Genomic DNA, 57,671 nt, shown 5'->3' with positions numbered 1-57,671 from the left:
GGCATAGGGAAGTTATTGATGGATGGTGCAAGCAGTTGGGCACGTCAACATGACGCAGTAGAGATCAGGCTGGAAGTATTCGACTTCAACCGCAATGCCATGGATTTTTATGCCGCTCAGGGTTATGGCGTGCAGTCACATATCATGAGCAAGTCGCTGGAATAGCAAATATTTGCAGGATAAAAAATAGCGCTGAAGTTACACTCAGCGCTATTTATTTAATGCGATCAGAAAATCTGATTAGCCCAATTGTGCCAGCAGTGTTTCTGCGTTAGACACTTCAAACTTGCCGCCTTCTTCGATATTCAATTGCTTGACGACACCGTCAACAGCCAGCAGAGAATAACGCTGGGAACGTGTGCCCATGCCGAATTTGCTGAAATCTGCATCCAGGCCCAGCGCCTTGCTAAAATCGGCATTGCCGTCAGCCATCATGCGAACGATGCCTGTGGATTTTTGATCACGGCCCCAAGCACCCATGACGAATGCGTCATTCACAGAGATACACCAGATTTCGTCAACTCCCTTGGCTTTCAAATCTGCTGCCAGTGCAACATAGCCAGGCACATGCTTGGCTGAACAAGTTGGCGTGTACGCGCCAGGCAGACCAAAAATCGCAATGGTTTTGCCTTTGGTCAGGTCTGCAACTTTGAACGTATTTGGGCCGAGTGAGCATCCTTCTGATTCCACTTCAATAAATTCTGCCAGGCTGCCTTCAGGCAGGGTATCGCCAATCTTGATTGTCATTTTATGTACTCCCTAGATAAGTATTCGGATATTCATTGCCTTGCTGTATGCCGCCTCCGCATAAAAAGCAGAAAGTTTGAGCCATATCAACACCGACAGTGAAGGACGCAAGTATGCCTGAGCTAGAATTTTCTTGCAGAAGTTAAAAGTGTGAACATCCAGGCGCTTTAACGTCGACATCGCGTATTGCAAAAAAAACTCACGAGCCCCCTCCCTCTCAAGGGGAAGGAGTCATCAAAGGACATTATCCAAATGCCCCCTTTGAAGAAGAAAGCCATATGACAAATAAAAAACGCCAGCCTCTTCCGAAGCTGGCGCTCTGCTGAAAACCAGATAAATCAGTCAGCCTGTTTGCGCAGGAAAGCTGGGATATCGTAAGTTTCCATGCCATTTTTTTCCAGTGCACGTACTGTTTCTGATGCAGATTCACGACGCCATACAGCAGGTTTGCTCAAGCCATCAAAGCCTGCTGAACCAGTTGCAGCACCAGTGCTGATGGTGGCAGATGTCATGACTGGGCTGGCCATCACTGTTTCATTGTGAGTACCTGTACGCAGCATTGGTGTTTGCACCAGCTGAATGTTTTTCTTGCCACGGCCAAGACCGGTTGCGACTACCGTTACACGGATATCGTCACCCATGTTGTCGTCGTAAGCGATACCCTGGGCAATCGATGCGTCCGGTGCAGCAAAGGCGCGTACTGTCGACATGACTTCCTTGATTTCTTTACCTTTCAGACCACGGCTGGCCGTGACATTCACCAACACGCCGCGGGCACCGGACAAATCAATACCGTCCAGCAGTGGTGATGCAACTGCCTGTTCAGCGGCGATGCGTGCGCGGTCAACGCCTGAAGCCGTTGCCGTACCCATCATGGCCTTGCCTTGTTCGCCCATGATCGTTTTCACGTCATTGAAGTCGACGTTGATATGGCCAGGTACATTGATGATCTCGGCAATACCGGCGACGGCATTGTTCAAGACATCATCTGCATGTTGCAGCCATTCGATCATGCTGTCGTCTTCATAAATCTCTTCGAGTTTTTCGTTGAGAATGATGATCAGTGAATCGACGTGCTGAGACAAGGCTTCCAGACCTTCGTCAGCGATGTCCATGCATTTCTGACCTTCGTAAGAAAATGGCTTGGAAACCACCGCAACTGTCAGTGCACCCAATTCCTTGGCGACTTGTGCAACTACGGGAGCAGCACCGGTACCTGTACCACCGCCCATACCTGCAGCGATAAATACCATGTGCGCGCCGCGCAATGCGTCCTCAATGCGGGCACGGGAATCTTCCGCCAGCTTGCGGCCGACTTCCGGTTTCATGCCTGCGCCCAGACCAGTCTCGCCGATCTGTATCACGTTGTTTGCTTTAGACTGCAACAGTGCTTGCGCATCTGTGTTTGCTGCTATGAACTCAACGCCGGACACGCCTTTGTTGATCATGTGCTGAACCGCATTGCCGCCTGCGCCACCTACGCCGACAACCTTGATTACGGTGCCTTGTGTGGCGTTATCAACCATATCGAACTCCATCATGACTCCTCCAGGTAGGCAGTTATCAGTCGCTAGGCATCACCGGGGTGTGACGACTAGCGACTAATAACTGTATATCGAACTATTATAAAATGACTACACTAATTTAGATACAAAATACAAGCTAAAAATTCCCTAAAAACCACTCTTTCATGCGTTGCCAGACCGCTTTGGCTGAACCTTCTTGCCTAGTGACCAGATGACCGCGCAAATACTGCTTCTTCGCTTCCAACAACAACCCCAAAACTGTGGCATAACGCAGGCTGCGCACGACATCTGCCAACTGCCCACTGTAAGCCGGCATACCTAATCTGGTCGGCTTCAAAAAGATGTCTTCTGCCATCTCGACCATACCTGGCATGGCAGCAGAACCACCTGTCAAAACGATGCCGGACGACAGCACATCTTCATAGCCGGATTCGCGCACCACCTGGTGCACCAGCGCAAACAATTCTTCCACCCGCGGCTCTATCACTGCCGCCAAAGCCTGACGCGACAAGGAGCGCGGGCCACGATCGCCCAGACCAGGTACTTCCAGCGTATCTGAAGGATCAGCCAGTACCTGCTTGGCGACACCAAAACGCACCTTGATTTCTTCTGCTTCTGATGTCGGCGTGCGCAAAGCCATCGCGATATCATTGGTGATCTGATCACCAGCAATCGGTATCACTGCGGTATGGCGTATCGCACCTTCACTGAATACCGCTACGTCAGTCGTGCCACCACCGATATCAATCAACACCACGCCCAGCTCTTTTTCATCCTTGGTCAGCACTGCTTCAGCTGATGCCATCGGTTGCAAGATCAGGTCAGATACTTCAAGACCGCAACGGCGTACGCATTTGACGATGTTCTGCACCGCAGAAACGGCACCGGTAACGATATGCACTTTGACTTCAAGACGTATGCCACTCATGCCTATCGGTTCGCGCACATCGTCCTGGCTATCGACGATAAATTCTTGTGGCAAGGTATGCAGCAATTGCTGGTCAGTCGGAATATTGACTGCCTTGGCAGTTTCTATCACGCGCGAAACGTCGGCCGCGGTGACTTCTTTATCCTTGATCGCCACCATGCCGCTGGAATTAAAGCTGCGTATATGGCTGCCAGCGATACCGGTATACACATTGCGTATCTTGCAGTCAGCCATCAACTCGGCTTCTTCCAAAGCGCGCTGTATGGATTCGACGGTCGCCTCGATATTGACGACGACACCTTTTTTCAGGCCCTTGGATTCATGCTGGCCCAAGCCTATGACTTCATGCCTGCCGTCAGGCATGACTTCTGCCACGACCGCCACAATTTTTGAGGTGCCGATATCGAGACCAACGATCAGATTTTTAGCGTCTTTTGTCATGTCTTTCCACTTGCTTTTGTTTGCTTTTTTGATCCGAGATTGCTATGGCTCGATTTGAGCGCAAGGCCATTCGGATAACGCATGTCCACACTTTCAATACTGTCCTGCAAACTGGCCAGCAGTTGCGGGTAAACTGTCATCAACTTATCCACCCTGTTCTTGAGCGTTGTTGCATCCTGCACCCTGCCCAATTGCACCTGCATGCCATTATTCAATTTCAGACTCCAGGCATAACGACTGGAATAATTTACTGAGTCTGGTGCCAGATTAATTTTGGCAAACCAGTTCTTAAATTCCACATATTGCGCCAGCACTTCTTTTTCACTACCCTCTGGTCCACTCAGGGCGACCAGATCTGCATCATCTTCAGCCTCAGCCAGGTTGGCAGTAAACACATCGCCTTTGGCAGAAATCAATTGACCATTTTCACCCCAGGTGCCCAGTGCCACATGCTCTTCCAAAGTGACGATAAGCTTGTTGGGCCATTCTCTTTGTACACTTGCCTTGCGTACCCAAGGCACGGTTTCAAATGCAGACCGCACCGCATCCAGATTCGCCGTAAAAAAATTACCCCTGATCTTGGGCAAAGCCGTGTTCCTGATCGTGAGTGGATTGACGTGCCGCAAACCCGCACTATCGCTTGTACTACTGGCCTCCACCCGGATCACCCGCAAAGTAAAAAACGGTCTTTGTATTACCCACCACACACCAGACAACACCAGGATGAACAGCACCAGCCCAAACAGGGCATTCGCGGTATTGTTCATCAGCTTGCTGTCATGCCACATTTTCTGCTCTTACTCTTTTACTTTTTTTGTTCAGATTTAATTTTCAAACTTGCCGTCTTCAAAATTTCTACACATAAGTCTTCATAACTGATGCCAACTGCCTTGGCCGCCATGGGCACCAGCGAATGCCCTGTCATGCCTGGAGAAGTATTAATCTCCAGCAAAAACGGTTTGTTATCTGACTTGCGCAACAAGACATCGACCCTGGCCCAGCCTTCGCAATCCAGTGCGCGATAAGCATCGACAGCCATCTTGCGGATGGCATCCGTCAGATCCTGCTCCAGCACAGCCGGGCAAATGTATTGTGTGTCGTCAGTAAAATACTTGTTCTGATAATCGTAGTTACCATCGGGTGCCACGATTTCAGTAATCGGCAAGGCATACGCCTGCTCACCCTTGCCCAGAATCGCTACTGTCAGTTCACGGCCTTCGACAAATTCTTCTGCCAGTACGACTTCATCAAACTGGGCAGCCAGGGCATAAGCTTCCTGCATGTCGGAGTAACCCACGACTTTGGTAATACCAATGGTAGAACCCTCATGTGGCGGCTTGATGATCAGAGGCAAACCCAGCTCATCCGGTACTCGGCGCAATTCAGTCTGACCGGTCAGTACGGCATAAGCAGGTGTGCTCAGGCCATAGGTTTGCCAGATGCGTTTGGTAAAAATCTTGTCCATGGCAATCGCCGATGCCATCACACCACTACCGGTATAAGGGATATTCAATTGTTCCAGCACGCCTTGCAGACTGCCGTCTTCACCGTAGCGGCCATGCAGGGCGATGAAAACGCGGTCAAATTTTTCTGCTGCCAGTTCTGCAATGCCGCGTTCTGCCGTGTCGAAAGGATGGGCATCGATGCCCTTGCTCAACAAGGCTTGCAGTACACCAGTACCAGACATGATGGAGATTTCACGTTCAGCCGAACGCCCGCCAAACAGCACGCCTACTTTGCCCAGAGATTTCAAATTCAATTCGCTCATGATGATCTGATCACTTGTTTTCTACATTTACACTGACTGCGCCAGTTTTGCCGGCACAGCATTGATGGAACCTGCGCCCATGACGATGACCACATCGCCGTCTTTCAATACCCGCAAAATACTGTCGGGCATTTCCTGTATATCTTCGACGAATACCGGCTCTACCTTGCCCATGACGCGCAATGCGCGGGACAGGGAACGGCCATCGGCCGCCAGGATAGGTGCCTCACCTGCGGCATAAACTTCTGCCAGCACGACGGCATCTGCATCAGAAATCACCCTGACGAAATCTTCAAACAGATCGCGTGTACGGGTGTAGCGATGTGGCTGGAAAGCCAGCACCAGCCTGCGGCCTGGGTAAGCGCCACGCGCTGCCGCCAGAGTCGCCGCCATTTCCACAGGATGATGACCGTAGTCATCCACCAGCGCAAAAGTGCCGCCATTCGCCAGGGCGATTTCGCCGTAGCGGGTAAAGCGACGGCCTACGCCATTGAATTCGGAGAGGGCTTTTTGGGTTGCCTCATCGCTGACACCCACTTCACGCGCAATCGCAATCGCGGCGCAGGCATTTTGTACATTGTGCATGCCAGGCTGGTTCAGGCTGACCTGCATATTCTCATAGCCATCTTGCACTACCGTGAAATGCATCTTGCCATTGGCGGCTGTGGCATCAACTGCGCGTACATCGGCATCTGCATGAAAGCCATAAGTGACGATGGGTTTGGACACGAAAGGCATGATTTCACGCACATTCGCATCATCCAGGCACAAGACTGCCACACCATAGAAGGGCAAACGCTGGGTAAATTCGATGAAAGCCTGTTTCAGGCGGGCGAAGTCATGGCCATAGGTTTCCATATGGTCAGCATCGATATTGGTGATGACTTCAATCACTGGCAAGAGGTTGAGGAAAGAAGCATCTGATTCATCGGCTTCGGCCACGATGAAATCGCCACTGCCCAGCTTGGCATTGGCACCGGCGCTATTGAGCAAACCGCCGATGACGAAAGTCGGGTCCAGGCCGCCCTGCGCTAACACACTGGCAACCAGGCTGGTCGTTGTCGTCTTGCCATGCGTGCCGGCAATCGCGATACCGCTTTTCAAGCGCATGAGTTCTGCCAGCATCATTGCACGTGGCACGATGGGAATATGTTTGGCACGGGCAGCGATGACTTCAGGGTTGTCACCCTTGACTGCGGTCGATGTCACGACGGCATCGGCACCAGCGATATTTTCAGCAGCATGACCCTGCACGACATTGGCGCCAAGTTGCGCCAGGCGTTTCGAGGCGGCATTGCTGCCGAGATCAGAACCGGAAATAGTGTAGCCCAGGTTCAGTAAGACTTCGGCGATACCGCTCATGCCCGAGCCGCCTATGCCTACAAAATGGATATGTTTTACTTTGTGTTTCATGCTAATGCTTCCAGAATATGGGCAATGTTGGCACTGGCTTCACGCTGCCCCAGGGCGTAGGCTGTTTCGGCCATCGCCAGGCATTGCGTTCTGTCCAGTGCTTTTAATTTCTCTGCCAGCAAGGCTGGGCTTAATTCAGTTTGAGGCAAATGGATGGCGGCTGTTTGCCCTGCCATCCAGATGGCGTTTTCTTTTTGGTGTGAAGTGCTCGACGCCATGAAAGGCACGAGTATGCTAGCCACACCGGCCGCAGTCAGTTCAGACACAGTAATCGCACCGGCACGGCAAATCACCAGATCAGCCTCGGCATAGCGGCGCGGCATGTCATCAATAAAATCCAGCACTTCGGCCTGTACACCTGCCTGCGCATAACTCTGACGCAAGGCTTCTATATGTTGTTTGCCAGACTGATGTGTAATCAGTGGACGCTGGGTTTCTGGCAACAGGGCCACTGCCTGCGGTACTGCGTCATTCAATACTTTGGCACCCAGGCTGCCACCCACCACCAGTATGCGCAAAGGACCAGTATGTGCGGCATAACGTGTTGCTGGTGCAGGCAATTCGCAAATTTCTTTGCGTATCGGGTTGCCGATGACAGTTGTTTTGTTATCTGCAGTCACCGTTGCCGATGGCAGGCCAAACAATAATTTGCTGGCGAAAGGACGCAAAGCCTTATTCGACAACAGCAAGGCAGCATCAGCATTCATCAGAACCACAGGCTTGCCACGCAAGGCAGCCATGATGCCGCCTGGCACAGTCACATACCCCCCCATGCCCAATACCACGTCAGGCTTGCGACGACCGATGATGCTGAAGCAGCTAAAGAAACTTTTGACCAGCTTGAAAGCACCGCTGACCGTATGCGACAAACCCTTGCCACGCAAGCCAGAGAAATCAATATTGTCCATGACGATATTGTGTTTAGGGACTATCTGCCCTTCCATGCCAATTTGCGTGCCCAGCCAACTGACTTGCCAGCCGCGTTCACGCATGATGTCGGCTATCGCCAGGCCAGGGAAGATATGGCCACCGGTACCAGCTGCCATGATCAACAATTTTTTTGGCATTTTTTGTATGGCCTGACTCATGCACGGCCTCCACGCATCAATACGCGGTTTTCATAATCAACACGCAACAAAATCGCCAGACCCACACAATTAATCATGACACCAGAACCACCGTAACTCATCAAAGGCAGGGTCAAACCCTTGGTAGGCAACAAGCCCAGGTTCACCCCCATATTAATAAACGCCTGCACACCTATCCAGATACCGATGCCCTTGGCCAGCAAACCGGCAAAGGTCTGATCCAGCGCTATGGCTTGTCTGCCAATTTCGAAAGCACGTTTCAGCAACCAGTAAAATAAAAGCACCACCGCCATGACACCAACGAAGCCCAGCTCTTCTCCGATGACAGCCAGCAAAAAATCTGTATGTGCTTCTGGCAGATAATGCAGTTTTTGTACACTGGCACCAAGGCCTACGCCAAATAACTCGCCACGGCCAAAAGCAATCAATGAATGCGTCAACTGGTAAGCCTTGCCCAGCGCATGGTCTTCTTCAAACGGACTAAGGTAGGCAAAAATACGCTCACGCCGCCATGGCGATAACAAAATCACTGAAGTAAAGATACCGATCAGAGTGGCAGCAATGCCACCAAACCAGACGCCGTTGATACCACCCAAAAACAGGATGCCCATGGCGATACAGACGATAACGCCAAAAGCACCCAGGTCAGGCTCGAGCAATAACAGCAAACCGACGATGCCAACCGCCGCCAGCATAGGCACAAAACCCTTGGTCAGTTTGTGCATGTACTCTTGCTTGCGCACGGTATAGTCAGCGGCATATAAAACCATGAACAACTTCATCAATTCAGATGGCTGCAAATTCAATACTTTGAAAGACAGCCAGCGCTTGGCACCATTCACACCTTTACCGAGGCCAGGTATCAATACAGCCACCAGCAACACCAAAGTGGCAACAAATAAATACGGCGCATATTTTTGCCAGACCGCGACAGGGATGCGGAACACCAAAGCGCCGGCGATCAGGGCCACCACCACGAAAATCGCCTGACGCATGAGGAAATGTGAATTCTTGTAATTGGCGTATTTGGGTGAATCAGGTAAAGAGATAGAAGCCGAATACACCATCACCATACCAAACAACATCAGGATAATTGTCACCCACACCAAAGGCTGGTCATAGTCCATCATCTTGGACCGGCTGACCAGGTTGGTACTCGCTGGCGCTGGGCCAAACGGAGACCATCTTTGCAGTGGGAGCAAGAGCTGACGCATCAACAAACCTCCCCACGTGCCAGTGCGATTTCGCGCACGGCATCCACAAACACCTCAGCACGATGCGCATAATTGCGGAACATGTCCAGACTGGCGCAAGCTGGTGAGAGCAAAACGATATCGCCATCTGCGGCCAGTTCAGCGGCGGCTTGCACGGCCATTTCCAGCGTTGTCACATCATGTACAGAAACACCAGTAACCGCCAATGCCTGCTGCAAGTCTTCTTTGGCTTTGCCTATCAGGATGACAGCCTTGGTATAACGTTCTACCGGATCAGCCAAAGGAGAGAAATCCTGGCCCTTGCCTTCACCACCGGCAATCAAAATAATCCGCTTGTGCAATGCATCGGATTGTTGGCCCAGGCCCTTCAAGGCGGCGACTGTCGCACCTACATTGGTACCTTTGCTGTCATCGATATAATCAACACCAGCGATATTGGCAACCTGCTCTACCCTGTGCGGCTCACCTTTGTAATCACGCAGACCATGTAACAAGGGAGCAAATGACAGACCTATGCCACGGCACAAAGCCAGGGCAGCCAGGGCATTCGCAGCATTGTGCTGGCCACGGATTTGCAGGGCATCGGTAGGCATCAGACGACTAACGATGACCGGCATTTCTTCTACTTCTTTTTTCTTGCGACGGCTATTCGTCACTACTGGTGCATCTTCTGCCGGATTTGCTACTGCCAGCCAACCCATGCCATGTTCATTCAGCAAACCCAGATCAGCCAGATGTTTTGGTGCATCAACACCAAAGCTGACGACATTACCAAGCGGCTTAGCCATGGACATGACGAGCGCATCATCGCGGTTCAGGACCTGCAAAGTCTGTTCGCCAAAAATTTTTGCCTTGTCAGTGCAATAAGCTTGCAGGCTGCCATGCCAGTCCAGATGATCCTGGCTGATATTCAACACTGTCGCCACATCGGCTTGCAGGCTATGCGTAGTGTGCAACTGGAAGCTGGACAACTCCAGCACCCAGACTTGCGGCAAACTGTCTTGCTCCAGGCACTCACGCAAAACATCGAGTACAGCCGGGCTGATATTACCGGCGACTTTAACTGTCAGGCCAGCGCGCTCCACTAATAAACCAACCAGGCTGGTGACGGTGGTCTTGCCATTGGTGCCGGTGATGGCGATGACTTTGGGCTGATATTCGCGCTCGGCTTTCAAAGCCTGCAGTGCCTGGGCAAATAATTCTATCTCGCCCCAGACCGGGATATTTTTTTCAGCAGCAACAGGTAACAGTTCTTGCAGCTCACGCAGAGGTGACAAGCCAGGGCTGACTGCCATCAACTCAACATCATCAAGCAAAGCCGGGCTGAAAGCACCACCAATAAATTCCACCTGATCCGACAAGGCTTGCAATTGCAGTAATCTGTCAGGTGCTTCACGAGTGTCAGCAACACGCAGTCGCGCACCGGCGCGCAGCAACCATTGCGCCATCGCCAGCCCGGTTTCACCCAGGCCCAGAACCAGTACATGTTTACCCGAAAAATCCATATCTGCTATTTCTATCCAACAAAACAAACATCAAACTACTTATTCACTTTTTAACGCAACTTCAGGGAAGACAAGCCTATCAAGACCAGCAACATGGTGATGATCCAGAAACGTACGACAACCTGGGTTTCTTTCCAGCCCTTTTTTTCAAAGTGGTGATGCAAAGGTGCCATCAGCAACAAGCGGCGGCCTTCGCCATATTTCCTCTTGGTGTATTTGAAGTAACTGACTTGCAGCATGACGGACAAAGTCTCGGCCACGAAAATACCACCCATGATGAACAACACGATCTCTTGCCTGACGATGACTGCCACGGTACCCAGTGCTCCACCCAAGGCCAGCGCTCCTACGTCACCCATGAATACTTGCGCAGGGTGAGCATTGAACCAGAGGAAAGCCAGACCAGCCCCTGCCATCGCACCACAGAAAATCAGCAACTCACCGGCACCTGGTATATGCGGTATCAACAGATATTTGGCATAACCCACATTACCGGTCAGGTAAGCAAACAGACCAAGCGCTGAACCGACCATGATGGTAGGCATGATGGCCAGGCCATCCAGTCCATCAGTAAAATTCACGGCATTGCTGGTACCGACGATAACGCAGTAGGTTAACGCAATAAAACCCCAGACACCCAGGGGATAGCTGACGGTTTTAAAGAAAGGCACGATCAGATCTGCTTTCGGTGGCAAGTCCATATTGAAACCGGACTGTACCCAGGCGATAAACAATTCCAGCACTTTTGAGTTACTTGGTGCGGAGACTGAAAACGCCAGGTAAAAAGCAGCGATCAAACCTATCAGCGATTGCCAGAAATATTTTTCCCTGGAGCGCATGCCTTCAGGATCTTTATAAACTACCTTGCGATAATCATCGACCCAGCCAACTGCACCATAGCCCAGCGTGACTATCATCACGACCCAGATAAAACGGTTGCTCAAATCTCCCCACAATAAAGTGGAAATACCAATGGAAATCAAGACCAGTACACCACCCATGGTCGGCGTGCCGGATTTAACCAGATGTGTTTCCATGCCATAGCTGCGTACAGCCTGGCCTACCTTGAGCCTGGTCAGCATGCGTATGACCGCTGGTCCAGCAAAAATACCGATGGAGATGGCCGTCATTGTGGCAAATACTGCGCGGAAGGTAATAAACCCGAATACGCGCAGCCAGCCTATATCCTGCTTTAACATTTCAGCCAACCAGAGCAACATACTAGTGATTCCCTATTATTTTTTGTTGTAATGTGTTTTTGTCTGCTTCGTCTGCTGCCAGCAGATGAGCAACGACTCTTTCCATTTTCATGAAACGTGAGCCTTTCACCAGCACTATGGTGTCAGCCGCAGTTTGCGCATCGAGGTTCTGGCACAGGTTTTCTACACTGGCAAAATGCTGTGCGCCGACACCATAGCCTTGCGCTGCATGAGCAACCAGTTCACCCAGCAAGAACAATTTTTTGATACCCCGCTGCTGCGCATACTCACCAATTTCATGATGAAATTGCGCACCGTTTTCACCAACCTCGCCCATGTCACCGAGTACCAGGGCTGTGTCACCACCGATTTGTGCCAGCACATCTATTGCGGCACGTACAGAATCAGGATTGGCGTTATAGCTGTCATCAATGACGGTTGCACCAGATTTGGCTTGCTTGCGTTGCAAACGGCCATTCACAGGTGCGAAATTTTCCAGACCGGCAACGATGGCTTCTTTGCTGACGCCGGTTGCGTGGCAGCAAGCTGCAGCAGCGAGTGCATTCAAGACATTGTGCTGACCAGCTGCGCTCAGGCGCACTGACAAGATCTGACCTGCCAGGTTGATTTGCAGGTCGCTGCCAAACACACTGGGCAGGTAAGTCGCATGCACATCAGCATCGGGCGTCAGACCAAAAGTCAGGGTTTTACGCTGACCACGTTCAGACGCAAAGGATTGCCATAAAGCTGTGTAAGTATCGTTGGCAGGGAATACAGCTACGCCATCATCTGGCAGGCACTGTATCGCCACGCCATTTTCGCGCGCCACTGCTTCCACACTTTGCATGAATTCTTGATGTTCACGCTGGGCATTGTTGACCAGGGCCACGGTGGGCATGGCAGCAGATGCCAGCAAGGCGATTTCGCCAGGATGGTTCATGCCCATTTCTATAACAGCGGCCTTGTGCCCCGCATGCAATTGCATGATGGTCAGGGGAACACCGATTTCATTATTCAAATTACCTGCAGTCGCCAGGCGGCCATCAATACCAAAGGCTGCGGCCAAAATCGAAGAAATCATTTCCTTGACGGTGGTCTTGCCATTACTGCCTGTCACACCAATGACAGGCAAGTCAAATTTTTGACGCCAGAAGCGGCCTACTTTTACCAGCGCCAGTTTGCTGTCTGCTACCTGCAAAGCCGGCAGTTTGAAGTCTGTTGGCAGATGTTCGGCAATCACTGCAGCGGCACCAGCAGCCGCTACTTGCGGCAAGAAATCATGCGCATCAAAATTTTCACCACGCAAGGCGACGAACAGATCACCAGAGCCGGCTTTGCGGCTATCGGTAGTCAGGCCAGTGATGCGGATAATGACACCAGCATCGCCAGTCAACTTGGCCGCAGGCAAGGCAGTCTGCAATTCCTGAAGAGAGAACTCCATCAGCTTCCCCTCTTCATATTACCGCTGGTTGCCACGGTAGCGAGTGAGAGCGCGGCATGCTCTTCATCAGAGAATGGCCATTTTTTCCCATTGATATCCTGATAGGTTTCATGCCCTTTGCCAGCCAGCAAAACCACATCATGATGATCTGCATGCTTGATCGCATACAGGATCGCATTGGCGCGATCTTCGATGACTTGCGGCGTGCCTGTCATGCCTTTGAGGATATCTTCTATGATCTGCGATGGATTTTCACTGCGCGGATTATCACTGGTGACAACGACATGTTGCGCTAGCTCAGCAATCTTGCCCATCTGCGGACGTTTGCCTGGGTCACGGTCACCACCACAACCAAACACGCACCATAAGGCCCCGGTTCTTTCTTGCGCAACCTGCTGCAAGGCTTCCAGGGTTTTTTCCAGCGCATCTGGTGTGTGCGCATAATCAATAACGACCATGACATGACCGGCAGTGCCCAGCAATTGCATGCGGCCAGGAACAGGCGTCAGTTTTTCTATGATGCCTACCGCCTTGCTCAGGGCAATGCCCTTGCTCAGCAATACGGCGAGTACCGCCAGGATATTGCTGACATTGAACTTGCCTATGAGCTGAGTCTTGACTTGCGCCGCGCCAAAAGGGGATTCCAGATGGAAGCTGGTGCCTGCATGGCTGGTTTTCAGATTGCTGGCGATCAGTGCATCAACACCTGGCACCAGGTCTTTTTCCAGACTGTAGCCCAGCAGTTTTGTAGCTGGCTGACTGGCTTGCAAATGCCTCAACAATTCCAGACCATAGGCATCATCCAGATTGATGACAGCAGTACCCAGCCCCTGCCAGTCAAAAAGTCTGGTTTTTGCAGCCGCATAGCCTTGCATATCACCATGATAATCAAGATGATCACGTGTCAGATTGGTCAGGACCGCCACATCAAAATGCAGGCCGTTCAAACGACCCTGATGCAAACCTATGGAAGAAGCTTCTATCGCCAGTGCCTGTGCGCCATCGCGCTGCAGGTCTGCCAGTTTTTGCTGCAAGCCTATCGCGTCTGGTGTGGTGTAACCAGTTTCGGCCAGTTGTCCGAGGATGCCATTGCGATACTGGCCTATGCCAAGCGTACCGATAACGGCAGCAGGTGTGCCACTCAGTGACAGTGCCCTGGCTATCCATTGCGAGCAGGAAGTCTTGCCATTGGTGCCGGTCACGGCCACATTAAACCAGCCCTGATCAGGCTCGCCGTACCAGGCATGAGCGACATGGCCAACCACATCCTGCAAATCCTGCACTGCAAGATGAGGAGTGTTTAGTGTTTCATCCCACACAAAATTATCAGCTTCATATACCACGGCGACTGCGCCATTGGCAATTGCGTGGGCGATATGCGCACGGCCATCAGTGATATGGGTGCGCAAGGCGAAGAAGACATCCCCAGTTTGTATGGAGCGGGAATCTGAGCGCAATTGCGCATTCGGCGCATGCTGCTTCAGCCAGTCCAGTATTGCTATCATAGTTATATTTTTCTGTGTCATTACATGCTTTCCTGTACGCTGGTATCAGGAATAATGCTGGTGACGGATGAGTCAGGCGGCACGTTCAGCGAACGCAAGACGTTCGCCGTAATGGCCGCAAATACCGGGGCAGCAACGGTGCCACCGTAATAACCGCCAGAGCTGGGTTCGTCTATCATGACCGCGACGATGACGCGCGGATTGGATACTGGTGCAAAGCCAACGAAATCACCCACATATTTATTGACATAGCGGCCACCCTCAAGCTTGTGGGCAGTACCAGTTTTACCTGCAACACGGTAACCAGCGATGCGCGCCTGGGTAGCAGTGCCACCCGGTTCGGTCACGGCTTCCATCATCAGGCGCATTTGTTTTGACGTTTTTTCAGAAATCACGCGTGAGCCTTGTGGCAACTCAGCCGACTTTTGGAAAGTCAGCGGGATCATGTCACCGTTCCTGGCAAAAATCATATAGGCGCGTGCCATCTGTATGAGCGATACCGAGATACCGTGACCATAGCTCATGGTGGCCTGCTCAATAGGACGCCAGTTTTTGTAATTACGCAAACGCCCGGCCACCGCGCCAGGGAAACCGAATTTTGGTTGCTGGCCAAAACCCAGGGTAGTAAACATCTCCCACATTTCTTGTGGTGGCATTTGCAATGCCATTTTTACCGTACCAATATTCGATGATTTTTGTATGACTTGCGCTACTGTCAAAGAGCCCTGTTTGTGCGCATCATGTATCAATGCCGGGCCTATGGCCATGACACCAGGCGCAGTCTGGAATACGGTATCAGGTGTTACCCTGCCAGTATCCAAAGCGAGTGCCACGGTCACCGGTTTCATGGTGGAGCCAGGCTCAAAAGTGTCGGTCATGACACGGTTACGCAATTGCGCACCAGTCAGCGCAGAACGATCATTGGGATTGTAAGTGGGCAGATTCACCAACGCCAGCACTTCACCGGTTTGCACGTCCAGCACCACTGCGCCACCTGCTTTGGCCTTATGTTTTTCTACTGCTTCTTTCAGGTGAGTGAAAGCAATGTATTGAATCTTGCTATCTATCGACAACGTCAAATCCTTGCCGTCATGCGGTTCGCGTACGGCTTGTATATCTTCAACAATATGGCCCAGCCTGTCCTTGATGACACGGCGACTCCCGGTCTTACCCGCCAGGTTTTTTTCCGATGCCAGCTCTATGCCTTCTTGTCCTACATCTTCTACATTGGTGAAGCCGACCACATGGGCCATGACTTCGCCTTCTGGGTAAAAGCGTTTATATTCTTTGCGGGTTTCTATACCGGCTATGCCCAGCGCCACGACCTTGTCAGAAACAGCAGGCTCGACCTGGCGTTTCAGATAGACAAACTGACGGTCAGAATCGAGCTTCTTGCGCAATTCTGCTTCCGTCATGTCGAGCAATTTAGCCAGTTGCTGTATTTTTTCTTTTGGGGCTTCCAGCACATCATCTGGAATGGCCCAGATGGCTTTTACAGGTACGGATGAAGCCAATACCTGACCATTGCGGTCAGTGATCTTGCCACGGGTTGCTGGTAATTCCAGCGTGCGGGCGTAGCGATTGGCACCCTGCTGCTTCAGGAAATCTTTGGTAAACCCCTGCAGATACAGGGCTTTGGCGATCAGGGCGACAAAAGCTGCAAACAATAAAAACAGGATAAAGCGAGAACGCCAGGCAGGCAGCTTCACATCCAGTACAGGGCTGGAAGAAAAGGCAACGCCGCGTGCAGCGGCGGTACGGGATGTACTGGCTGATCTGCTCATTTTGTCTCCACCGCTTTGAGGTACTGAGTACGATCAGGTGTAACTACCACCATATTCAATTCACGTGCCGCCGTCGTTTCTATACGGGAGTGCTTGCCAAAAGTGGATTGATCGAGTTTCAGTTGCGTCCATTGCAATTCATACTGTTTGCTTAAACTTTGCTCACGCTCCAGCTCTATAAACAGGCGACGTGCCTGGTATTGAGAATTAATCAGCGACAAGGCACAGGCTATCAGGGCAGCTGCCAGAACAATATTGAAGCGGGTGCTCATGCATCCCCCTCAGGCAAACGCTCTGCTACCCGCAAAATTGCTGAACGCGAACGCGGATTGGCACTGACCTCAGCTTCGGACGGCTTGATGCGGTTCAGCAAGCGCATTTGCGGTTTCGGCAAATCGATATGACGTATCGGCAAGCGACGGTCAGGCTGTTCCACCTTGACCTTGGAAGCAAAGAACTGCTTCACGATGCGGTCTTCCAGTGAATGGAAACTGATGACCGACATGCGTCCATACGGTGCCAATGCGTCGTAAGCTGCCGCCAAACCTATTTCGAGATCTTCAAGCTCCTGATTGATGAAAATCCGTATAGCCTGAAAGGTGCGAGTTGCCGGGTCTTTACCCTTCTCGCGAGTTTTGACGGCGTGTGCGACGATTTCTGCGAGCTGTCGTGTTCCACGAATGGCGTCTGTTTTCCTGCGAGCAACAATCGCCTTTGCAATCTGAAAAGCAAACCGTTCTTCCCCATAATTTTTTATAACCTCCGTAATTTGTTCTTCTTCGGCAGTCGCCAGCCATTCGGCAGCCGATATGCCACGCGTGGTATCCATGCGCATGTCGAGCGGACCATCTGATCTGAAACTGAAACCCCGGCTGGCATCATCCACTTGCGGGGATGAAATGCCCAAATCCATCAGGATGCCATCGACCTTGCCAACACCACAGTCAGGCAAAGCCTCACCAATAGCTGCAAAACTGTCATGCACGATATGGAAACGCGGGTCTTGTATTTCTGCTGCGCTGGCGATAGCCTGGGTGTCTTTATCAAAAGCAATCAGGCGGCCATTGCTACCCAGTTGCGACAAGATCAGGCGGCTATGTCCGCCACGGCCGAAGGTACCGTCTACATAAATCCCGCTGGCACGCTGATCTGCGATGCCGAGGGCGTCTACAGCCTCATGCAACAGCACAGTCTGGTGCGTAAAATCTGCCGCTTGCTGAATACTCATTGCTCGCGATCAGAAAGAAAAATTGTTTAATACATCAGGAGCACCGCCAGCAATGGCTTTTGCTTCGTTTTCTGCCAGCTTGACAGCGTCCCAAATCTCAAAATGGCTGCCCATACCCAAGAGCATGACGTCACGCTGCATGCCTACTGCACTGCGCAACTCAGGCGCGACCAGGATACGACCAGCGCCATCCATCTCCACATCAAAGGCATTGCCGAGAAAAATACGTTTCCAGTCGCGTGCCTGTATGGGCCAGGCAGCGATTTGTTCACGGTGAGATTCCCAGGTAGGGCGCGGGAAGAGCAAAAGGCAACCGTCAGGGTGGCGTGTCAGGGTAATCCGGCCTTCGCACTGCACATTGAGCGCGTCACGATGCCGGGCAGGGATGGACATCCTGCCTTTTGCATCGAGATTGAGTGAGGACGCCCCCTGAAACACGCTATCTACCTTTTTCCTGAAAATCTGTATGTCCGGCCACGCATGGAATGTAAGCGAAATCGGGAATTTTATGCCACAAAATTACACTTTTTCACACTATTGCCCACTTTAGTGGATGACTTGAGCCCGGTCAAGCGTATTTATGGGGTAATTTGGAAAAATTTCTAATGAAGTCAAGGACTTAGCGCCAACACTTGAGGTGAAGCTCAGTCAAGCCCAGACAATTTATCCTGATAAATTAGGCACTTACACCGCACAGTGAAAGTAGCGCCTTACATATAACCATGTGTTTATCCCGGACTGTTGCGTTTTGGGATGGGGGACTTAAGGAAAATGCCTGCAAGAAAGAGGAGATCGCCGCTTTTTAGCCGCTGAAGTGACAATTTATAAACGTTGCTGTACTGAAGGTGATGAACAAGGGTGCAGATTATCGCTGAAAATTGGCCTGCATGGGCAGGTTTTCAAGCCAAAAGCAGGTGAATTAGTGAGGTAATTCAGCGTTGCATGCCCGGTCGGCGGCATGACGATATATAGCTATTAAGTTTCCTTTCTTTGACGCTGCAATAATTGCAAAAACTCTTTGTCCGGGACAGCCTTGCTGAAATAGAAACCCTGGAATTCATCGCATTTGCATTCACGCAAGGTTTCCAGCTGTATGGCGGAATCCACTCCCTCGGCAATGACTTTAATGCCCAGGGTATGTGCCATCGCGACAATGGCGAGCACGATGGCGGTGTCATTTGGGTCTTCAGGTATGTCTTTAATGAAGGAACGATCGACCTTGACGCTGTCAACAGGAAAGCGCTTCAGGTAGGCCAGTGAAGAATAACCAGTCCCAAAATCGTCTATGGAGAGCGTAAAGCCAGCCTCCTTGAGGCCATCCATGAGCAAGATTGCCTGCTCACGGTTATGCATGACCATGCTTTCGGTAATCTCAAACTCGATGGAATTGGCGGGCACGCGCCAGAAATCGACGACGCTTTTGACCTCTTCCAGCATGTGAGCATCATTGAACTGGGCACCCGACAGATTGATTGCCACCCGGCCAAAATCCTTGTCAACATTTCGGAAACTCAGGATGTCACGGCAGGCAATGTCGAGTACCAGCATACCCAGACGGGCGATCAGGCCCGCCTCTTCTGCCAGGGCAATGAATTCAACCGGAGACAGCACTCCGCGCTCTGGGTGGTTCCAGCGCACCAGCGCCTCGGCACCGACGATGCGCTCGGTTTTGACATCCAGCTTGGGCTGATAATGGACAACAAACTCGCGCCGTTCCAGTGCCTTGCGCAAGCGCGCTTCAAAGGCCAGCCTCTCGACGGTATGGGTATTCATTTCCGAGGCATAGAACTGGTAATTATCCTTGCCCTTGTTTTTTGCCTTGTACATGGCAATGTCAGCATTTTTCAACAGGGTCTGGGCATCCCTGCCATCGGCAGGGAAGGTAGCAATGCCTATGCTGGCACTGAGCTGGCATTCCTGCCCATCTATCTCGAAAGGCTGGGCAGCAGCATACAAGAGCTTGTCAGCAACATCGCCAAGGTCGCGCGCCTCATTGAACTGGTCTATCAGGAGGATGAATTCGTCACCGCCTATCCTGGCGATGATGTCGGATTCGCGCAGGCATTGCCGGAAACTGAGTGCAATGGTGCGCAAGACATTGTCACCCTCGTCATGGCCAAAAGTGTCATTGATGTTTTTGAAGCGGTCAAGATCAAGGAATAGCACGGCCAGTTGACTGCGGTTACGTTCGGCAATCGCCAGCGAACGTGCCAGATGCTGGTTATACAGGAAGCGGTTAGGCAAACCCGTCAGCTCATCATAATGGGCGAGCTGCATGATTTTCTTTTCGGAGCGTCGGCCTTCTATGGCAATACCGGCAATATCCACCGTAATCCTGACCAGGCCCAGATCTTTTTCGCTGAGTGGCTCGCGGCTATAAGAAAACAGGCTGAAACTGCCCAGCAACTGACCATTCTTGCCAAAGATGGGCCAGGCTGAGCAAGAAGAGAATTCAACCAGGGTTTCTACCCCGTTCACGAATTGCATGGCAGGTGCCTGCAAAAACTCACGCAACCAGATAGGCTCCATGGTCAATGCGGTCTCAGACCAGATGCCGCTGCCATGGGTTACTGTCATGCCAGGTATCTGCGCCAGCAAAACCTCAGGGAAGCGACTGCCGGTAGCATGGGCAAAGCTTCGCCTGTCATCGGCCAGCAGTTGTATCCCGCAACGCCAATGAGGGCAAAGCTTTTCCACAAACTGGCTGATGGCTTCCAGTATGGAAGTCAACTCCTCTTCACCACCGATGAGTTTCAGCAGACGATTTTGCCCGGCGATCAGTAATTCACTATATTTGCGAGCATTGATATCACGCTCCACACAAAACAAGAGCATTTCGCCATCGACCTCGACCCGGCTCAGGGAAATTTCTGTGTGCTGTATCTGGTCATTCCTGACTGTGACCCATTCAAAGCGTTGTGGCTGCCCTTTAAAAGCCTGGTCTATCAGGGTAGCGACCAGTACGTCCTTGTCCTGGGAGGCATAACCAGCCACTGACTGGATACTGGGTGAGAAACTGCCCACCTTGCGCCCTATCACTTCTTCCTGGGTATTGACGCCAAAGAAGGCCACAGCAGCCGGATTGCAATCGACATAGATATAGTCACGGCTAATGAGCAGGATGGCATCTTGTGCCCCCTGATAAATAAGCCGGTAACGGCTCTCGCTGGCTTCCAGACGGTTTTTGGAATCACGCAAATGACGAATCTGCCATAACAACAGCAAGGCCAATAAAAAAATGAAGCCCGCAGTCGCCGCTGTCACCATGATCTTTTGCGTTACCCTGGCATTCCAGTCTGTCAATATGACATTACTCTCGCGTGCATAGACCAGTATCAAGGGGAAATCACTGATTTTGCGATAACTGATCAACCAGGCTTTACCCTCTTCATCTTCATCCCGCAAGGCCCCTTCCGGTGTCTTTTTGCGGATGATGTTGTCCAGTACAGACCTGGAGTAATCGCGTTCTTTCAAGCCAGCAGCAGCCAATTTCCTACCAGATTCATCATACAAGACGATGCTGGCACCACTGCCAAGAGCAATACGTTCATAGAAATCATAGAGATAACGGAGCTGAATATCAGCCTGCATCAAACCTGCGCGTTTGCCAGTTTTATCAAAAAAATTTTTAAGCACAGGTAAAATCCACTGCCCGGTCTGGCTCAGTTGATAAGCCTCGCCCAGTACTACTTTGGTATCTTCAGGATGCTCAAGCAAAAATTTTATATGGCGCTGGTTTGCGACTCTTTCAGGCGCAGGTACAACCACCCCCATCTGACTGGATGCAAGCCAATTTCCTTGAGAATCAAATACAGAAAGCGCGTGTATGGATTCAGACTCCTGCCTTTGCATGGCGAGGATTTGCTGCAACTGCCGGGCTTCTGCAGCAGTTACTTTAGTTTCAGAGAGGACTTCTTCACTTGCCACGGTCGTAACACGCACCGCACCGCGCATGACTTCGCTGACATGTTCTTCGAGCATGCGCACGGCCAGGAAATTATGCTCCTGAGCAGCATTGATGGTCAGCGTCTTGTCCTGGGCTATAGACCACCAGCTCTGCGCTATGATCGCGACTGCAATCAGGCAGATGCAAATAGCGAATGCCAGTATAGGCACATCGCGCTCTTTTTTCAGACCGCCAGTCTCCATGCGTTTTGCAATTTTTTTGTAGATACAGGGTCAGTAGAACTCATTGCACCAGTGTACCACTGGTATTTTCAGAACAAGGACTTGCTTGCAAGGAATGATGCTTGGTGGCGACATTCTGGAGCAGACTGCCGCATATTGTGAGGATGTTTGGGACGAAGCCAAAGAAATGTGCAAATTAAATAATAGGACCTACACAAAATTGTCCCAGCAAGGCCATGCTTTAGGAAACCGCCCTTGCAAGGGCGGTTCGTTACGCCGGCAGACGATATATTGTCTGAAACCCCGCCTTCACCGTAGCGACGAAGACAGTACTTTAGTACAAGGAAGGTAAAGGCGGGAGCTAAATAGTGAACTGAGTGCAACTGGGGCGATTTTGTGCAAATCTAAATAAGTTGAAGCAGGCCGGTAGGCCGGATTCTGTTACGGCATAATGCATTGCTGCCGTCTGCTATGACAATCATTCCTCTAGGCGACGGATTGCTCCGCCGCTCAAGCTTTCTACCCGCACGCTCCGCGAGCCACATCAACGCGTGCCTATTTGAAATTGCTCCGGGTGGAGGTTACCGCGTTTCACCGTAACTTAATACGCTCGTCTCTGTGGCCCTATTCCTCGCCTTATACCAAAGCTTGCGCCCTGGCTTTCAACGTACGGCCGTTAGCCGTCACCCTGCTCTATGGAGTCCGGACCTTCCTCCCGTCACCTTGATTGCTCAAGGCAACCAGCGATTGTCTGGCCTGCTTCGGGCGCTATTTTACCTCATTCAGGGTTAGTTAATCTAACCTATTCAATGATAATTCCGTGCACAAGCCTCAAATACGATGCAAATTAAGCAGGCTTTCTGGTAGCGTACTGCTTTTACTTTTTTTCATTGTCTATCATGCTGAAATCACGTTCTGGCGGCCAGTTGATTGTGGATGCCCTGCAAGTCCACGGTGTCGATACCATCTTCGGTGTACCTGGCGAGAGTTATTTGCCGGTGCTGGATGCCCTGCATGACAGCCCCATACGTTTCATCATCAACCGCCAGGAAGGCGGCGCAGCCTTCATGGCAGATGCCTACGGCAAAATGACCGGCAAACCCGGTATCTGCTTTGTCACCCGCGGGCCAGGTGCGACCAATGCGTCTATCGGCGTACATACGGCTTACCAGGATTCAACACCGATGATCCTGTTCATAGGCCAGGTTGGCAATGATTTTGTAGAACGAGAAGCTTTTCAAGAGATAGATTACCGCCGCATGTTTGGCCAGATGGCGAAATGGGTAGCCCAGATAGACCGCGCCGACCGCGTGCCAGAGTACATCGCCCGCGCCTTCCAGGTAGCGACCAGTGGCCGCCCCGGCCCTGTCGTACTGGCATTGCCAGAAGACATGCTGGCCCAGGTGGCAGAAGTTGCCGACACCCGTCATTACACGCCGGTGCAGGCATCTGCCTCGCCGCAGCAACTGGCGCAACTGCGCAATATGCTGACTGTATCGCAACGCCCTGTGCTGTTGCTGGGTGGCAGCGGCTGGGACAAGGCGGCATGTCAGCACATCAGCGAATTCGCCACCAGCAATCACCTGCCTGTGGCTTGTGCCTTCCGCTTCCAGGACTTGATGGACAATGCCCATCCCAACTACATAGGCGATGTAGGCATAGGCATCAATCCCAAGCTGGCGCAAAGACTGAAAGATGCAGACCTGATCATTGCCATAGGCCCGCGCCTCGGTGAAATGACCACCAGCGGTTACAGCGTGCTGGAAGCGCCAGTGCCAAAACAAAAGCTGGTACACATCCACAGCGATGCGCTGGAACTGGGCCGTGTCTACCAGGCTGATCTGATGATCAATAGCGGCATGAAGGAAATTGCAGAAGCACTGGCCGAAATGGAAGGCCTGGATGCCGCCACCAAATGGAAGACAACAGTCAGCGAAGCACGCGCTGATTTATTGGCCTGGCAAACCGAGCCTGCGATTTTTTCCAAGGAAAACGCCCCGTTAAATCTGTGGCAAGTGGTGCAGGACATCAAACGTCTGGCCCCAAAAGACACCATCATCACCAATGGCGCAGGCAATTATGCGACTTGGGCGCATCGTTACTTCCCTTACGGCGGCATGCGCACGCAACTGGCCCCCACCTCTGGTGCCATGGGCTATAGCGTACCCTCTGGCGTTGCCGCCAAGATCATAGACCCGCAACGCACCGTCATCACCTTTGCCGGCGATGGTGAATACCTGATGAATGGCCAGGAACTGGCAACTGCCGTGCAATACAAGGCAGGCGTGGTCATCATCGTCTTCAATAACGGCATGTATGGCACCATACGCATGCACCAGGAAAAAGAATTCCCGGCACGTGTCTCCGGCACAGAATTGCACAACCCGGATTTTGCCGCGCTGGCCCGCGCCTTTGGCGGCAGTGGTGAAGTCGTCAATACCACAGCAGAATTTGCCCCCGCCCTCGAACGTGCACTGGAGCATAGCCGCAAACACAATCTTCCAGCTCTCATAGAACTGCGTTATGACGGCAACCTGATCACGCCAGGGGCAACGCTGGAAACCATGCGCAAGATTGCGCAAGATGCAGGTAAATAAGGCCTGACCTTTCTTGGACCGGCTTCGGGACTTTCCCGGAGCTGGTTTGCGCTGCAACAAGTAAGACAGCATTCCCACAATCCACAAATTAAGGCACACTCCCATCATTACCTCCACGGGAAGATGCCCACATGAGCAAACCTTCACTGCCTAAAAGTATCTGGGTACTCGGTTTTGTCAGCATGCTCATGGATATTTCTTCAGAAATGATACATAGCCTGCTACCCATGTTCATGGTCGGCACGCTGGGCATCAGCGTGTTTGCCGTTGGCCTGATAGATGGCATCGCCGAATCAACCACCCTCATCGTCAAAGTGTTTTCAGGTGCGCTGAGTGACCGCCTCGGAAAACGCAAGGCCCTGGCTGTGTTTGGCTATGGCATGAGTGCCTTCACCAAACCCCTGTTTGCCATCGCCCAGGGCATGGGCATGCTGCTGACAGCCCGCATGATGGACAGAATAGGCAAAGGCATACGTGGCGCACCACGCGATGCCTTGATCACGGACATTACCCCGGCCGAAATACGCGGCGCAGCTTTCGGTTTGCGACAATCGCTGGATACCATAGGCGCCGTGGTGGGCCCCTTGCTGGCAACCGCCTTGATGCTACTGTGGATGAATGATTACCGGCGGATATTCTGGCTGGCGGCCATCCCTGGTCTTGCCGCGATGGTCTTGCTTTTCGTCGGCGTAGACGAGCCAGATAACAAGTTAGCAGACAAGCCTGGCAACCCCATCAGCATGCACAATCTGCGCCGCATGGGCGTAGCTTATTGGTGGGTGGTGGCACTGGGCAGCATATTTACCCTGGCCCGCTTCAGCGAAGCGTTTTTGATACTGCGCGCCCAGCAAATGCAAATACCCATCGCTTATGTCCCCCTCATCATGGTCGCCATGAACCTGGTATATGCAGCGACAGCCTACCCGTTTGGCAAACTGTCTGACCGGATATCGCACTCCCAATTGCTGGCCTGGGGCTTGCTTGTGCTGGTGGCCTCAGATGTGGTTCTCGGCTATAGCCAGCAATGGTATGGACTGGCTGCGGGGATTGCCCTATGGGGAGTACACATGGGCATGACCCAGGGTTTATTGTCCAGCATGGTCGCTGCCAGTGCTCCGGCTGATTTGCGAGGTACCGCTTTTGGTTTTTTCAATCTGGCCAGTGGTGTCAGCCTGTTGCTGGCCAGTGTTGTCGCGGGGTTGCTGTGGCAGGAATTTGGATCCGCTTTTACCTTTTACGCAGGTGCCATTTTTGCCTGCATCAGCCTGCTGGGACTCATGCTGTATACAGCTACTCAAAAACAAAAAATACAGTCTTAGGCAGTGCCTGGTGTAGCAACTGCTTGCGACCTGCGCGCCAACCATAATTTGGTCAACCCCCACATCAGGGCCAAGGCAAACAACCACGCCAGGTAACAAACCAGCAGCGATGCTTCATACTCTGGTGTCGCTTCAGGCTTGCGGAAATCAACGATCTGGCCGTAACGCAGCTGCATGTAAATCCAGCCCAGCGCATGGATCAGTGCAATATGCACCAGATAAAAGAACATCGGCGTCTTGCCAAACAGCATCAATAGCGGTAAGGGTTTTTTCACATACCTGTCCATCAAAGCCAGGGTACCCAAGCCTATGCTGAGCGTGATGCACAGGTAAAGCAAGGAAGGTGGATATTTATGCACCTTCACAAAAGACATGAAATCCACAAACCAGCCCTTGCCTTGTGCTGACCAGAAGTCAGGGTCACCATAATAATTGCCACTGCGCAACGCCAAGAAGCTCGCAAACAAAACTATCGCTGCTGAAAACAAGAAACGCTGGCGTTTGACAGGTTCCCACAACATCACCGGCCCCAGTGCATAGCCTGCAGCCATCAAGCCTATCCATGGCATAAGCGGGTAGGCAAACACTATACCCAGTTTGTCAGTCAGGGGATAAAAGCCACCCTGGTGCCAGGCCATGAACAAGACATGGCTGCCTTTGGCATGCATGCCATCGAGCAGGTTATGTGGCAGTATCAGAGCAGTCGCAACCAGGGCAATCGCCCAGCGTGGCAGCCAGATCAGCAGGCTCAGCGCCATCATCGCCACACCTATCGCCCAGATCACCTGCAGAATAAAGACATTGAAACCGAATTGCCAACTGAAGCTGACCCAGGTACATTCCAGCAAAACCAGCAAGGCACCCCGGCTCAGCAGATAGCGTGTCATATCTTTTTTATCACGCTGTTGCGCCCGCAAGAAAGCCGACATACCCGCCAGGGTCACAAAGATGGGTGCGCATAAATGCGTAATCCAGCGCGTCCAGAACCAGCCTGGCGAACCTTGCTGCAAATCCAATGGATCGAATGGAGTAACCGCAAAAAAGTCGCGGGTATGATCCAGTGCCATCAGCACGATGACCAGACCACGCAAGAGGTCTATGGCTTGTAACCGGTTTTGCCGCATCATGGTGTATCCCCCGTCTGCGACCAGGCGCAGTTTTATATTTTTAATGCAGCAATTCTATCCAGCACTCACGGCACGTAGCAAAGTATTTCAAGCCATGCAAATAAAAAAGCGCCCATTTGTTGCCAAATGAGCGCCCGGCTTAAGACCAGTTGCTTACTTACTCTTCATCCTTCAATCGCCCGCTTTTGAGTTGCTGCAAACGCTGCTTCTCTTGCCTGCGTTCAGTACGCTTGGGATTGAGTGCGCCATGGACACCGGCATTCCGTTGCTTTGCCACTACTGCCAGTGGATTTCGCGGTTTGGGTAATTTGATATTGATTTTCATTCTTTATCCTTTCACACAAACGACTTGACGCAAGGTATGCACAATCTCAACCAGATCACGCTGATGCGCCATGACTGCATCGATATCCTTATAGGCAGCCGGAATTTCATCCACTACTCCCTTATCCTTGCGACATTCTATACCTTGAGTCTGTGCTGCCAGGTCATCAGCATCAAACGTCTCCCTAGCCTCACCCCGGCTCATCCTGCGCCCCGCCCCATGCGAGCAGGAACAGAATGATTCAGGATTACCCTTACCCCTGACGATATAACTACGCGCCCCCATGCTGCCAGGGATAATTCCCATCTCACCCATGCGGGCAGAAATCGCCCCCTTGCGGGTAATGAACAGGTTTTCATTATTATGCGTTTCTTGCGACACATAATTGTGATGGCAATTAATGGCTTCGCCGTCCAGCCTGAAGCTGGTCACTTCTTTTTCCAGCACAGCGAGTGCCCTGCGCATCATTTCACTGCGGTTGGCCAGGGCATAATCCTGCGCCCACTGCACCGCTTCGACATAGTCATCAAACAATTCCGAGCCTTCGGTAAAGTAAGACAAGTCCTTGTCCGGCAAATGTATCTGGTGCCGCCACATTTCTTTGCGTGCCGCCCAGATAAAATGCTTGCCGATGACACTGCCCACGCCGCGTGAACCGGAATGCAGCATGATCCAGACGCGCTGCTCTTCATCGATACACACTTCAATGAAATGATTGCCACCACCCAGGGTACCCAACTGGCATATCCAGGTCTGGTAAAACTTGGGCAGCATGCGCATGATGCTTTTGTGCTTGGCAACGATCTTGTCCAGTCTGTCATTCAAGGGCTTGCCCACCCTGACCAGGGCAGACCCGCGCATCCTGTTCCATGCATGCTGGCGAAAACCGACAGGTATCTCGGCTTCCAGGGCACTGCGCAGTTTTGCCAGATTGTCAGGCAACTGGCTGGCCGTCAAAGTCGTGCGCACGGCATTCATGCCACAACCTATATCCACACCCACAGCACCAGGGATGATGGCTGCACGGGTGGGTATCACACTGCCTACCGTAGCGCCCACACCCGCATGCACGTCAGGCATGGCGGCAACGTGGGGATGGACGATGTGTAAACTGGCGATATTGAGCAACTGCTGTATCGCAGTGTGATCAACATCGTCGGTAAATATATGCACAGGCACTCTGGCCTTGTGCAAACTCTTAGCTATAGGCATACAATTTTCCTTCTTGTCATGCCGGTGTTTTTTCAGCGAGTTGCTCACGTCACTACAGCAAATTGTGCTGCTGGCACGAGGCTTGTCTGGCTACTTTTCTTCTTCAATAGAGTTGTGCATTTTTTTTGCGAACACCGTCCCTGCCTGCATGGCACACGGCTATGCAAGTTCTGGCATTCCAACAAACTCAGCGTTTTGAAAAGTAAAAAACCCCGACGAGTTTCCTCACCGGGGTTTTCAAAAAAACGACCGGCTCGGGTTGGCGATTTGCCTTAACCCCGAGCGTCGTGCACGGGGCTAAAAGTATTGATTGTTCTTGTTAGCCGTATTCCGTGGCATGGCCGTTCCTTTCTTGAATAGGGTGTTAATGAATAAATCGGAAAAAATCGAATTGCGGCGGATTTCTAAATTGCTGCATATCGAAGAGACTCGATTCTGCACGAGATTAAATTACTGTGTCAACAAAAAAATATTTTAATCAAAAAAATCCACAAAGTCATTGCGTAAAAAAATGCGAATGGCTAAGTGGATTCTTTAAAACGGGTTGGAACATAGCCAGCGTGTGGTAGTCAGGTTTGCAGTATGCAATTTCAACAGTACGATGTGATGGGCTAAGTTGTTATTTGTTGGCGCTGCCCATCGCGCTCGGTCAGCGATCCCAGTATATTTTCCACCCCCTGTCATCGGGCCGGGGTTCCACGCTCGCTCTATGTTCCGAAAACTTTACAAGCTCATTTACAACCTTAGTTACAACACCACCTGCCAGTTACTTTCCTGAATTTTCGCATTCAATTCACGCAGATTTTTGGCCAGGTCTTCTGACTGCTTCTGCAATTTTTTCACATCAAATACGGACACCCATTTTATTTCACGTGCGCTATAGCGATCTGGTTCTTTATGCGTCGATCCTATGGCCGCCTGCAACAAGGCATGGCGTTGTATCAAGCTATCGCGTTCGGCAATGGCAGCTGTCAGGCTACGGCCATCTGGCAGTTTGTTCGCCATGTTCGCGGCATTAATCGCCAACACCAACTTTTCCAGCTCCGTGGTCACGGCATAGGCTTCCAGCAATAAGGCTTCAGGATCTTCCTGTGGCGTATTGCCTTCCTGTACCAAACCATTGCGCACGATGCGTTCACGCATGGATGCCAGTTTTTTCTGTAAATCGCCTCGTAATAGCAAGGCTTCTGCAAGTTTCATCTCGCTCTCCTTTTTAATTGTGCTTCATCGTGTATATGAAGCGTTTATCCTGTGGCCTGAATTCTGTACTGACTGGCAAAAACCTGGCTATCACATCCGCATTGGTTTTGGCATGTTGCGATACAACACTGCAAGTAAAGCTGCCACCACCCGCCAGTGCAAATGGCAACATGACCTGGTCTGCCAAGTGCTCGCCCAAGGCCGCACCAGATGCGACATACTCACGCAATTCCTGCACTGTGCGCCTGGCGACGTTTTCTGCCTTGACGGCTTTTTCACCAAAACCACAGAACACTTCGGTGACCTGCTCATGCTCCAGCGTAATCAGCAGCACATTGCCGGGCCCCTGGTCATTGCTGAGGCCGCGCACCAACAATTGATCTGCAGCCCAGCCCATACCCGTGCCTACGCATTCAAGCTCACGTTTGGCGACGTCGACAGGTACGCCTGCAACAAAGCTTTCTGCATAGCCTTTGAGTCTTTCACCACGCTCCAGCAGGTCGATTTTTTTCAACTGCTTGCATGGCTGTACCTGGGCGATGATTTCTCCACCACCGGCAGGCACAAAACCATAGCGCTTTAATTCAAAACTGACTTCTGCGCCCATTTGCTGCAATACCCGGCCATAAGCCTTTTGCAAAAACTGTGCAGGTGGCGCCATGTCATTGTGGGTGCCGCCAGTGATCTTGATGGTCGATGGTTTGTCGGCATATAGCAAAGCTGGTATCAGTGTTTGCAACACCAGGGTACAACTACCGGCGCTGCCTATGGCGAACTGGTAAGTACCGCCATAGATGCCCGATGGAATGAATTCCAGCGTGGTCGAACCCAGTTCTGCACCAGTCATCTGTGCACCGCTGACTGCCGCAGCCGATTGCACCGCAACCAAGTGCTGGCGCAACAAGCCCGGCTTGGCACGGCCAGCACGGATATTGATGATGCGAAACGGCTGGCCGGTAATCATGGAAAGGCTCAAGGAAGTACGCAATATCTGCCCACCACCCTCACCCAAAGAGCCATCCAGCTCTATCATTTTCTTATTCATTATTTTTATTTTCAATTCAAATCAAGTTCAAAGCCTCTGATTACAGAGGTCTTGAACTCGCAAAATCAACCCTTAACGCACACTACCTGCTTCAATACGTGCACCACATCTACCAGGGCGCTTTGGGCCAACATCACAGCGTCGATGTCTTTATATGCCATAGGGATTTCATCAATCACGTTGGCATCTTTACGGCATTCCACACCTTCTGTTGCGGCGATCTGATCAGCAACAGTGTACAGCTTCTTGGCTGCGGTACGGCTCATGGTACGGCCTGCACCGTGGCTGCAGCTATGGAAGCTTTCTTCATTCCCTTTACCACGCACGATGAAGCTTTTTGCGCCCATGGAACCTGGGATAATACCCAACTCACCAGCACGCGCAGATACTGCACCTTTACGGGTTACCAATACATCCTTACCGAAGTGATGCTCTTTCTGTACATAGTTATGATGGCAGTTCACCGCTTCTACATGGGTTTCAAACGGTTTGCTGATCACGGTACGCACGGCAGCAATCAAATTCTGCATCATTACTTCACGGTTCATACGCGCAAATTTCTGCGCCCAACCTACTGCTTGAATGTAGTCCTTGTAATGCTCAGTACCTTCTGGCAAATAAGCCAGATCCTGATCAGGCAAGTTAATGAAATGGGTGCGCATATCCTGCTTGGCCAGTTCAATAAAATGGCTACCGATCGCATTACCTACACCACGTGAACCGGAATGCAACATGAACCATACGGCATTGGCTTCATCCAGGCATACTTCAACGAAGTGGTTACCACTACCCAAAGTCCCCAGGTGACGATAGTTATTGGTGTTTCTCAAACGTGGTGTTTTCAAGCAGATTTCATCGAAACCGTCTTTCAATTCTGCCCAGGCATTATCCACAGCGCTTGGTGGCGATTCCCAAGACCCCTTATCACGGCCTTTGAAACTACGGGTCTTAGGTGACATACCATGCGGTATGGCTTTTTCTATCGCTGTACGCAAAGGGCCCAGGTTATCTGGCAAATCATGGGCGAACAGGGTAGTCTTGGCAGCCATCATCCCACAACCGATATCCACACCAACAGCCGCAGGGATCACCGCACCCAGAGTCGGTATCACGCTACCGATAGTTGAACCTTTACCCAGATGCACGTCTGGCATCACGGCAATATGTTTGTAGATGAAAGGCATACGCGAAGTATTCGCCAATTGTTGTTTGGCTTCTTCTTCAACGGGAACACCTTTGGTCCACATTTTGATAGGACGACCATCTTTGTACTGCACTACATCATAATCTTCGTGTTTCATATTTTCTCTTTTTTCTTTTTCAAATTAGGGTGGCGACAATATTGGGTGAAATGTATGTGGTTACCCACAGGTGCTCTACCAACTGAGCTACACGAAACCGAGATTTCGTGACGGGCTTCGAACCCGCGACCGCCTCATTAAAAGTGATGTAATTTCACCAGCATTCGCCTAAACTCTTACTTACTGCCTCACCACACAAACTCTTTCATTTTTTAAATACTGCGGCGACAAGGAGATGTGAAATCGACGGCCGGGAAACTCTTGTCAGAGTCAGTACCCAGGCTACACCAGACCAAGAATACATCTTCATGTATCTGTTCACCACCTTAGGACCGTTGCATGTTCATTGGCATTCGCCTGGAAAATTTATTGTTTGTGCTTTGTTGCCAGGCCACTTAAATGGATGTCTCTGGCTTGTTTCTTTCTGTGTTGCTCTGTCTTGCGACAAGGACGGCATCGTATAGCGACGCTATTGATGTTTCCCTGCATAATCTCGTACCACCACTTTTGCTGCTTCGCTGTCCAAATCTGTGCTGACTCACAATCCCTGCAGTTAAAGGCATAGTCCACATAAAACAAAGGCAACAGGCCACAAGTATTGTTGTGTCTTAATGTCTCGCGATTCGCTGGAATCGCACCAACTGGAACTGGCAAAGCATAAACATCGAAACTTTCTTTCACGGGTATGCGGGCACGCCGCTTTTCCATGATTTCTGATCTTCTTTGTTTTCCACTTTTCATCACGTCTCTACTTTTATAATAAAACCCCGACAAGTGTTACCAGGACTTTCTGATCTGTCCTTGCGGTGCAGACCAGACTGGAGTCGAACCAATTTAACCGATGTAATCCTGATGGCATTCGGGTACAACCTGATTGAATAAGGCAAGACAAGAGTTTGAAGTGAAGTCTCATTTTCGCAAAATGTAATCACGCCAGCATTCTTAACTCATTCAAAATCTTTACTAATCTATTTCCCTGACTACCCCATGACAAGAATTGCTGTGAACATTGCAAATGTAGTCACATGAACATTCATAGAGTATTCAAGAAAACTGCAACAATGATATTTATTGAATACGGCATGACAAAAATAGAAGGTGATATTACGTTTCAAATGTAATCACGTCAGCATTCAAGCCATATTCAAAACCTGTATTGCGACATCTGATTGCGGTATTGAGAAATACTGTACGACAAGGATTGCTTGCGATTTTTTTGGGATGTAATCGCCCGCGCATTCGTACTGCATTTCAAACTCAAGACCACACTCACATGGTTTTTGAAGCACGACATGACAAAGATTAAAGGTGATTTTACAGTTTTCATATGTAATCACATTTACATTCATGCTGCGTTCAAAAACTTTTGCTACCTGGACTGGCGAGACACATACTGCATTTGCCCCGCCAGCGGTTCTCTAAATATCAATTGCCTTTACTTCACCTACCCAATGCTCTGCACTTAGCTGACCAGCAGCAAAGGCAGCGATGATCTTAAATACGGCGTCAGAAAACCCACCTACATTCAAAATGTCGTCTCTTTCTGCTGCCTGTGTCGTGCCATAAGGCGCAATGTCTATACACACCAGTTTGGCTTGTGGATTGCGTTGCTTGAACACATTCCATTCCGCCATGGTTGCAGTGGTACGGCTACGACCTGCATCCATCCACGATTCATTGTCAGAGACAAAAATCACCAGGTCAGCCTGCGCCTTCTCTTTGTTCAATTTCACCAGTGGTGCACTGCAATTGGTTCCGCCACCACCTATCGCTGCCAGCTTTTGCGCATTGGTCATCACGCTGTCACGTTGGTTCAAATCACATTTCACGACCTGGTTTTCAAACGGCAAGACCAGGGTCGATGGATTCTTGCGCAACATGGCAGCTGCTACCAGGGCAGCGATGTCTATGCAACGTACTGCTGTCGTTGCAGAGCCACGGTAACCTGTGACTGCTGACGACATGGAACCGGACACGTCAGCACAGACCACGACCTTACCAAATATTTCTGGCACATTACTCAAGGCGATTTCCATCGCATCCTGCAAGGCATTCTTGATAGGCAATGGCACTTCTTCATTCGCAGCCTTGTAAGCTGCCATCAACTGGTAAGGAAATACCTTGGCCTTGGCAATCGCTTCTGCATTACTCAATTTAGCTGCGATCAACTCCACCATGCCTGGCAAGGCATACACGCCGTGACGGCCAAAGGTGTTCAAGTTCATACGCAACATCTGCCAGCCAGCCTGACGGGCGATTTGCGCCCAGTCTTCTGTCGTCAAATCCATCGCTGTCAACATCTGGAAAGGCACGTCCGGCAAAGCCAGGCTGCGGTCTTTCTTGTATGCTTCAAACGCTGACACTATAGGTGGCAAAGCTTCTGCCTTGTATGGCTTGCCTATCAACCAGGCGAAGAAGGCTTCACGCCATGCCTCGGCTGGTTTTGGATGCACCATCTTCACAACATCCGCCAGTGATGGTGTAGTACCCACCGCTGCTGACAGCAGTTCTTTTTCGCTGGCAGTATTCAGCCATGCCTGTACCAATTTTTTAGGACGAGAGCCCAAAGACTTACGACCTATCGCACCTGAACGGACAATCTGCACAAAGTTACGCAGCATCTTGCCATTGTTCATCACACGCTTGAAAGTACGCGGCAACTCCACTGCATTGCGCATGGTCAGCGCTGCCACCAGCAAGGCTGGCATGTCTTTCATATAGCCACGTTCACGGCAGTAAATCGCCGTTTGCGCCACGAACAGAGGGGACACCTCTTTAGTCAAATCCAGCACTGTTGCCAGTTGTGCTTCTGCACTGGCGTAGTAAGTCGCGTTCAGGCAACCGGTAGCTGCATATTGCGCCAGCTTGTGTTCGGCAGTGAATTTGTAGGCTGCTACGCCAGAAAAATTTGTTGTATCTGTGACTGGCAAAAATTTGTTTGTCAGTGAGTTTTTCAAACTTTGGAACAATTGTGTATTAACCATTTCATTTCCTTTTTTGGACTTGCACAAAACCGCCCCAGCTGCGTTGCAGCTCCTAGCCGTACTATTCGTACTGTCGTCGTCGCTGACGCCTTGCTGGGACAATTTTGTGCAAGTCCTGTTTTTTCATTGGTGGACACGACGGGATTCGAACCCGCACAATGCAACAACCAGAGCATTACTTCTGGCCACTGCCATGATTGGAAACGCGCGCCAGTTGACACCCTTACGGGGAGCGGCAACCTGCATCTGCAACCTTGCTCATGACAATACTTAGACTGCATCTGGTTTTATCCAGCCCACCCAGGACTCAATCGTTTTCGGTGGTGGCACTCCCTTCATGCCTGCATGCCCTACGCTCCATCTATTGCAATGGGCGTGCCAGGTCTGTGCCATAGTTCAAAACTTATTCTTAAGTTATTGATTTAAATAGATAAATAAAGAAATAAGTGAAAGCCCACAAGGACAATCCACAGAGCAAATTTCCTATATAATTATCCAAATAGATAAATATTTATCCAAAATGCACAAAAAGAAAAAAGTTGTCATCGGTTTTATAGGCACGCAACTCGATAGTGGCCGTGGCAGTGGTCGCTGGGAAAAATGGCGCCCCACTGTTGCGCTGACCCAGCATGAAGATATCGTCATTGATCGCATTGATTTGCTCTACAGCGGCCAGCATGAGCCATTGCTCGCACAACTGGAAAAGGATATCGCCGATACCTCACCAGAAACGAAGCTACGTTCACATCAGCTGGAAATAAAAGATCCCTGGGATTTTGAAGATGTGTACGGCTGCCTGTTTGACTTTGCCAAGTCTTATCCCTTCGATACCGACAAAGAAGAATACTGGGTGCATATCACCACCGGCACCCACGTGGCACAGATTTGCCTGTTCCTGATGACAGAGGCCAATTACCTGCCAGGCAAGCTCTTGCAAACATCGCCGCCACGCCGTCAGACCAAAGCAAATTCAGGTGAGATGACTATCATCGATCTGGATCTGTCACGCTATGATCAGATCGCCCAACGCTTTAGTCGTGAGCAGGAAGAAGGTGTGGCTTTTTTGAAGTCTGGCATTGCCACCCGCAATGCGCGCTTTAATACCATGATCGATGAGATAGAGCGTGTCGCCATCAAGTCCAAGGCAGCGATTCTGTTGATGGGCCCGACTGGTGCGGGCAAGTCTTTCCTGGCGCGACGTATCTTTGAACTGAAAAAAGCCAGGCACAGACTGGAAGGCAAGTTTGTCGAAGTCAACTGCGCCACCCTGCGCGGTGATGGCGCGGGTTCCACCCTGTTTGGCCATATCAAAGGTTCGTTCACTGGTGCCATGTCTGACCGCCCTGGTTTGCTGAGGACAGCACACAAGGGATTGCTGTTTCTCGATGAAATTGGTGAACTGGGCCTGGACGAACAAGCCATGCTACTCAAGGCGGTGGAAGAAAAACGCTTTTTCCCGGTTGGCGGCGATCATGAAGTGCAAAGCGATTTCCAGCTGGTTGCGGGCACCAACCGTGACCTGGGCAAGGAAGTAGCAGCAGGCCGTTTCCGTGAAGACTTGTATGCCCGTATCAATCTGTGGTCGTATGAATTGCCTGGCCTGAGTGGTCGGGTCGAAGACATTGCCCCGAATATCGATTATCTGCTATCGCAATACAGTGCCGAGAACGGGCAGATGGTGCGTTTCAATAAAGAAGCGAAAGACAGCTATATGGAGTTTGCCATCTCCGCCCAGGCGGTGTGGGCAGGTAATTTCCGTGATTTATCAGCATCTGTCACACGTATGGCGACACTGGCCGATGCCGGACGCATCAATGATCAGAATGCAAGTGAAGAAATCAAGCGCCTGCAACGCCTGTGGTCACATGCGCATGAAGACAGCAGAGAAACAACTGAGCTGGATTTGCATGACTATCTGGATGCAGAACAGCTCGCCCAACTGGATCTATTCGATGCGGTGCAATTGCAGGCAGTGCTGGCAGTTTGTCTGCGTTCTAAAAACATGTCGGAAGCAGGCCGGAAATTATTTGCAGCTTCACGCAACAATAAAGCCAATCCCAATGATGCAGACCGGCTTAAGAAATATCTCAATAAGTTTGGCTTGAGCTGGGATACCTTAAGCAACAAATAGCCTGCAATAACTGTCCGTCAGTTATGCCGCTCTATGATGACATAGCCGTTTTCTGCAGTACAAAACTGGTTGAATCCTCTGCGACTCAGCATTTTTATCATTGTTGAACTGGTCTTGCAGGCAGCAAACAGACGGCGGTTTTTAAAATGCATGCAAAAGAAATCAGTCATTGCTGCACCTATGCCCAGGCCACGGTATTCATCTGCCACCACCATGGCATGCAATTCACGCTCTGAGCCTTGCTGATTATCGACACCATACAGCATGAAAAACCCGGCCATGCGGCCATTGATAATGGAAACCCAAAATTCCACAGGCACCTTTTGCTGGCCGCCAGCCCAGGTATGCCTGACTGTCTGGCCCTCGACTATGCCCTGTCTGAAAGCGGTAGCCAACGTACGCTGCAAAACCGCATTTGAGATGTCTTCCGACAAATCACCGTTTTGCGCGCCATTCACGGCCAGCTTCACTATGCTATCGGCATCATCTGGCAAAGCCCTGCGTATGCTGGCTCTGTTGCGCCTTTGCTGGCGCATCTGCCTGATATTGGCACGCAAATATTCGGCATATCTGAGCAAGCGTTGATGCATGCTTTTGACCATCATCACCAATACTGCAATTGCGCCATACAACAACATGCTTTGTGCAATATCAAATGCCAGCAGCACCAGACTACCCGCCTGGAAAAATTGACTGAATACCTGCGCCCTGGCCAGGCTGGAGAGCATGACAAAGAAAAATGTCATGCGCCGGGAAAGCAAGGCCGCGCTAAAGGCAACAGGGAAGATATAAAACGGCGCATAAAAACTATGCGGCCCCGTGAACTCATCGAGGCAATACAGCAAGGCTTCAAGCAGAAACAAGCCTGGCAATACCCAGCGCGTTTCCAGCTTGAGCAATTTATTTCTGGCGGCAGTCAGAATTACAGTGGAAAACATCTAGAGCAATATTCATTTTTTAATTTGCCGCATGGTCTGTCAATCAGGTCAAATAGGCAAGTATTTTATTGTCAAAGTAGTCTCCATTTGTTACAGGCCATCTCCATCTGACAATACAGGTATTTACTTACCAGCAAGATACCCCGAGAAAAATCATATAGAATCCAGCCCTTTCGCATTCTGCTCAATAAATGGATTTGACTCACATCAGGCTTGCCTCTACCCGGTATCTGCTTTCATATTCATGCTAAAAAAACTCGCCAAACTCAGTCCCCTGCTCGTTTTTGCTGTCATCAATCTCTCTTTTGTTGATCTTTCTTTTTTTGATGTCTCTTTTCTCAATTTTCCAACGCAAAGCACGGGGGAATTTGCCGGATGTCGCCAGTTCTTTGCCAAAGGACAGATCCCGGCCATACGTACATCCACTGACATGCGCCCGCGCGCCCTTTGTTTCTCGGCGTTTGCTGTACTGCACTCGGGTAAAAGCCACACGCCCATCTATGTCGCTGAACGGCTGAATCGCCAGATTATTTACAAGGCGAGAGAGAATGAGCGCAGTGATCAGTTCTATGCTGATGCCAGGTTGCCCCGTACGGAGAGGGCTGAGCTGGATGACTACAAAGGTTCAGGCTATGACCGTGGCCATATGGCCCCGGCTGCCGATATGGCAGACAGTACGGCGATGGCGCAAAGCTTTTCACTGGCGAATATGGTGCCGCAGGCACCGGCCAATAACCGCAAAACCTGGGCCGCCATAGAAAAAGCCACGCGCCAGTATGTGTTGCGGGCATCGGGCGATGTTTATGTTATTACCGGCCCGGTTTACGATTCCCGCCCGGCGACGATTGGAAACAATAAGATTTGGGTGCCCAAATACCTGTTCAAGCTGGTATATGACCCCGCCAGTGGGCGTGCCTGGGCGCACTGGGTAGAAAACACAGACCAGGCACATGCCAGCAAACCCATAAGCTATAAGGAATTGGTCAATAAAACGGGGATACAGTTCCTGCCCATGATAGAAAATGATGACACCTAGCAAGACATGAGATTTCATGTGTGGAAAACTGCAGAAAAGCGCTTAATTTTGTCCAACTTGCAAAAAACTGTAATAAACTTTGTCAGTTAGTCAAAAGCTAAGTAGCCTGTTTTCTTCAGTTTTCCTGTTTTTGGTCGCAGATACCGACCTTACCCTTTATTAAAGGAAAAACCCATGAATCTCGTTGAACGCGCGAAAAATATTACACTGACGCCAAAAAGCGAATGGCCCGTTATTGCCGCAGAAACCACCAGCACGGCTGATCTGTTTAAAAATTATGTAGCACCACTCGCTGCCATCCCTGCAGTAGCCAGTTTTATTGGCATGAGCATTATTGGTTTTGGTGTGCCTATGCTGGGTAATATACGGCTCCCTATCGTTACCGGTATTACAGCGATGGTATTGAGCTTTGTTTTTGCCTTTATCGGGGTTTACCTGATCTCATTGATTATCGATGCTTTGGCTCCACAATTTGGCGCAGAAAAAAATCCGGCACAGGCATTGAAGCTCGCCGTCTATTCTTTTACACCATCATGGCTGGCAGGCATTTTATCCTTGCTGCCATCATTAAGCGTGCTCAGCCTCCTTGCCGGCTTGTATGGCATTTATATACTGTACCTGGGCTTGCCGGTACTGATGAAAGCTCCCGAAGAAAAGGCTACGGCCTATACGGCAGTCTCTGTCATCTGCTCCATAGTGCTGATGGTGGTGTTTAGCATGGTAATCGGTGCTATTGGCGGCAGCGCGATGTACGGCGCGGGCAGCATGCATACCTCAAGCAGCACTCCCGCAACCAGCGGTGCCTTGGGCGAGCTGGAAAAGATGGGCCAGAAAATGGAAGAAGCCAATAAGAAGATGGAGGAAGCTAAAAAATCTGGTGACCCACAGGCTGAAATGAAGGCTGCAACCGAAGCACTGGGTGTAGCGCTGGGTGGTGGCAGCCAGGCAGAAGTTGTGGACAAAGACAAGTTAAAAGCCTTGTTCCCTGAAGCCATAGGCAATTTGAAACGCAATAGCCTCGAAGGTGAAAAATCTGCCATGGGTGAGTTCAAGATTGCCAAGGCAGAAGCCCGCTATGGCGATGAAAACAATCATCAGATCAGGATGACAATCACCGATACCGGTGGCAGCAAGATGTTTGGCGCCATGTTCGCCTGGGGTATGATGGAGCAGGATAAAGAAACGGACACTGGCTATGAAAAGATGGGCAAAGTGAATGGCCGCCCCACTCATGAAAGATTCCAGAAAGATGGCCCGTCCGGCGAATACAGCCTGCTGGTTGGCGGCCGTTTCCTGGTAGAAGCCCATGGTGACAACGTCGATATGGCGACCATCAAAACTGCTTCAGCGGCTATCGGTTACGACAAACTGGAAGCGATGAAAAATGAAGGTGTAAAACAATAAGACAGTAAGGCAGCAAAAATAAATATTAGTCACTGGCAACACGGTCTGCGTACTGATCTGTACCGGCCATATGAAATGATAGTCGGCAGCAATAGCATCGGCTATCAATTTCCCACAGCCTGCATTCTCCTACCCTATCCCTACCCACGGCCAGTTGCGCTGTAGCCAATCGAAGATTTTCCGTGCGGAAAATAGGTGCTGCTACATGAAGAATTCACGATACGGAGCGAAAAAAACTTTCTTCGACGCCCTATCCTTTTTTCCAATTGCATCTGCAAGCTGAGCGCAAAAAGTCCCTTCTTAATGCAAAAAAACCACATTGTGCGGCAGCGCACCGATGGAATATCGTCGGGGCTTTAGTCTGTCGGTCAGGATTAAATTACGTAAAACTCATTCCCCAAACGGGAAAAATACGTTTTCGTGACATTCCGGATTAGCACAACATTTTCCTTGCATTTACATACTTAGAAAGAATATCCATGAGCAAATTAAAAGCACTTCCCTCTGCACTGGCATTGCTGTTTTGCGCAGGCAGCGCAATGGCAGAAGATTACAATCCGTCCTGGTACATTGGTGGCAGCGTCCATGCGGCAGAAACAGATGAAACCTTTGGCGCGGGCAACCGTGGTTATGGCGTCGGCCTGCGTCTGGGTAAACCACTGGCGCAAAACTGGGATGCACAAATCAATACCAATTACACGCGCGCCACAGACAATGGCAAACGCTATCAGCAAAATGCCCTTGGCGTTGATGTGCTGTATCTGTTTTCCCGTGAAGCATTTCGTCCCTACCTGGTATTAGGCATTGCAGCAAACCGTGACAGAAGCAATGGCGGTCTGAAAGCTGGCGACAGCACAGCCCCTGCAGTCAGCGGTGGCCTGGGCGCGCAGTTTACCCTGAGTGATCAATGGTCTGCGCAAGTAGAATGGCGTAAAGTGCATGGCTATCTGCATAACAATGACTTTGGATTCAGCCAGGCCAGCAATTCCCACCTGTCATTTGGTCTGAACTATGCATTCGACAAGCCGAAGGCAGCAGTTAAAACTGCCAGCTACACACCTCCGCCACCTCCAGAACCGGTAGTCGTGCAAGCACCACCGCCACCACCTGAGCCAGTTGCACCACCGCCACCGGTCTATCAAAAAATAACACTGTCGGCGACCGAGTTGTTTGCTTTCAATAGTTCATTGCTGAGCATCCCGCAACCAAAACTTGATGACATCGCTGCAGCGTTGAATGCCAATCCACAAATCAATCAGGTAGTGATCACTGGCTATGCAGATCGCATCGGTTCAGATCAATACAATCTGAAATTGTCTGAGAGGCGTGCCAATTCCGTCAAAACCTATCTGAACGATAAGGGTGTCGATGGACAGAGGCTGAATGCCGTAGGTAAAGGCGAAAGCAATCCAGTTGTTGTTTGCAACAACAAAAAACGCGCTGACCTGATCGCTTGCCTGGAACCTAACCGCCGTGTAGAGATTGAACAATTTACAGTTGAAAAACGCGTAAAATAATCAATGCTGCATGAGGAAAACGGGAGCTTGGGCTCCCGTTTTTTTATCTGTAGTCGAGTTCTTAAAATGAGCATTGCCTTTGCTTTACAAAGCAAAGAAATGGCAGTGTGCATGTACCTGCAAGGAAACTCTGCCCAAGCGCGGGTTGATGCGCTGGAATTATCAACACGGGATTCGAAAAAGCGCTCAGGCAAGCTTCGATAATTTCGTAGGAGTGGCTCTAGCCGCGAATGCTTTGCCTTACCAGTTGTGTCAGTTTCCGCAGCCATTCGTGGCTAAAGCCGCTGCTACAGAAGATAGGGATACGTTGCAACTGCAAGCTCGCTGGTACTTTCTGTGTCTGGCAAGTAGCAAGAATCGGATTACTCATCCGCATATTGAGCTATCTGTATGATCAGCCGGACAGGTTTTATTTATCAAGCAGAGCAGGCGAGACTGCGTGGAAAGAATGCTGGCCAGGCTAAGTGGCCAGCATTCTTTGGGCGAAAAAAACGCTGTCATCTGACAGCGTTTCTTCATGCGAAGTAAATCTTATTTAACACGCATATCATTTTTCACAGAGCGTACACCTTTGACACTGCGCGCAACTGCAACTGCTTTTTCAATATTGGCATTTGAACTCACAAAGCCACTGAGTTGCACGGTGCCTTTGAAAGTTTCAACATTGATTTCTGCTGATTTGAGTGTAGGTTCATTAAAAATTTCTGCCTTGACCTTAGTCGTGATGACGGAGTCATCAATGTATTCACCAGTGCCTTCTTTGGTCGAAGTTGAGGCGCAGCCAGTGATTACCATCATGGAACCGACGAATACCATAGTCATCATGCGTTGAGCGATTTTCATTTTTTTCTTTCAAGAATTAATTGGAATTACGTATATCAACTAAACACAAAGCCACCTGATACTTAGATATATCGACTACGACTTTGCGCTGAAGTAAATTTATTTACCGAATTTCGATTTTGCAGCGGAGACACAGTTATCTTTACCCTGACCGGACAAGGCATCGCATTTTTCTATCGCCACTTTGTATTCTGCATTGACCTTATCGTCATTCGCATCAACGCGGGCATCGACCACTTTTTTATCTGCCTTGGCATTTGATACGGCAGCGACTTTATTAGATTTTGCCTGCTTGATACAGACATCCTTATCATTGCCAGTCATGCTGCCACATTTGGCTTTCTCTACATCGTAGTCAGCATCGGCGATATCTTTTCTGGCAGCGGTGCGTGCTGCCACGGTATTTTTGTATTCTGCCTTGGCATTTGCTTCAGTATGCACACGGGCAGCCTTAGCTTCGGCCAGGCATACATCTTTTGGATTGCCTGTAATCGCGTCGCATTTACTTTTAGCCAGTTTGAACTCAGTGCTTGCAGCTTCTTTTGCAGCGGTATAAGCAACTGATTTTTCATCTGCAGCAGCCCAAACTGCACTGCTCAGTGTAGCTGTACAAACCAGCATCATGGCTAATTTTCTATTCATATTTTTCCCCTTAGGTGTGAATATCAGGCAAATCAATCATCTGCCATCAACAATTGCAGCGTCGGAAAAGTCCGATGCCCGATTCTGATGTCAGCTCCACTACTCATCTGTGCGGTATCGAACATTGCTCAATATATATTTCATTAACACAGCATAAGCAGGCGTTTTTTTGAAATTTCTCTTGCAGAGTGTGCCAGCGCACAGAGACAAGGCAGGGAAGAGCATAAATTTGTTGTGTGGCAGATTCTTATCTGAATCAGATTGCTCTTCATATCTAGTTAAATCAAGCAAATGTGCTTGCTACTAAACACTAAAGGAAAAATCATGAACAAAGACCAAATCAAAGGCGTCGCTAAAAACATCGCCGGTAAAGTGCAAGAAAGCACGGGGAAAATCATAGGCAGCAAGGATCAGGAAATCAAAGGCCTGCAAAAACAGGTCGTCGGCAAGGTGGAGCAGACCATGGGTGATGCCCGTGAAGCCATAGAAAAAACCGTGAAAGAAATCACCAAGCCTTAAGAACAGGGCTCACCCCGTGTGAGCCAGCTTTTACCAGGGAACCAGACATCATGATTACTATCAATGACACCCAATCACTGAACATGAACCGCACAGGAACGCAGTCCCCCCACACTCTGCCCGTACATCTTTATTCACGACATAGCGACTTCAAAAGGCAAACCATGGAGCATTTTCAATTCAGTTCCAGTATCAGCACTGGTGCAAGTATAGGTATGGCAGTCGGCTGCGTACTGGGCATGATCAATGCAGCACTTGCTGTCATGATTTCTCCGTTTTTTGTTCCTGGTTTCGATTTACTGGTTACCGAGCCTATGATGGCTGCACTGACAGGGGCAGCTATGGGCATAGTTCTTGGGGGTGTCGTTGGTTCTTTGCTGGGCTGGGGCATTTCCAGTCAAAAATTTGAACAACTGGAAACTGATCTGGAATCCAATGCCAGCTTTTGCCCGATAGCCAGAGCCGATGATCAGCAAAGGCTGGAAGCGTGGAAAGATCAACATGGGGAATACGCCAATATCTGAGTCAGGCCGGAAAATTATTACCCCCAAAGGAGAAACATCATGACGGCCAAACGCGAAGCTTATATAGCGAGTATCAAGGCGCAGTTGAATGAAATAAATCTCAGCATGACTGAGATGGAAGAAAGAATTGCTGTCTCAAAAGAAGTACTGCATGAGCAATATGCGAAAGAAATGCAAAAACTGCATACACAGGCGCAACAAGTACGTGAAAAGCTGGACGAGATCAAATCTGCCAGTGAAAGTAATTGGGAAAACATGATCGCCACAACCGAAAAGGTACGCGACGCTTTTGTCAATTCTTGCCATTATTTTAAAGCCCAACTCCAGGATAAGTAAATCCTGAATGCAACATATGGGCTGAGTCAAAAACCAATCAACAAAAAATTGAACCTTAACCCAATTTCACCAACTCTATAGGCTACAAAATGATCACCATACTACTCGTCATACTTATCCTGGCCTTGATTGGTGTATTTCCAAGCTGGCCGCACAGCCGTTCCTGGGGTTATGGTCCCAGTGGCGTTACTGGCCTGATCGTGGTTATTCTCGTTATATTATTGCTGACGGGCCGTTTGTAATGTCCATGCATTTGTAATGCATGTAGTTTCTTAATTTCTCAATTCTCACTTTCAAGGAGTTATCATGAAAACGACAAAACAACAATTTATGACCGGCATTCTTTTTGCGTTGATCAGCGGCGCAATGCTGAGCCCGGTACTGGCTGCTGATGTTGATCCAGCAGCGATCGCCCAACGCGGTGATCCTGAGCGTTGGTATCAGGAAGAAATGACGCCCATGGCTTATTTCAAAACCCTGAAAAAAGAAGCAGAAGCTGTGTATCAGTTGTCAGTGATTGAATGCAAACGGGTAGAACGCAGCCAGCAAAGTGCTTGCCTGCGTGAAGCCAAAGCGACCATGCAACAGGATATGGCTGACGCTTATAGAAAATCGGGCATCCGTCCACGTTGATACACGGACTCATCTCGCCTCTGAATGAGGAAATGCGCTCTGATAAGGAAAAGCAATGCCCACTATGAAAGCCGCAGTTTATCTGCGCCCTGGCAAGATCGCGATAGAAGAAAAACCCATCCCTGTTCCCGGACCGGGTGAGGCACTCATCAGGATCACCACGACGACTATCTGCGGCACTGACATCCACATTCTGAAAGGTGAATATCCCGTTAAACCTGGCTTGACCATAGGGCATGAACCGGTAGGTGTGATCGCTGCATTGGGTGCAGGCGTGACTGGATATGAGCTGGGTGAGCGTGTCGTCGTTGGTGCCATATCACCGTGTGGGCAATGCTATTCATGTCTGGATGGACAGCATTCGCAATGTGGCGGAAAACCCGCAGGCGGCTGGCGCTTTGGCAATACTATCGATGGCTGCCAGGCAGAATACCTGCTGGTACCGTATGCCATGAGTAATCTGGAAGTAATACCCGATGGGCTTACAGATGAGCAGGTGCTGATGTGCCCTGACATCATGAGCACAGGGTTTGGTGGTGCTGAAAGTGGTGATATCAAGATAGGTGACACTGTCGTCATCTTTGCCCAGGGGCCCATAGGCCTGTGTGCGACTGCCGGTGCCAAATTGCGCGGAGCCAGCCTGATCATTGCAGTGGATGGGGTGACCAGTCGTCTTGACATGGCCAGGACGCTGGGGGCAGATATCACTATCGACTATACCAAAACTGACCCATTGACAGAAATCATGCGCCTGACCCATGGTCGTGGTGTGGATGTGGCGATTGAAGCTCTGGGTACACAAATGACTTTCGAGAGTTGTTTACGTGCTTTAAAACCTGGCGGAAGATTGTCCAGCCTGGGTGTGTATTCAGGCAAGTTAAGCCTGCCTCTGGATGCCTTTGCTGCAGGTCTGGGGGATCACAAAATCATTACGACCTTATGTCCGGGCGGCAAGGAGCGTATGCGACGCCTGATGAATGTGGTCAAATCAGGGCGAGTAAAGCTTGATGCTATGGTGACGCACCGCTTTAAACTTGATGATATAGAACAAGCCTATGACTTGTTTGCCAATCAGCGCGATGGCGTATTGAAAGTCGCTATTACAACCTGACTCTACAAAAAGGACCAGACATGGCTGTTCACCATAGACTACCACCTCATTTATTGATGAGTTCTGTGGGCATAGCCATCCTCATCATGCTCAATGCCTGCAGTTCACTGCCAGAAATTAATTACCTGGAGCCGGCCCTTGACCAGCCACAAAAAACTGCATCAGCCAAACCTACCATCAGTAACGCCAAGGGTGAGCTCAGTACCTCGAAAGCTCAGGCCCTGATGCGGCAGCGATGGAAAAATTCCAGTGTCGGCCTAGCCAATATGCAAGCCTTGGCAGCGCTGGAAGAAGCCGTTACCGGTAGCCCGCTGATTGCCGGTAACCAGGTCACTTTGCTATTCGATGGCCCACAAACCATGAATGCAATGATGACGGCCATCAGGCAGGCAAAAGACCATATACACCTGGAAACCTATATCTTTGACCAAGATGAACTGGGTTTGGAATTTGCCAGACTGCTTATAGAAAAACAACAGGCTGGGGTAGAGGTCAATATCATCTACGACAGTGTCGGCACCATAGGCACGCCTCAAAGCTTTTTCGATAATATGAAGGCAGTTGGCATACATTTGCTGGCGTTCAATCCGGTCAATCCTACCAAACTGCAGGGTCCATGGTCACCAAACCGGCGTGACCACAGGAAAATCCTGATCGTCGACGGTGAAATTGCCTTCACAGGCGGTGTCAATATCAGCGCCAGTTATGCGAATAGCTCGCTATTCCGCTCGAAATCAAAAAATCCTGACAAGGTTGGCTGGCGTGACACCCATATACAGATCACCGGGCCAGCCGTCGCCGCATTGCAATGGGTATTCCTGGAAACCTGGCTGAATGCCGGCGACAAGCCGCCAGCTGATAAATTATATTTCCCGGCATTAAAAAACCAGGGCAATAAAATGGTTCGTGTGCTTGCCAGTGAGCCAGAAAGTAACCCTGCCATTTATAAAGCGTATTTACTGGCGATACAGGAGGCCAGGGACAGTATCCATATAACGTCCGCTTATTTTGTACCTGATGCACAGATATTAAAAGCGCTGATTGCAGCGGCCAAACGTGGCGTGGACGTGAAAATCATCATGCCTGGCGTGACGGACAGCGGCCTGGTGTTTCATGCAGGTCAATCTTTTTATGATGAGATGCTGGCTGGCGGAATCAAAGTCTATCAATTGAATATTTCTGTGTTGCATGCAAAAACCGCTGTCATCGACCAGGTGTGGTCAACTGTAGGATCAACCAATATCGACACCCGCAGTTTTTTGCATAATAAAGAAGTCAATGTCGTCGTCATTGACACTGAGTTTGCGGTAGCGATGGAAAATGCGTTTAAAGAAGATTTACGCCTGTCTACAGAGATCACGTTGGAAATCTGGCAACAACGTCCGCACATGAATAAGCTGAAGGAATGGCTGGCCAGGCGGCTTGAATACTGGCTCTGATATGGTCATGATAGGGACGGACATGTTTTTGTTTCATTGTGCATACTGGAGTCACCGTAACAATAAGTACCAGGACTAATATCGCTGCTCACCACCATACAACAAATATGCAGGTTCCAGCTCGCCTGCCGTCGGCAATAACAATTATTTCTTCTTGTCAGACACGGGTATATCTGCCACTTTCTGCGGTGTAATTGAGATAGCCACCGGGTCACTGGCTGGAAAACTTTCGTCCAGAGCCTCGTCCAGATCGTCCTCTTTCTTTTTAATAACTTTTTTCTTTTCTTCTGGTTCAGGCTTAACAGGCACTAGCTTCTCGTTTTTATCATTGATCATCACATTACCCCACATTAATTGGTAAAACTTCCCCACATCATTGAAAGATGAGGGGAAGTGTTGAACTGCAAATATCTGGTAAATATCCGATCAGTTTTTTACTTTCAGATTATTGATAACGCTCTGCACACCCGAAACGCTCTTGGCAACCTCAATTGCGTGCGTTGCCTGCGACTCGCTATCGACAAAACCACTCAGTTGGACTTCGCCTTTGCGGGTGACTACAGCTACATCCATGCTTTTCATTTGCGTGTCTTGCAGCATGGCTGTTTTGATGCCGGCAGTGATGACACTATCATCGATCTTGTTACCCACTGTCTGTTTGCCTTCTTTCAGCACGAGCTTATTATCGACTTTCTTGACGCCCTCTATAGCCATCGCTACGGCGGCACTATGGTCAATTTGTGCCTGATTGTCGGCAAAGCCACTCAACAAAACTTCGCCCTTGCGGGTTTCAATTTTTACGTCCGTGCCTTTGATGATATCGTCAGACATCAATGCAGTTTTGACTTTGGTGGTGATGACAGAATCATCAATTGCCACACCAATAGTAGTGGAGGCATTTGATGCGGTGCCATCTGGCGCTTTATTGCAACCCGCCAGTACCAGCAGAGAAGCAGATACCAGGGGCAAGATATATTTAGTGCATTTTGTATGTAGTAAGTAACTCATCATCGTTCCTTTCTTTTCAAACTCTGGCAATTAGCGTGGCAATATCTTGCCGTTGACATCAGACAAAATGATTTCCACACGACGGTTAAACTGACGGTTTTGTGCTGTATTGTTTTCTACAACAGGAAATGCTTCGCCATAACCCTTGGTTTCAATACGATCGCGTGACACCCCCATCAAGACCAGGGCACTGCGCACGGCGTTGGCGCGACGCTCTGACAAATCCTGGTTATGTGCTTGTGTACCGGTATTGTCGGTATGCCCCTCAACCAGTACTGTTCTTTGCATATTGTTTTGCAAGACAATTGCCAGTTTCTGCACGGTACGCATGCCATCAGGATTCAGTTTGGCCTGATCCACACCAAACAAGACGTCACCCAGGGTAATGATGATGCCGCGTACGGTGGTCTTGGCTTGCAAGTCAGCCAGTTGTGACTCCAATGCGGCATTGCGGTTTTGCATCTCCAATGCCTTTGCCTGTTCTTCCTGCGCCTTGCGCTGGGCTTCACTGGCTTCACCTTGCGCTATTTGTGCTGCAAGTCTGGCTTGGTCAGCTTGCGCCTTGGCCTGGTCGGCTTGCATTTTTGCTTTATCAGCTTCATTGGTGCGTTGTTCCAAACGGATCTGGTCACGCGCTTTTGCGGCATCGGCAACACTGGCTTCTGCCTGTTTCTGCTTGGCTAACTCTTGTGCCACGCCTATTTTTTGCTTGGCTATGTAAGCCAGACGGTCAATTTTTTCTGAACTCTCATTATCTTTGGCTGCCTTATTGGCATCGTTCATTGCCACGTCAGCCTGGCGCATTTCCAAAGGTGCCAGAGTCTGCACATTTGGATTATTTTGTGCAGCCTGGTAATCCATACGGGTCTGGTCCAGCAGGCTGGTAGTTTTTGGTGCTGTGCTGCAAGCTGAAAGCAGCATTGCTGTCATCAGGACCATTGGTGCAAATATGTTCTTATTCATGATTTTTCCTTAAAAAATTTAATTGCAAGCTCTGTATCAGAGTTGCTGACAATGTTTTTATTGCTTATTTTTATTGCTTGTTATTTGCCCGCTGCAATTCTTCACGCAAAACGCGGATATCATCTTGCAATGCATTAGCAGCTTTCTCTGCCTTGGCAGAATTCGCTTTGGCTTGTGCCAGTTTGGCGTCAGCTTGAGCCTGGGTTGCCAGGTCATTGGCCAGCTTATAGTCTTTGTCTTGCATGGCCTTGTTTGCCAATGCCAATTTTTGACGCGCAGAACTCATTTCTGCCGGAGCAAATTCACTGCCGCCAGCAACTGCAGCGTTGTCGACAGCTTCTTTAGAAACAGCCACTTCTGCCGTCGCCGGTGTTTTCATGCTGCTGGCGCAACCCATCATCATTACCAAGCTCACGCTGCATACGGTCAACAGACCACTTTTCAAGTTTTTGTTCATTTTTTTTCTCCGGTAGATAAGTACTCTCGCAAGCCACATTTATTGTGATCTTCGCAGTCTTTATACCGCTCACGACAAGAGTGGGTCTGTTCGTTGCCGCACACTTCCACCATGTGCCAGGATATGCGCACGCAGTGCGCTAAGGCAGGCGCGTATGTACGCTAACGAACTTACACTCCCGTGCTGATGTTTTATTATCAAAGCACAGCCGCTCCCATAGGTCATACCCTCTTTTTTTTGCATGCTGAAACCCCACACATGCAGATATGGCCGAAGGCGTGGCAGCGACGACCAATCACTACGGTCACTGACAAATCCCAATAAAAGAAAGAAGTGTGCGATTTGAAATCAGCCAAAGATATGCTGTCATCCAGCCTGCATCAGCTAAAAAATGTTTTGAAGGACAGCCAGATACGTTTGCGCGCCTATGTTGCGCAGGCTGGTGCAGAACTGCCTTTACGGGCAGATTTATACAGCGCCCTGCAGATGGAACAGCATGGCCGCATATTGGCCAACAGCCATAAACTGAGTTCTGTTTTTGGTCAGGATCAACTCTTGTCGCGTCTGGCGGATAATCAGGACGTGATCATGAATGCCTGCACCTTGCTGACGGAAGCTATCAAGGATGGCCGGCCAGTAACGCCAGCTGCGGCCTGGCTGCTGGATAATTACTACCTGATAGAAGAACAGATACGAACAGCCAAGCGTCATTTGCCGAAAGATTACAGCAAGGAATTGCCAAGGCTATTGCGCGGCAACTCAGCTGGACGGCCCAGGGTATACGACATAGCACTGGAAACTATTTCACATGGAGATGGCAGGGTTGATCCTGAAAACCTGAGTCGCTTCATCAGCGCTTATCAATTGGTATCTGTCTTGAAGCTAGGTGAGCTTTGGGCCATACCCATCATGTTGCGCCTGGCACTGATAGAAAACCTGCGCAGGGTCGCCACCAATCTGACGACAACCCATAATCACCGTAATCTGGCCGCCAAATGGGCAGAGGAGATGGCAGAGACTGCCGAGAAAGATCCCAGCAACCTGATCTTGCTGGTGGCCGACATGTCGCGCTCTCAACCACCACTGGATAGTTCCTTCGTGGCGGAAATGCTCAGAAGACTGCAAGGTCAGGGGCCTGCCCTCGCGCTACCTTTGAACTGGCTTTCACAGCGACTGGCAGAGACCGGCCAAACCATAGAACATCTGGTACATCTGGATTCTCAGCAACAAGCTGCTGATCAGATTTCCATCAGCAACAGCATAGGTAGCTTGCGTCTGCTGACATCCATGGACTGGCGCGAATTTGTAGAAAACATGAGTGTGGTTGATCGTTGCCTGCGCGATGACCCAACCGGCATCTATGGCAGCATGGATTTCGCTACGCGCGATCTGTACCGTCATGCGGTTGAAAAAATTGCCAAGAACAGCAGCTTTTCTGAAGCCGATGTCGCTCACAATGCCTTGCGCTTTGCACGTGAAGCAGCCATCAAGTATGGTCAGGCTGCGCGCAGTGCCCATATAGGTTATTTCCTGATAGGAAAAGGCAGACCCGAGCTGGAACGTTCCACCGCCATGCAGCACAGTTTCCCTGAGTCTGTGAAACGAGCAGGGCGTGAATCTGCCTTGAGTATTTATCTGGGCAGTATCACTATCCTGAGTCTGTTGAGTACTGGATTATTCCTGCACCAGGCCAGCAAGACTGCAATCAATCCTTATTTACTGGCTTGTTTCATCGTCGCCAGCCTGATTGCCAGCAGTCAGTTTGCCTTGTCCATGGTGAATTGGCTGGTGACCTGCATAGCCCTGCCCCGCCCTTTGCCACGCATGGATTTTTCCCTGGGAATACCGCTGGAGTCCAGCACACTGGTCGTGGTCCCCACCATGCTGTTCAACCCGCACAATATCGATGCTTTATGTGAAGCCATGGAAGTGCGCTTTCTGGCAAACTGCGATGCCAATTTGCGCTTTTGCCTGCTGACTGATTTTACCGATGCAGATCAGGAACAGTTGCCAGAAGATGAAGCCTTGCTGACTCACATCAGCAACAGCATTAAAGCATTGAATAAAAAATATCCCCGCCCGAATGGCGATCATTTTCTGGTCATGCACAGACCAAGAGCATGGAATGCACAAGAAAAAATATGGATGGCATATGAGCGCAAACGCGGAAAACTGGGGGCACTGAATGCCTATCTGCGCGGCGCAGGCACGAAAGCATTCATGCTTATCATCGGTAATACGGCTGGACTGGAGCACATGAAATATGTGATTACGCTGGATACCGATACTGAATTACCACGCGATACGGCACGCAAATTCGTCGCCACCATGGCACATCCGCTGAATCGCGCACACTACGATGAGGCTCTGAAAAGAGTGACCGAAGGCTATGGCATTCTGCAACCCCGCGTAGCAGTCGGCCTGCCGGCCAGCGATGCCTCTTACTATGAATTGCTCTGCGGCGGCGAAGCTGGTATAGACCCTTACACGCGCAGCGTGTCTGACGTCTACCAGGACGTATTCGATGAAGGCTCCTTCATAGGCAAGGGTATTTATGATATCGATGTATTTGAACGAGCCCTGAAAAACCGCATGCCGGAAAACCGCATACTCAGCCATGATTTACTCGAAGGCTGCTATGCACGGGCAGGTCTGTTAAGCGACGTGCAACTGTATGAAGAATATCCTTCCAGCTATCTGGCCGACATACGCCGTCGCCATCGCTGGATACGCGGTGACTGGCAAATAGCTTCATGGTTGTTACCCAAAGTGCCCGGCCCCAGGGATGAAACCAACGGACAATCCAGTCAGCTTGGTAATTCCCTGTCTTTGCTGTCACGCTGGAAGTTGCTGGATAACCTGCGCCGCAGTATGGTGCCACTTGCTCTGACGGCCTTTTTACTGATCGCCTGGAGCAGTTTTCCCAGCACCTGGTTCTGGTCCGCAGCCGCTATCGGTTTTTTGCTGATTCCCGCTGCCAGTGCATTTTTATGGAGCCTGAGTAAAAAACCGGATGATGTTTTTTTTCGCCAGCACCTGCTGTCCCTGTTGCGTTCAAGTGCCCAGCATGTCACCCATGCATCCCTGAGCCTGGTTTTCTTGCCATATGAAGCATGGGTCAATCTTGATGCGATAGTGCGCACGCAATGGCGCATACTGATTTCGCGCAGGCATTTGCTGGAGTGGAATCCATCCACGCTCAGCAATCATCAGTTCAAGAATAGCCTGTGGAATAATATTCGCAGCATGTGGATAGCTCCGGCGTTTTCCATCGCAACGTTTTTCCTCCTGCGGCATATCAATCCGCTTGCCTTGCAGGCAGCAACGCCAATATTATTGCTCTGGTTTATTTCACCACTCATCGCATATCAGATGAGCCGTGCAAAGCAAAGGCGTGCATCACAGTTAAGCGCGAAGCAAGTAGAGTTCTTGCAAGCTACAGCCCGCAAGACCTGGTTGTTTTTTGAAACTTATGTCGGTGCCGAGGATAACTGGCTGCCGCCGGACAATGTGCAGTTCCAGCCTGTAGGTGTAGTTGCACACCGTACTTCGCCAACGAATATAGGCTTGTCCCTGCTGGCCAATATGGCAGCGTATGATTTTGGTTATATCCCCGCTGGACAGCTCTTGCAGCGCACTCAAAATACTTACACCAGTCTGGCCAGGCTGGAACGTTATCAAGATCACTTTTATAACTGGTATGACACCAAGAGCCTGCAACCCTTGCAGCCTTTGTATGTATCAACGGTAGATAGTGGCAATCTGGCCGGTCATTTGCTGACACTGAGGCCTGGCTTGAGCGAATTAATTGACGCACCAATTTGCCAGCTCCGCCTGTTTTGCGGCTTGCATGACACCTATCTGCTGCTGCGCAACTCGGTTGCTCCCAATATTGCAAACAGGCTGGCGGATTTTGAAACAGACCTGGATGTACTGTGCCTGGGGGTACCGAAGTCATTGATCGTCATCTATGATTGCCTGAAGCGACTGACGCATCATGCAGATGCCTATTTGTCCAGCGTTACTGTGACTGCCGACAACGCCAGCCATATCTGGGCAAGCGCCCTGAGCAGGCAAACCCATGCGCAACTGGAAGAGCTGCTTTACCTGGCGCCATGGCTGAGCCTGCCGGACCCTGGCAACTGGTTACATGCATTTCCCTTGCTTGATACCATCCCCAGTTTACAAGAACTGACACAGTTAGGTCTTGGATATGTCTCTCCCACAGAAGGTGGTATCCCGCTTGATCAAGCTGCACAAGTAGAAAATCACAATACCAGACTGGCAACATTACTGATGATGGCCAGGAAGCGTGCCGGTGAGCGCATCCTGCAAATTGAACAATTGGTACAGCAAACAAGCGAGTTCGCCCGGTTGGAATATGAATTCCTCTATGATGCCAACACGCACTTGCTGACTATAGGTTATAACGTCAATGAACGCAGGCGGGATGCAGCCTGCTACGATCTGCTTGCATCAGAAGCCAGGCTGGCCACTTTTGTTGCCATCGCCCAGGGACAAATACCACAGGAGAGCTGGTTCGCACTCGGGCGTCAACTGACCATTGCAGGCGGCGAACCAATACTGCTGTCCTGGAGTGGTTCAATGTTCGAATATCTGATGCCCTTGCTGGTCATGCCAAATTTTCAGAACACCTTGCTGGATCAGACTTACCGGTCCGTCGTACAACGTCAAATTGAGTATGGGCAGCAGCGCGGTGTGGCCTGGGGGATTTCCGAGTCCGGTTACAACACTTTTGACGCACATCTGAATTATCAGTACCGTGCCTTTGGAGTCCCCGGTATCGGTTTTAAGCGTGGCCTGGGCGATGATCTGGTGATTGCGCCTTATGCTTCCATGATGGCCTTGATGGTCGCACCTGAACAGGCCTGCAGCAATCTGGAACAATTATCGGCCCAGGGGTTTGAAGGAATGTACGGCTTCTTCGAAGCGATAGACTATACCCCTTCGCGCTTACCGCGCGGGCAAACGCATGCATTGATACGCTCTTTCATGGTTCACCATCAGGGTATGGGTTTCCTGTCATTGGCCTATCTGTTACTGGGGCAGCCTTTGCAAAAACGCTTTGAATCCGACCCGCTGTTCCAGGCGACCATGTCACTGCTGCATGAGCGGGTACCTAAAGCCACGGCAGTTTATTCCAATACCACCGAACTGGCAGACATACGCAGTGCCAGCAGCGGCCAGGAAGTCCCCTTGCGTGTCATACATCATGTCAATACCCGCACACCAGAAGTGCAATTGCTATCCAATGGTCGTTATCACGTCATGATCAGTAGTGTGGGCGGCAGCTATAGCCGCTGGAATGATCTGGCCGTCACCCGCTGGAATGAAGACAGTACCCGCGACCACTGGGGCAGCTTCTGCTATGTGCGTGATGTCAGCAATGGTCGTTACTGGTCAACCGCATTCCAGCCTTGCCTGGTCAATTCACCTACCTATGAAGTGATTTTTTCTGAAGGGCGGGCAGAATTCCGCCGCAGTGACAATAATCTCGACATGCATACCGAGATCGTCGTCTCGCCCGAAGACGATATAGAGTTGCGCCGCACCCGCATCGTCAATCGCTCGCGCCATCCTCGCACCATAGACTTCACCAGCTATGCAGAAGTTGTGCTGGCACCGGCAGCTGCGGATGCCATGCACCCGGCCTTCAGCAAGCTGTTTGTAGAAACAGAAATTCTGGACGGACAACATGCGATTTTATGTACTCGCCGCCCACGTTCTGTCGATGAAAAAATACCCAGCATGTTTCATCTGATGGCCTTGCATGGCGCCAGCATGGAAAGCGTTTCCTATGAAACTGACAGGGCCCAATTCATAGGACGTGGTAATACGCTGGAAGCCCCCGCCGCCATGCGCGTCAGCCGTCTGTCAGACAGCCAGGGTTCGGTACTCGACCCGGTGGTTGCCATACGCTATCAGATTACGCTGGAACCGGAACAGGCTGCCACGATGGATGTGGTCACCGGCGTGGCAGAAAATCGCGAACTCTGCCTGGCCTTGATAGAAAAATACCAGGACAAGCATCTGGCTGACCGGGTTATCGAACTTTCCTGGACGCATAGCCAGGTCGTATTACGTCAGTTAAATATCAGTGAAGCTGATGCACAGTTATATGGACGCCTGGCCAATTCTGTTATCTATATGAATCCACTTTTGCGCGCCGATACCAGCATACTCAGCCGCAATCACCGTGGACAGTCTGGTTTGTGGGGCTATGCCATATCCGGCGATTTGCCCATCGTGCTGCTACAAATCAATCACCAGGATCATATAGAACTGGTCAGGCAACTGGTGCAGGCACACGCCTATTGGCGCTCCAAAGGCCTGGCAGTAGATCTGGTGATCTGGAATGAAGACCATGCCACTTATCGTCAGGCACTGCAGGAACAGATCATGGGCATGATCTCCTCGGTCATCGGCACCCATGCCATAGAGCGTCCGGGCGGCATCTTTGTCAGAATGGCAGAGCAGATTTCACCTGAAGACAAAATCCTGTTCCAGGCAGTGGCCAGAGTAATATTGAATGATCATCGTGGTAGCTTGCTGGAGCAATTGAACCGCCGTGACCTGGTGGAATTGCGTGCCCCAAAACTGTTGCCTGCCAGACAGATGTATCAACAAACCGGATATCAATCACTGACCAGCAACAAGCTCAGTCATCCATCTGAAAAACTGCAGAGTTTTAATGGCACAGGTGGTTTTTCTGAAGATGGCCGCGAATATGTCATCACCACCAGGGAAGGACAAGTAACCCCTGCACCGTGGGTCAATGTGCTGGCTAACCCGCAATTTGGCAGTGTGATTTCTGAAAGCGGACAGGCCTATACCTGGGCTGAAAATGCCCATGAATTCCGCCTGACCCCATGGAATAATGACCCTGTCTGCGATAGCAGCGGTGAAGCATTTTACATACGCGATGAAGACACAGGGGCATACTGGTCACCTACGGCCCTGCCCTGCCGTGGCAGCGGTGACTATGTGACACGTCACGGTTTTGGCTATAGTGTTTTCACGCACCAGGAGCAAGGCATACGCACCGAGTTGACGGTGTTTGTCAGTATAGATACGGCAGCCAAATATTCCATACTGCGTGTCATTAATGACTCGGATGAACAAAG

The 57,671-nt window shown here is 50.4% G+C and carries 47 protein-coding genes and 1 other RNA gene (2 of these 48 only partly in view); 15 read left to right on the top strand and 33 right to left on the bottom strand.

All coding sequences use genetic code 11. The features are described 5' to 3' along the window. A protein-coding gene (locus tag AC3WQT_RS08345) for a GNAT family N-acetyltransferase (protein ID WP_492703421.1) crosses the window boundary here: on the top strand, positions 1-165 show its end. 327 nt of this gene lie to the left of the window's left edge; the window shows 165 of its 492 coding nt (coding positions 328-492); its start codon lies off the left edge, out of view; its stop codon occupies positions 163-165. A gap of 75 nt (positions 166-240) precedes the next feature. Here the strand turns inward: AC3WQT_RS08345 and AC3WQT_RS08340 are convergent, their stop codons facing one another. The 18 genes from AC3WQT_RS08340 to rnpB form a co-directional block, all read right to left on the bottom strand. Further along, a complete protein-coding gene (locus tag AC3WQT_RS08340; RefSeq protein WP_110255260.1) occupies positions 241-747 on the bottom strand; it encodes a peroxiredoxin in 507 nt (168 codons plus the stop codon). 338 nt (positions 748-1,085) lie between these two features. Continuing rightward, the gene (gene ftsZ, locus AC3WQT_RS08335; protein WP_162039868.1) at positions 1,086-2,285 is read right to left on the bottom strand and encodes a cell division protein FtsZ; all 1,200 of its coding nucleotides are present in this window, start codon (positions 2,283-2,285) and stop codon (positions 1,086-1,088) included. A gap of 124 nt (positions 2,286-2,409) precedes the next feature. Next, a complete protein-coding gene (gene ftsA, locus AC3WQT_RS08330) occupies positions 2,410-3,642 on the bottom strand; it encodes a cell division protein FtsA (RefSeq protein ID WP_110255262.1) in 1,233 nt (410 codons plus the stop codon). Beyond that, positions 3,639-4,430, bottom strand: coding sequence for a cell division protein FtsQ/DivIB (locus tag AC3WQT_RS08325; protein ID WP_492703420.1), 792 nt, complete (start codon positions 4,428-4,430; stop codon positions 3,639-3,641). Before AC3WQT_RS08325 ends, ftsA begins: the two co-directional genes overlap by 4 nt. Before the next feature lie 17 nt (positions 4,431-4,447). Next, the gene (locus AC3WQT_RS08320) at positions 4,448-5,410 is read right to left on the bottom strand and encodes a D-alanine--D-alanine ligase (RefSeq protein WP_492703419.1); all 963 of its coding nucleotides are present in this window, start codon (positions 5,408-5,410) and stop codon (positions 4,448-4,450) included. Positions 5,411-5,437: 27 nt separating this feature from the next. Further along, on the bottom strand, positions 5,438-6,823 hold the full coding sequence (gene murC / locus AC3WQT_RS08315) for a UDP-N-acetylmuramate--L-alanine ligase (protein WP_492703418.1): 1,386 nt from the start codon (positions 6,821-6,823) through the stop codon (positions 5,438-5,440). Continuing rightward, complete coding sequence (gene murG, locus AC3WQT_RS08310; protein WP_492703417.1) at positions 6,820-7,911, bottom strand: undecaprenyldiphospho-muramoylpentapeptide beta-N-acetylglucosaminyltransferase; 1,092 nt, start codon at positions 7,909-7,911, stop codon at positions 6,820-6,822. Before murG ends, murC begins: the two co-directional genes overlap by 4 nt. Continuing rightward, complete coding sequence (gene ftsW, locus AC3WQT_RS08305; protein ID WP_492703416.1) at positions 7,908-9,125, bottom strand: putative lipid II flippase FtsW; 1,218 nt, start codon at positions 9,123-9,125, stop codon at positions 7,908-7,910. The genes murG and ftsW overlap by 4 nt, the downstream gene beginning before the upstream one ends. Further along, positions 9,125-10,630, bottom strand: a complete 1,506-nt coding sequence (murD, locus tag AC3WQT_RS08300; protein ID WP_492703415.1) for a UDP-N-acetylmuramoyl-L-alanine--D-glutamate ligase — start codon at positions 10,628-10,630, stop codon at positions 9,125-9,127. Before murD ends, ftsW begins: the two co-directional genes overlap by 1 nt. 50 nt (positions 10,631-10,680) lie before the next feature. Further along, entirely contained in the window at positions 10,681-11,850 is a 1,170-nt protein-coding gene (gene mraY, locus AC3WQT_RS08295; protein ID WP_162039863.1) for a phospho-N-acetylmuramoyl-pentapeptide-transferase, read from the bottom strand. A gap of 1 nt (position 11,851) precedes the next feature. After that, on the bottom strand, positions 11,852-13,270 hold the full coding sequence (locus AC3WQT_RS08290) for a UDP-N-acetylmuramoyl-tripeptide--D-alanyl-D-alanine ligase (protein ID WP_492703414.1): 1,419 nt from the start codon (positions 13,268-13,270) through the stop codon (positions 11,852-11,854). Beyond that, complete coding sequence (locus AC3WQT_RS08285) at positions 13,270-14,775, bottom strand: UDP-N-acetylmuramoyl-L-alanyl-D-glutamate--2,6-diaminopimelate ligase (protein WP_492703413.1); 1,506 nt, start codon at positions 14,773-14,775, stop codon at positions 13,270-13,272. The genes AC3WQT_RS08290 and AC3WQT_RS08285 overlap by 1 nt, the downstream gene beginning before the upstream one ends. 20 nt (positions 14,776-14,795) lie before the next feature. Beyond that, positions 14,796-16,559, bottom strand: coding sequence for a peptidoglycan D,D-transpeptidase FtsI family protein (locus tag AC3WQT_RS08280; RefSeq protein ID WP_492703412.1), 1,764 nt, complete (start codon positions 16,557-16,559; stop codon positions 14,796-14,798). Further along, positions 16,556-16,831 (bottom strand): cell division protein FtsL, encoded by a 276-nt coding sequence (gene ftsL, locus AC3WQT_RS08275; protein WP_492703411.1) that lies wholly within the window; start codon positions 16,829-16,831, stop codon positions 16,556-16,558. The genes AC3WQT_RS08280 and ftsL overlap by 4 nt, the downstream gene beginning before the upstream one ends. Beyond that, positions 16,828-17,787 carry a 16S rRNA (cytosine(1402)-N(4))-methyltransferase RsmH gene (gene rsmH / locus AC3WQT_RS08270; protein WP_492703410.1) on the bottom strand — a complete coding sequence of 320 codons (960 nt, stop codon included), beginning with the start codon at positions 17,785-17,787 and terminating at the stop codon, positions 16,828-16,830. The genes ftsL and rsmH overlap by 4 nt, the downstream gene beginning before the upstream one ends. A 9-nt stretch (positions 17,788-17,796) precedes the next feature. Further along, complete coding sequence (gene mraZ / locus AC3WQT_RS08265; RefSeq protein WP_492703409.1) at positions 17,797-18,225, bottom strand: division/cell wall cluster transcriptional repressor MraZ; 429 nt, start codon at positions 18,223-18,225, stop codon at positions 17,797-17,799. A gap of 537 nt (positions 18,226-18,762) precedes the next feature. Next, complete coding sequence (locus AC3WQT_RS08260; RefSeq protein WP_492703408.1) at positions 18,763-21,936, bottom strand: bifunctional diguanylate cyclase/phosphodiesterase; 3,174 nt, start codon at positions 21,934-21,936, stop codon at positions 18,763-18,765. A gap of 390 nt (positions 21,937-22,326) precedes the next feature. Further along, positions 22,327-22,678, bottom strand: an RNA gene (rnpB, locus tag AC3WQT_RS08255) — RNase P RNA component class A. Positions 22,679-22,814: 136 nt separating this feature from the next. On the opposite strand from rnpB, the gene AC3WQT_RS08250 reads away from it, so the two are divergent. Beyond that, the gene (locus tag AC3WQT_RS08250) at positions 22,815-24,512 is read left to right on the top strand and encodes a thiamine pyrophosphate-binding protein (protein WP_492703407.1); all 1,698 of its coding nucleotides are present in this window, start codon (positions 22,815-22,817) and stop codon (positions 24,510-24,512) included. Positions 24,513-24,643: 131 nt separating this feature from the next. Further along, positions 24,644-25,831, top strand: a complete 1,188-nt coding sequence (locus AC3WQT_RS08245; protein WP_492703406.1) for an MFS transporter — start codon at positions 24,644-24,646, stop codon at positions 25,829-25,831. Here AC3WQT_RS08245 and AC3WQT_RS08240 read toward each other — a convergent pair. The 8 genes from AC3WQT_RS08240 to AC3WQT_RS08205 all read right to left on the bottom strand — a co-directional run bounded on the left by AC3WQT_RS08240 (position 25,828) and on the right by AC3WQT_RS08205 (position 35,025). Continuing rightward, positions 25,828-26,958, bottom strand: coding sequence for an acetyltransferase domain-containing protein (locus AC3WQT_RS08240; RefSeq protein WP_492703405.1), 1,131 nt, complete (start codon positions 26,956-26,958; stop codon positions 25,828-25,830). The genes AC3WQT_RS08245 and AC3WQT_RS08240 overlap by 4 nt on opposite strands. Positions 26,959-27,115: 157 nt before the next feature. Then, positions 27,116-27,283 (bottom strand): hypothetical protein, encoded by a 168-nt coding sequence (locus AC3WQT_RS08235; RefSeq protein ID WP_492703404.1) that lies wholly within the window; start codon positions 27,281-27,283, stop codon positions 27,116-27,118. A gap of 3 nt (positions 27,284-27,286) precedes the next feature. Continuing rightward, the gene (locus AC3WQT_RS08230; protein WP_492703403.1) at positions 27,287-28,495 is read right to left on the bottom strand and encodes an RtcB family protein; all 1,209 of its coding nucleotides are present in this window, start codon (positions 28,493-28,495) and stop codon (positions 27,287-27,289) included. Positions 28,496-29,242: 747 nt separating this feature from the next. Further along, on the bottom strand, positions 29,243-29,695 hold the full coding sequence (locus AC3WQT_RS08225; RefSeq protein ID WP_492703402.1) for a DIP1984 family protein: 453 nt from the start codon (positions 29,693-29,695) through the stop codon (positions 29,243-29,245). A 13-nt stretch (positions 29,696-29,708) separates the two neighbouring features. Next, positions 29,709-30,740, bottom strand: a complete 1,032-nt coding sequence (gene rtcA, locus AC3WQT_RS08220; protein WP_492703401.1) for an RNA 3'-terminal phosphate cyclase — start codon at positions 30,738-30,740, stop codon at positions 29,709-29,711. 65 nt (positions 30,741-30,805) lie between these two features. Further along, a complete protein-coding gene (locus AC3WQT_RS08215; RefSeq protein WP_492703400.1) occupies positions 30,806-32,041 on the bottom strand; it encodes an RtcB family protein in 1,236 nt (411 codons plus the stop codon). A gap of 366 nt (positions 32,042-32,407) precedes the next feature. After that, on the bottom strand, positions 32,408-32,782 hold the full coding sequence (locus AC3WQT_RS08210; RefSeq protein WP_492703399.1) for a zinc-ribbon domain containing protein: 375 nt from the start codon (positions 32,780-32,782) through the stop codon (positions 32,408-32,410). Positions 32,783-33,459: 677 nt separating this feature from the next. Further along, complete coding sequence (locus AC3WQT_RS08205; RefSeq protein ID WP_492703398.1) at positions 33,460-35,025, bottom strand: vWA domain-containing protein; 1,566 nt, start codon at positions 35,023-35,025, stop codon at positions 33,460-33,462. 520 nt (positions 35,026-35,545) lie between these two features. Here AC3WQT_RS08205 and rtcR point away from each other — a divergent pair. After that, positions 35,546-37,156: an RNA repair transcriptional activator RtcR gene (gene rtcR, locus AC3WQT_RS08200; protein WP_492703397.1), complete on the top strand. Its 1,611-nt coding sequence runs from the start codon at positions 35,546-35,548 to the stop codon at positions 37,154-37,156. Between the two features lie 17 nt (positions 37,157-37,173). Here the strand turns inward: rtcR and AC3WQT_RS08195 are convergent, their stop codons facing one another. After that, positions 37,174-38,094 carry a GNAT family N-acetyltransferase gene (locus AC3WQT_RS08195; protein ID WP_492703396.1) on the bottom strand — a complete coding sequence of 307 codons (921 nt, stop codon included), beginning with the start codon at positions 38,092-38,094 and terminating at the stop codon, positions 37,174-37,176. A 244-nt stretch (positions 38,095-38,338) separates the two neighbouring features. Here AC3WQT_RS08195 and AC3WQT_RS08190 point away from each other — a divergent pair, with 244 nt between their 5' ends. From AC3WQT_RS08190 to AC3WQT_RS08180, 3 genes are all read left to right on the top strand, one after another. Beyond that, positions 38,339-39,130, top strand: a complete 792-nt coding sequence (locus AC3WQT_RS08190; protein WP_492703395.1) for a DNA/RNA non-specific endonuclease — start codon at positions 38,339-38,341, stop codon at positions 39,128-39,130. 174 nt (positions 39,131-39,304) lie between these two features. Further along, positions 39,305-40,534, top strand: coding sequence for a Yip1 family protein (locus tag AC3WQT_RS08185; RefSeq protein WP_492703394.1), 1,230 nt, complete (start codon positions 39,305-39,307; stop codon positions 40,532-40,534). A 479-nt stretch (positions 40,535-41,013) separates the two neighbouring features. Beyond that, the gene (locus tag AC3WQT_RS08180) at positions 41,014-42,051 is read left to right on the top strand and encodes an OmpA family protein (RefSeq protein WP_492703393.1); all 1,038 of its coding nucleotides are present in this window, start codon (positions 41,014-41,016) and stop codon (positions 42,049-42,051) included. Positions 42,052-42,582: 531 nt separating this feature from the next. Here the strand turns inward: AC3WQT_RS08180 and AC3WQT_RS08175 are convergent. Continuing rightward, positions 42,583-42,894: a BON domain-containing protein gene (locus AC3WQT_RS08175; protein WP_492703392.1), complete on the bottom strand. Its 312-nt coding sequence runs from the start codon at positions 42,892-42,894 to the stop codon at positions 42,583-42,585. A 99-nt stretch (positions 42,895-42,993) separates the two neighbouring features. After that, the gene (locus tag AC3WQT_RS08170) at positions 42,994-43,536 is read right to left on the bottom strand and encodes a hypothetical protein (RefSeq protein WP_492703391.1); all 543 of its coding nucleotides are present in this window, start codon (positions 43,534-43,536) and stop codon (positions 42,994-42,996) included. 324 nt (positions 43,537-43,860) lie between these two features. Here AC3WQT_RS08170 and AC3WQT_RS08165 point away from each other — a divergent pair, with 324 nt between their 5' ends. From AC3WQT_RS08165 to cls, 7 genes are all read left to right on the top strand, one after another. Continuing rightward, positions 43,861-44,055: a CsbD family protein gene (locus AC3WQT_RS08165; RefSeq protein ID WP_492703390.1), complete on the top strand. Its 195-nt coding sequence runs from the start codon at positions 43,861-43,863 to the stop codon at positions 44,053-44,055. 50 nt (positions 44,056-44,105) lie between these two features. Next, complete coding sequence (locus AC3WQT_RS08160; protein ID WP_492703389.1) at positions 44,106-44,579, top strand: hypothetical protein; 474 nt, start codon at positions 44,106-44,108, stop codon at positions 44,577-44,579. Positions 44,580-44,618: 39 nt separating this feature from the next. Next, positions 44,619-44,915: a sll1863 family stress response protein gene (locus tag AC3WQT_RS08155; protein WP_492703388.1), complete on the top strand. Its 297-nt coding sequence runs from the start codon at positions 44,619-44,621 to the stop codon at positions 44,913-44,915. Positions 44,916-45,004: 89 nt separating this feature from the next. Further along, positions 45,005-45,157, top strand: coding sequence for a DUF3309 family protein (locus tag AC3WQT_RS08150; protein WP_492703387.1), 153 nt, complete (start codon positions 45,005-45,007; stop codon positions 45,155-45,157). A gap of 64 nt (positions 45,158-45,221) precedes the next feature. After that, complete coding sequence (locus tag AC3WQT_RS08145; RefSeq protein ID WP_492703386.1) at positions 45,222-45,548, top strand: hypothetical protein; 327 nt, start codon at positions 45,222-45,224, stop codon at positions 45,546-45,548. Positions 45,549-45,603: 55 nt separating this feature from the next. Next, positions 45,604-46,659: an NAD(P)-dependent alcohol dehydrogenase gene (locus tag AC3WQT_RS08140; RefSeq protein WP_492703385.1), complete on the top strand. Its 1,056-nt coding sequence runs from the start codon at positions 45,604-45,606 to the stop codon at positions 46,657-46,659. Positions 46,660-46,679: 20 nt separating this feature from the next. After that, positions 46,680-48,098 carry a cardiolipin synthase gene (gene cls / locus AC3WQT_RS08135; protein ID WP_492703384.1) on the top strand — a complete coding sequence of 473 codons (1,419 nt, stop codon included), beginning with the start codon at positions 46,680-46,682 and terminating at the stop codon, positions 48,096-48,098. 144 nt (positions 48,099-48,242) lie between these two features. On the opposite strand, the gene AC3WQT_RS08130 is transcribed toward cls, so the two are convergent. The 4 genes from AC3WQT_RS08130 to AC3WQT_RS08115 all read right to left on the bottom strand — a co-directional run bounded on the left by AC3WQT_RS08130 (position 48,243) and on the right by AC3WQT_RS08115 (position 50,526). Then, positions 48,243-48,434 (bottom strand): hypothetical protein, encoded by a 192-nt coding sequence (locus tag AC3WQT_RS08130; RefSeq protein WP_492703383.1) that lies wholly within the window; start codon positions 48,432-48,434, stop codon positions 48,243-48,245. 90 nt (positions 48,435-48,524) lie between these two features. Then, positions 48,525-49,106: a BON domain-containing protein gene (locus AC3WQT_RS08125; protein WP_492703382.1), complete on the bottom strand. Its 582-nt coding sequence runs from the start codon at positions 49,104-49,106 to the stop codon at positions 48,525-48,527. Between the two features lie 30 nt (positions 49,107-49,136). Further along, complete coding sequence (locus tag AC3WQT_RS08120; RefSeq protein ID WP_492703381.1) at positions 49,137-50,069, bottom strand: OmpA family protein; 933 nt, start codon at positions 50,067-50,069, stop codon at positions 49,137-49,139. A 70-nt stretch (positions 50,070-50,139) separates the two neighbouring features. Further along, a complete protein-coding gene (locus tag AC3WQT_RS08115) occupies positions 50,140-50,526 on the bottom strand; it encodes a DUF4398 domain-containing protein (protein WP_492703380.1) in 387 nt (128 codons plus the stop codon). A gap of 342 nt (positions 50,527-50,868) precedes the next feature. On the opposite strand from AC3WQT_RS08115, the gene AC3WQT_RS08110 reads away from it, so the two are divergent. Next, positions 50,869-57,671, top strand: the 5' portion of a protein-coding gene (locus AC3WQT_RS08110; RefSeq protein ID WP_492703379.1) for a glycoside hydrolase family 94 protein. Its footprint extends 1,969 nt past the window's final position; the window shows 6,803 of its 8,772 coding nt (coding positions 1-6,803); its start codon is at positions 50,869-50,871; its stop codon lies beyond the right edge, outside the window.

It is taken from the genome of Undibacterium sp. FW305-107, from assembly GCF_058788535.1.
The sequence above is the reverse complement of the archived record's forward strand: the minus strand, read 5'-3'. Positions and strand labels throughout refer to the sequence as shown.

What these genes read in the sequence shown, in the direction of transcription:
- AC3WQT_RS08340 (WP_110255260.1), bottom strand. Translation starts at nt 747, where the DNA reads ATGACAATCAAGATTGGCGATACCCTGCCTGAAGGCAGCCTGGCAGAA.
- ftsZ (WP_162039868.1), bottom strand. Translation starts at nt 2,285, where the DNA reads ATGGAGTTCGATATGGTTGATAACGCCACACAAGGCACCGTAATCAAG.
- ftsA (WP_110255262.1), bottom strand. Translation starts at nt 3,642, where the DNA reads ATGACAAAAGACGCTAAAAATCTGATCGTTGGTCTCGATATCGGCACC.
- AC3WQT_RS08325 (WP_492703420.1), bottom strand. Translation starts at nt 4,430, where the DNA reads ATGTGGCATGACAGCAAGCTGATGAACAATACCGCGAATGCCCTGTTT.
- AC3WQT_RS08320 (WP_492703419.1), bottom strand. Translation starts at nt 5,410, where the DNA reads ATGAGCGAATTGAATTTGAAATCTCTGGGCAAAGTAGGCGTGCTGTTT.
- murC (WP_492703418.1), bottom strand. Translation starts at nt 6,823, where the DNA reads ATGAAACACAAAGTAAAACATATCCATTTTGTAGGCATAGGCGGCTCG.
- murG (WP_492703417.1), bottom strand. Translation starts at nt 7,911, where the DNA reads ATGAGTCAGGCCATACAAAAAATGCCAAAAAAATTGTTGATCATGGCA.
- ftsW (WP_492703416.1), bottom strand. Translation starts at nt 9,125, where the DNA reads ATGCGTCAGCTCTTGCTCCCACTGCAAAGATGGTCTCCGTTTGGCCCA.
- murD (WP_492703415.1), bottom strand. Translation starts at nt 10,630, where the DNA reads ATGGATTTTTCGGGTAAACATGTACTGGTTCTGGGCCTGGGTGAAACC.
- mraY (WP_162039863.1), bottom strand. Translation starts at nt 11,850, where the DNA reads ATGTTGCTCTGGTTGGCTGAAATGTTAAAGCAGGATATAGGCTGGCTG.
- AC3WQT_RS08290 (WP_492703414.1), bottom strand. Translation starts at nt 13,270, where the DNA reads ATGGAGTTCTCTCTTCAGGAATTGCAGACTGCCTTGCCTGCGGCCAAG.
- AC3WQT_RS08285 (WP_492703413.1), bottom strand. Translation starts at nt 14,775, where the DNA reads ATGATAGCAATACTGGACTGGCTGAAGCAGCATGCGCCGAATGCGCAA.
- AC3WQT_RS08280 (WP_492703412.1), bottom strand. Translation starts at nt 16,559, where the DNA reads ATGAGCAGATCAGCCAGTACATCCCGTACCGCCGCTGCACGCGGCGTT.
- ftsL (WP_492703411.1), bottom strand. Translation starts at nt 16,831, where the DNA reads ATGAGCACCCGCTTCAATATTGTTCTGGCAGCTGCCCTGATAGCCTGT.
- rsmH (WP_492703410.1), bottom strand. Translation starts at nt 17,787, where the DNA reads ATGAGTATTCAGCAAGCGGCAGATTTTACGCACCAGACTGTGCTGTTG.
- AC3WQT_RS08260 (WP_492703408.1), bottom strand. Translation starts at nt 21,936, where the DNA reads ATGGAGACTGGCGGTCTGAAAAAAGAGCGCGATGTGCCTATACTGGCA.
- AC3WQT_RS08250 (WP_492703407.1), top strand. Translation starts at nt 22,815, where the DNA reads ATGCTGAAATCACGTTCTGGCGGCCAGTTGATTGTGGATGCCCTGCAA.
- AC3WQT_RS08245 (WP_492703406.1), top strand. Translation starts at nt 24,644, where the DNA reads ATGAGCAAACCTTCACTGCCTAAAAGTATCTGGGTACTCGGTTTTGTC.
- AC3WQT_RS08240 (WP_492703405.1), bottom strand. Translation starts at nt 26,958, where the DNA reads ATGATGCGGCAAAACCGGTTACAAGCCATAGACCTCTTGCGTGGTCTG.
- AC3WQT_RS08235 (WP_492703404.1), bottom strand. Translation starts at nt 27,283, where the DNA reads ATGAAAATCAATATCAAATTACCCAAACCGCGAAATCCACTGGCAGTA.
- AC3WQT_RS08230 (WP_492703403.1), bottom strand. Translation starts at nt 28,495, where the DNA reads ATGCCTATAGCTAAGAGTTTGCACAAGGCCAGAGTGCCTGTGCATATA.
- AC3WQT_RS08225 (WP_492703402.1), bottom strand. Translation starts at nt 29,695, where the DNA reads ATGAAACTTGCAGAAGCCTTGCTATTACGAGGCGATTTACAGAAAAAA.
- rtcA (WP_492703401.1), bottom strand. Translation starts at nt 30,740, where the DNA reads ATGAATAAGAAAATGATAGAGCTGGATGGCTCTTTGGGTGAGGGTGGT.
- AC3WQT_RS08215 (WP_492703400.1), bottom strand. Translation starts at nt 32,041, where the DNA reads ATGAAACACGAAGATTATGATGTAGTGCAGTACAAAGATGGTCGTCCT.
- AC3WQT_RS08210 (WP_492703399.1), bottom strand. Translation starts at nt 32,782, where the DNA reads ATGAAAAGTGGAAAACAAAGAAGATCAGAAATCATGGAAAAGCGGCGT.
- AC3WQT_RS08205 (WP_492703398.1), bottom strand. Translation starts at nt 35,025, where the DNA reads ATGGTTAATACACAATTGTTCCAAAGTTTGAAAAACTCACTGACAAAC.
- rtcR (WP_492703397.1), top strand. Translation starts at nt 35,546, where the DNA reads ATGCACAAAAAGAAAAAAGTTGTCATCGGTTTTATAGGCACGCAACTC.
- AC3WQT_RS08195 (WP_492703396.1), bottom strand. Translation starts at nt 38,094, where the DNA reads ATGTTTTCCACTGTAATTCTGACTGCCGCCAGAAATAAATTGCTCAAG.
- AC3WQT_RS08190 (WP_492703395.1), top strand. Translation starts at nt 38,339, where the DNA reads ATGCTAAAAAAACTCGCCAAACTCAGTCCCCTGCTCGTTTTTGCTGTC.
- AC3WQT_RS08185 (WP_492703394.1), top strand. Translation starts at nt 39,305, where the DNA reads ATGAATCTCGTTGAACGCGCGAAAAATATTACACTGACGCCAAAAAGC.
- AC3WQT_RS08180 (WP_492703393.1), top strand. Translation starts at nt 41,014, where the DNA reads ATGAGCAAATTAAAAGCACTTCCCTCTGCACTGGCATTGCTGTTTTGC.
- AC3WQT_RS08175 (WP_492703392.1), bottom strand. Translation starts at nt 42,894, where the DNA reads ATGAAAATCGCTCAACGCATGATGACTATGGTATTCGTCGGTTCCATG.
- AC3WQT_RS08170 (WP_492703391.1), bottom strand. Translation starts at nt 43,536, where the DNA reads ATGAATAGAAAATTAGCCATGATGCTGGTTTGTACAGCTACACTGAGC.
- AC3WQT_RS08165 (WP_492703390.1), top strand. Translation starts at nt 43,861, where the DNA reads ATGAACAAAGACCAAATCAAAGGCGTCGCTAAAAACATCGCCGGTAAA.
- AC3WQT_RS08160 (WP_492703389.1), top strand. Translation starts at nt 44,106, where the DNA reads ATGATTACTATCAATGACACCCAATCACTGAACATGAACCGCACAGGA.
- AC3WQT_RS08155 (WP_492703388.1), top strand. Translation starts at nt 44,619, where the DNA reads ATGACGGCCAAACGCGAAGCTTATATAGCGAGTATCAAGGCGCAGTTG.
- AC3WQT_RS08150 (WP_492703387.1), top strand. Translation starts at nt 45,005, where the DNA reads ATGATCACCATACTACTCGTCATACTTATCCTGGCCTTGATTGGTGTA.
- AC3WQT_RS08145 (WP_492703386.1), top strand. Translation starts at nt 45,222, where the DNA reads ATGAAAACGACAAAACAACAATTTATGACCGGCATTCTTTTTGCGTTG.
- AC3WQT_RS08140 (WP_492703385.1), top strand. Translation starts at nt 45,604, where the DNA reads ATGCCCACTATGAAAGCCGCAGTTTATCTGCGCCCTGGCAAGATCGCG.
- cls (WP_492703384.1), top strand. Translation starts at nt 46,680, where the DNA reads ATGGCTGTTCACCATAGACTACCACCTCATTTATTGATGAGTTCTGTG.
- AC3WQT_RS08130 (WP_492703383.1), bottom strand. Translation starts at nt 48,434, where the DNA reads ATGATCAATGATAAAAACGAGAAGCTAGTGCCTGTTAAGCCTGAACCA.
- AC3WQT_RS08125 (WP_492703382.1), bottom strand. Translation starts at nt 49,106, where the DNA reads ATGAGTTACTTACTACATACAAAATGCACTAAATATATCTTGCCCCTG.
- AC3WQT_RS08120 (WP_492703381.1), bottom strand. Translation starts at nt 50,069, where the DNA reads ATGAATAAGAACATATTTGCACCAATGGTCCTGATGACAGCAATGCTG.
- AC3WQT_RS08115 (WP_492703380.1), bottom strand. Translation starts at nt 50,526, where the DNA reads ATGAACAAAAACTTGAAAAGTGGTCTGTTGACCGTATGCAGCGTGAGC.